The organism is Novosphingobium sp. (assembly GCF_041905565.1).
Lineage (GTDB): Bacteria > Pseudomonadota > Alphaproteobacteria > Sphingomonadales > Sphingomonadaceae > Novosphingobium.
Map to the genome: position 1 here is coordinate 55,129 of NZ_JAYRKX010000005.1, position 55,464 is coordinate 110,592.

Below are 55,464 nucleotides of genomic sequence, written 5' to 3' on the forward strand. Positions count from 1 at the left end.
GGGCGCGCGCTTCGGTTTCAATCTGGCTGAGCAGGTCGGCGCAGGTGGGCAGGTCCTTGAGCCGCCCGGCGACCACGCCGGTGGCCATCAGCCCGTGTTCGGCATCTCCGGACACCACCGCGCGCTGGATCATCATCGGCGCGGCGGCGGCCATCATCGCCTGGGCCAGCGGCATTTCGCCGTGCGCGGTCATCCCGCGGGCGGTGGCGATCACCTGGCCCCACGACATGCCGGACTGCTGCTTCATCTCCAGGCCCGCTTCCATCGCGCGCAGCCACATGGCGAGCTTGCCCGAAGCCTCGATCCGCTTGAGCAGCGGGTTGAGGATCATGCGCTGCGGAATGCCATCGACCTTGGTCGAAACCGCGATGTCGCCGGTGCTGGCCTTGACGTAGGCCGCCTTGGGCGCGGCCGGGACCGGGCTTTCCGCCGTCATCAGGAAGCGCGTGCCCATGGCAATGCCAACCGCGCCGCAGGCCAGCGCCGAGGCCAGGCCCCGCCCGTCGCCATAGCCGCCAGCGGCCACCACCGGGACACCCACCGCGTCCAGCACCTGCGGCAGCAGCACCGTGCTCGGCACCGCGCCGGTATGCCCGCCGCCTTCGCCGCCCTGCACGGTGACCATTTCGCAGCCCAGCTGGACCATCTTTTCAGCGTGCTTCACCGCGCCGACCGTGGGGATGCAGAGGATCCCCGCGTCATTGAACCGGCCGATCATCTTGGCATCCGGGCCGCGCCCGAAGCTGACCGCGCTGACCCGGTCCTTGTTGGCCAGGATCAGTTCAACGATTTCCGCAGCACCGGGTTGGAAGCTGTGGAAATTGATGCCGAAATTGTGCGGCGTCAGATCGCGCAGGCGGGCGATTTCCTCACCCGCTTCCTGCGGCGTCATCACCGCGCAGGCAAGGAAGCCGAAGGCCCCGGCATTGCTGGTCGCGGCGACCAGCTCGGGCTTGGCAACCCAGCCCATCGCGGTCTGGATCACCGGCAGCCGGCAGCCGAGCCGTGCGGTCAGCGCAGTGGCAAGCACGTCAGCCATCAGGCTTTGCCGACCTCCGACTTGTTGGCCGAAGCCGCCGACTTGCCGCTGACGCCGCCGATCGAATCCCCGGTGACGAGGTCGTTCTGGGCATGGGCGAAGTGGTGCATGTGATAGACCGCGTCCATCGCGCTGCGCTTGCCGCGCAGTTCCTCGACGTGGTTGATCGACTGCTTGGTCAGCCAGTTGCCCAGGCGGCCCTGTCCGGCCAGCTTGTCAGCCCAGGCCTTGGTCGCATCGCGCAGTTCCTCGCGCGGGACAACCTTGTTGACCATCCCGAAGCTGAACGCGCGCGGCGCGCTCATCCGTTCGCCCAGCAGCAGGAATTCCTTGGCCACACGCGGCGGCAACTCGAACCCGTGGGCGAAGTATTCGACCCCCGGAATGCCCATCAGCGGGTTGACCGGATCCTGGAAGAACGCGTCTTCCGAAGCCACGATCAGGTCGCAAACCCAGGCCAGCATCAGCCCGCCCGCGATGCAGGCGCCCTGCACCATGGCGATGGTGGGCTTCGGAATGTCGCGCCAGCGGCGGCACATGCCGAGATACTGCTCCTGCTCACGCGTGTAGAGCAGTTCAGCCGCCGGCTTGTTGGTGTGCGGCGCGATCATCAGCCGCTTGTCGAATTCGCGGTGCAGGTCGCGGCCCGGGGTGCCGATGTCATGCCCGGCCGAGAAGTGCTTGCCCTCGCCCGCCAGCACGATGCAGCGCACCGCATCGTCCTGCACGGCGCGATTAAACGCATCGTCCAGTGCATAGGTCATCTGCCCGTTCTGGGCATTGTTGAACTGCGGGCGGTTCATCGTGATCCACGCGACGCCGCCGTCCACTTCATAGCGGACCGGCTCGTCGGTTTCGTAGTTGATCTCGACGCTCTTGGGCTGGACGAGGTCGCTCATGCTGCGGCGCTCCCATTTGAATTTGGCCGGGCAGGCGGGTTGTCCTTGATCACGCTGGCGCGGATGCCATGCGGGTCGAGGCTGGCGATGATTGCCAGTTCATCGGCGCCCGGCAGCGCGGTTTCGCCGGCCACCGCGTCGATCAGTTCGAAGCCGGTCGCTTCCTGCACCTGGGCAAAGGTCACGCCGGGGTGGAGCGAGACGACGCGCACCGCGTTGTCCGGCCCGCCGAAGTCCATCACGCACAGGTTGGTGACGATCGTGCGCAGGCTGACGGCGCTGTAATTGCCGCCCTGCACGCGCTTGGCCGGGTTGTAGCCCACGCCCGAGACCATATCGACTTCGCCGGCCACGAACACGCGGGTGGTGTGGCTGGGGAAGAAGAAGCTGTTCGGGTGGTAGATCGTGTTGCCCGGAAAGCCGCGCACGCCCAGCATCTGGGTCTTGGGCTGCTGGTGGGTGCCGCCCAGTTGCGACAGGTTGATCTGGCCGAAACGGTCGATCTGGGTCGGCGTGACCATCGCGTGACGCCGCCCGGTCCACACCGCCGCATCGAAGAACCGGCTGAACGGCAGGTAGCCCGCCGCCTTGCGATCTTCATACTTGCGCGGCCCGATCGGCACCGGCTGTTCGACCAGATAGCATTCGCCGTCGGTCATCATCAACTCGGGGCTGTGGGTCAGCTTGGCGAGGCTGGCGGCCAGGCGCGGCACCGGACCGACGCCGGTGGCGACCACTTCCCCGTTGTTCCGGAAAGCTTCCGAACAGGCGAAAATGCAGAGTTCTGCGAGAGTTACGTCAGTCATCAGAAAATCGGCAGCGGGAGAGCCGCCACCGCCTCCTTTCCGCCAAAGCCAGCAAGGTAATCGGCTTCATTCGCGCCGACGAAACGGTCCGCCACCGCGTTCCAGTCACCCGGATCCTTCGCGGCGTCGGTATAGGCCTTGAAGGCCTTCATGTCCCAGCCATAGGCCGGGGGCATCGAGCTGGGATGGGCGCCGCACGGCATGTGGGTAACGCCCGAAATGAACGCGCGCTCGACGATGTTGTACTGGGCCTGATCGGCGTAATGGTCTTCCATCCTGTCGACCAGTTCCTCGCACGACACGTAGGTCCTGGTGGCCGCGCGGGCGAACCATTCGTCGTAATATACGTCCGGCCCGAACACGTGGACGTTGCCGCGCCAGTCGCTGCGGTTAACGTGCAGCAGCGCCGCATCCAGCTTCAGCGCGGGCATCGCGATCAGCGTTTCGCCATCGGCATAGGGCGACTGCACGGTCTTGAGCCCGCCCAGTTCAGCCAGATCCGTGCCAAGGCCGACCCGGGTCGGCAGGAACGGCAGCTGGAACGCCGCCGCCTTGAGGCCCCACTGGAACATCCCTTCGTCAAGCTCGAGCACTTCGAGCTGACCGGCTTCGCGGGCCTTGCGGAACCACGGTTCCAGCGGGATCGCATCGAGGCTGACGAAAGCGAAGACCAGTTTCTTCACCTTGCCCGCCGCACACAGCATCCCCACGTCCGCGCCGCCATAGGCGACGATCGTGAGGTCCTTGAGGTCCGAGCGCAGGATTTCGCGCACCAGCGCCATCGGCTTGCGCCGCGGGCCCCAGCCACCGATCCCGATGGTCATTCCGTCCGAAAGCTGGCCGACAATCTCGGCCGGGGTCATCCGTTTATCCAGCATGGTCATTCCGCCGCCGCATTCATCTGGGCTTCCTTCATCGCTTTTTGCCAGGCCCATTCGTGGCCCCACTGGCTGATCCCGACATGCTTGGTGACTTCCCAGTTGGCCGGGTCGATCACCAGGCTGTCACAGCCCACTTCCAGGTCGAACCCACCGGGCGTCTGGACATAGAAGCCCACGGTTTCGTCGTTGAAATGCTGGCCGAGCGAGGCGCTTTCGGGATAGCCGTGCGCCTTCATCCGGTCATGCGTCTTGCCCACTTCGAGCAGGCTGGGCAGTTCCACCATCACGTGCACCGCGCCCGAGGGCGGCACCGGGCCTTCGCCCAGCGCGATCGAGTGGTGGCGGCCATTGTCGGCGTGCATGAAGGCAAAGCCCATGCCCGGATCGTCCGGCCCGCCGCCGCCGAAGTAGAAGCGCGGCATGTCGGTCGGGTGGAAACCCACCACGTCCTGATAGAACGCCACGCTTTCATCGAAGTTCGGCACCGAGAACACCGCATGGCCCAGGCCCATGTCGCCGGTGATGAATTCCGGCACGCCCAGCGGCGATACGAACGGCGTGTCGGCCACGCTGTCGCCGTGGTAGAATTCGAGGCCATTGCCCGCCGGATCGCTGGTCTTGAAAAAGGCAGTGACGCCGCGCAGCGCGGCGGCATCGGCGCTGCCCTGTTCCACCGGACGGCCGGCCTTGGCCACCGCTTCAGCCAGCGCGGCCAGCGCGGCGACATCGGCCACTTCATAGCCAGCGGCGGTGAAATGATCGCGCGATCCGCTTTCGATGCGGAAGCGGAACGGCCGCTGGTCGATGCGGAATTGCAGCGCCCCATCGGGCGCATCGGGTGCACGCATCGCGCCCACCACCTGCGTCATGAAGTGATCCCAGCGCGCCGGCTGCGCGCTTTCGACGATTACATAGCCAAGCGCCTTTACGCCCATGGCCTTACTCCCCTTTAACGAGGTCGAGGAAGTACGGACGTTCTCCCCCGCCATCGACGTTGATTCGTGCGCCGCTGACCCAGCTGGCGGCATCGCTGCACAGCCACAGCACCGCTCCGGCGATGTCGCTGCCCAGCCCCATCCGCTGGAGCGGCATCGAGCGGGCGACCCCAGCCTGCGCATCGGCATCGCCATAGGTCGCTTCGGCATTTTCGGTCTGCATCAGCCCGGCGATGATCGCGTTGACGCGGATCCCCTGCGGACCCCATTCCTGCGCCAGGCTTTGCGTGAGGTTGAGCAGCCCGGCCTTGGCCGCGCCATAGGCCGCCGTGCCCGGCGACGGGCGGATCCCCGAAACGCTGGCCACGCTGATCACATTGCCGCCGCCCGCCGCCAGCAGGTGCGGATAGGCCGCCTGCGCCATATACATCGGCGCCTGCAGGTTGAGCTTGAGGATCGCATCGAGGAAGCGCGGGCTGGCCGCGGCGAAATCGGCATGGGGCGAACCGCCGGCATTGTTGACCAGCACGTCCAGCCGGCCATGCAGCGCCACGGCATGTTCAACCAGCGCCTTGGCCTGATCGGGATCGCGGATGTCGGCGGCAAAGAAGGTCACGCCCTGCGGCAGATCGGCAGGCTCGTTGCGCCCGCAAACCACCACCCGCGCGCCCGACCGGGCCAGCGCATCGGCGATATCGCGCCCCAGCCCCCGGGTCCCCCCGGTGACGATGGCCACACGCCCAGTCAAATCGATGGCGAAACTGCCGTTCAAACCGCGTTCTCCCCCGAATGCCGAATTGCAGGATTACCGCGTTCGGCAGATTCGAAAACCGCCAATATCGAAAGCCGGAGTGCTTTTCAATTGACGATTTGCGTATCGCATGGCAGAAAATTTTACGAATGCTTGGCCTGAGAGCTGGCGCGATTCGACCTAGGGAGAAGACTTACCATGGCTACCACAGCCCTGTCCGATCCGGCCCCGGCCGTGATCCCCACGCATGATGAGCTGGTGGCGCGCGCCCGCGCGATGATACCAGCCCTCAAGGCGCGGGCGAAGCAAACTACTGCCAATCGCGACGTTTCGGCCGAAACCATTGCCGAGATGAAAGCCAACGGCTTTTTCCGCATCCTCCAGCCCAAGCGCTGGGGCGGCTATGAAATGCACCCCAACACTTTCTTCGAAGTGCAGAAGGCGCTGGCCGAAGGCTGCATGTCGACCGGGTGGATGTACGGCGTGCTGGGCTGCCACCCCTATGAAATGGCGCTGTTCCACAACGAGGCGCAGGAAGAAGTGTGGGGCGATGACCAGGACATGCTGGTCAGCTCGACCTATCAGCCGGTCGGCAAGGTGACCACGGTCGAAGGCGGCTTCCGCCTGTCGGGCCGCTGGGGCTTCTCCACCGGATCGGTGCACTGCGGCTGGGTGCTGCTGGGCGCGATGATCTGGCCGAACGATGAGCCGGGCTCGGGCGTGCCGGACATGCGCACTTTCCTGCTGCCGCGCAGCGACTACACGATCGACCGCGATGCCTGGCACACCTTCGGCCTGCAGGGCACCGGCAGCCACGACATCATCGTCGAAGACGTGTTCGTGCCCGACTATCGCACTCACCGCGCGGTTGACGGCTTCCTGTGCCAGAACCCCGGCCAGAAGGAAAACACCGGCCCGCTCTATACCCTGCCCTGGGCGCAGGTGTTCGTCCGCTCGGTTTCGACCGCGGCGTTCGGCGGGGCCAAGGCCGCGCTGGAAGCGGCCAAGGGGATCATGGCCAGCCGCGTGTCGACCAACACCGGCAAGGCGAGCAAGGCCGACCCGTTCCTGCAGGCGGCCGTGGCCAAGGCCTATGCTCAGATCAAGGAAATGGAGACGACCCAGCGCGTCACTTTCGAGGACCTGATGGGCTATGCCGAACGCGGCGAGGCGATCCCGATGGAGAAGCGCGCGCTCTATGCCTACAATTCGGCCAACGTGGTGCGCCGCCTGGTCGATCTGATCGACGACATCATGCAGCAGTTCGGTGGCCGCGCGATCTATACCACCAGCGAGATCATCCAGCCGTGGCTGGACCTCAACGCCGGGCGCGCGCACGTCGCCAACGATCCGAACAACCGCTTCGGCGATGTGGTCGGCTCGATGTTCGGCGAACCGCCCGCCTTCACTTTCCTTTAAGGGGCAGACCGTGGCCGATCTCAGCCAAGCGACCTACCGCGTAGCGGGCGATTACGACATCCACCTGGCCGATGTGGGCAGCGGCCCGGTCATCGTGTTCATCCACGGCAGCGGCCCGGGCGCATCGGGGCAATCGAACTTTCGCCAGAACGTCGATGCCTTCGTGGCTGCCGGCTACCGGGTGATCCTGCCGGACATGATCGGCTACGGCGCTTCGTCCAAGCCCGAAGGGATCGACTATACCCTGCAGCTGTTCACCGACACGCTGTACGAAGCGCTGCGCGCCCACGGGATCGAACGCGCCACGCTGATCGGCAATTCGCTGGGCGGCGGGGTTGCGCTGCAGATGACGCTGGACCACCCCGAATTCACCGACAAGCTGGTGCTGATGGCGCCGGGCTGCGTGGCGGAACAGGCCAGCTATTTCACCATGCCGGGCATCGCCAAGATGGTGTCGAATTTCGGCGGGCCGGATTTCAACCTGGATGAACAGCGCCGCCTGATCTCCAACCTGCTCCACCCCGACTGGGCCGACAAGATCCCGGACGAGCTGGTGGCCGAACGCTTTGCCGTCGCCCGCACCCAGCCCAAGGACGTGCTGGTGCGGATGAAGACTCCGAACCTGGGTCTGCGCCTGCACGAAGTGGACAAGCCGATCTTCGTGATGTGGGGCCTGAACGACGAGTTCTGCCCCGAAAGCCACGCGCGGCTGTTCCTGGACGCCTGCCGGAACGTGCGCTGCCTGACCTTCGCCCGCACCGGGCACTGGGTGCAGGTCGAACGGGCCAGCGAATTCAACAAGTATGCGATCGACTTCCTCAATGAGCAAAGCTGAAAAATACGGCGCGGAACTCTATGCCGCGCTGCGTGACCGCCGCACCCTGGCACCGCTGATCGCGCGCGATCCGTCGCTGACGGTGGATGATGCCTATGCGATCAGCCTCGATTTCCTGGCCCGCCGCCGCAAGGACGGCGAAAAGGTGGTCGGCAAGAAGATCGGCGTGACCAGCAAGGCCGTGCAGGACATGCTCGGCGTCCACCAGCCCGACTTCGGCTTCCTGACCGACTGGATGCGGGTGGGCGAGGAGATCAGCGTTGATGGCAAGGCACTGATCGCGCCGCGCGCCGAGGCGGAAATCGCCTTCGTGCTGAAGGACAGCCTCAACGGTCCGGGCGTGACCGCCGCCGATGTGGTGGCCGCGACCGATTACATCGCCCCCTGCTTCGAAATCGTCGACAGCCGGATTCAGGACTGGAAAATCTCGATCGTCGATACCGTGGCCGACAACGCCAGCTGCGGCGTCTTCGTGCTGGGCGAGGCACGCGCCGACCCGCGCGAACTGGACCTGCCCGCGCTGCACGTCACGGTCACCAAGAACGGCGCGCCGCTGTCCGAAGGGCTGGGCAGCGCGGTTCAGGGCGATCCGGCCCAGGCGGTCGCCTGGCTGGCCAATACGCTCGGCGCCTATGGCGTCACGCTTGATGCGGGCGACGTGATCCTGTCGGGATCGCTGGTCCCGCTCGAAGACGCGGTGAAGGGCGACGTGTTCGAAATGACGCTGCACGGCGTGGGCACCTGCACCGCCCGGTTTATCTAAGGAAACAGCAATGGCACGGGTTAAGGCCGCAATCATCGGTTCGGGCAATATCGGCACCGACCTGATGATGAAGATGATCAAGTATCCCCAGAACATGGAGCTGGCCATCGTGGTCGGGATCGACGAAAAGTCGGAAGGCTTGGCCATGGCGCGCGAGCACGGCATCGCGACGACCCACGAAGGGCTTGAAGGGCTGCAGAAGCACCCGCTCTACAAGGAAATCGGCATCGCCTTCGACGCGACCAGCGCCTATGCCCACAAGGTGCATGACGCCGCGCTGCGCGCCGATGGCATCCAGGTGGTCGACCTGACCCCGGCCGCGATCGGCCCCTTCACCGTGCCGCCGGTGAACATGAGCCAGCACCTTGACCAGCCCAACGTCAACATGGTGACCTGCGGCGGCCAGGCGACGATCCCGATGGTCGCAGCTGTCGCCCGCGTGTCCGACAAGCTGCACTATGCCGAAATCGTCGCCTCGGTCTCGTCGCGCTCGGCCGGTCCCGGCACGCGCGCCAACATCGACGAATTCACCCGCACCACCGCCCGCGCGATCGAAGTGGTCGGCGGGGCGACCAAGGGCAAGGCGATCATCATCCTCAACCCGGCCGAACCGCCGATGATCATGCGCGATACCGTGTTCACCCTAAGCGAAGGCGGCAGCGAAGACGCGATCCGCCGTTCGGTGGAAGACATGGTCAAGGAAGTGCAGAAGTACGTTCCGGGCTACCGCCTCAAGCAGGAAGTGCAGTTCGAGCGCTACGGCGACAACAACAAGCTGAAGATCCCCGGCATGGGCGAATTCACCGGCATCAAGTCGATGATCATGCTCGAAGTCGAAGGCGCGGGCGATTACCTGCCGAGCTATTCGGGCAACCTCGACATCATGACCGCCGCGGCCAAGGCTACCGGCGAACTGCTTGCCCAGCGCCGCATGAACCAGGGGGGGACGGCCCAGTGACCACCAGCAATTTCGACGTCGCGCGCGGCGACAAGCTCTACATCCAGGACGTGACCCTGCGCGACGGCATGCATGCCGTGCGCCATATGTACGGGATCGACCACGTCCGCGCGATCGCCCAGGCGATCGAGGCTTCGGGCGTGGACGCGATCGAAGTCGCCCACGGCGACGGCCTGTCGGGCGCCAGCTTCAACTATGGCTTCGGTGCCCATACCGACTGGGAATGGCTGGAAGCCGTGGCCGAAGTGCTGGACAAGTGCGTGCTGACCACGCTGATCCTGCCGGGCGTCGGCACGGTCGAGGAACTGAAGCGCGCCTATGACATCGGCGTGCGCTCGGTCCGCGTGGCGACCCACTGCACCGAAGCCGACGTGTCGAAGCAGCACATCGGCATCGCCCGCGACCTGGGCATGGACGTGTCAGGCTTCCTGATGATGAGCCACATGATCGAACCCGATCACCTGGCCAGCCAGGCCCTGCTGATGGAAAGCTACGGCGCGCAGTGCGTCTATGTCACCGACAGCGGCGGCGCGCTCGACATGGACGGGGTGCGCGCGCGCTTCGAAGCCTATGACCGCGTGCTCAAGCCCGAAACCCAGCGCGGCATCCATGCGCACCACAACCTGTCGCTCGGCGTGGCGAACAGCATCGTCGCGGCGCAGTGCGGCGCGGTGCGGATCGACGCCAGCCTGACCGGCATGGGCGCGGGCGCGGGCAATGCTCCGCTCGAAGTGTTCGTCGCCGCCGCCGACCGCAAGGGCTGGAACCACGGCTGCGACGTCAGCCTGCTGATGGACGCGGCCGAAGACCTGGTCCGGCCGCTGCAGGACCGCCCGGTGCGGGTTGACCGCGAAACGCTCAGCCTGGGCTATGCCGGGGTCTATTCCAGCTTCCTGCGCCATGCGGAGAAGGCCAGCGAAACCTACGGCATCGACACCCGCGAAATCCTGCTTGAACTCGGCCGCCGCAAGATGGTCGGCGGGCAGGAAGACATGATCGTCGACGTCGCCCTCGACATGCTCAAGGCGAAAAGCGCCTGATAATAATAAACGTCATGGCGCGGGGCTGCGGCTTCAGCGCCATGATAAAAAATTCGGGAAGGATTCCATGACCGAGATTTCCCTGCACAAGCCCTTCCCCGCCAGCGAGGTGAAGGCCTGGGATTACACCTGCGACGTCGCCGTGATCGGCTTCGGCGCGGCCGGGGCCTGCGCCGCAATCGAGGCGGCGGACGCCGGGGCCAAGGTGATCCTGTTCGAACGCAATTCGGGCAGCGGCGGGGCTTCGGGCCTGTCGGGCGGGGAAATCTACATCGGCGGGGGCGGCGGCACCGAAGTGCAGCGCGCCGCCGGGTTCGAGGATTCGACCGAGGATTTTGCCAAGTATCTGAAAATGGCCGGCGGCCCCTGCGCCGACGAGGCCAAGTGCGACCTTTATGCCGCCGAAGCGCTCAATCACTTCGCCTGGCTCAAGTCGCAAGGGGTGCCCTATCGCGGCAATTACCTGCCCGGCAAGCACATCGAGCCGACCGACGACAGCACGCTGATCTGGTCGGGCAGCGAAGCCGCCGCGCCGTTCTGCGACCAGGCCAAGCCCGCCCCGCGCGGCCACGTGATCCAGCACATGGGCTGGGGCGGCGGCCGCCCGCTGGTCGACATCCTCGAAGCCAGCGCCCGCGCCAAGGGCGTGGACGTGGTGGTCGATGCGCGCGCCGTTGCGCTGGTCGAACAGCGCGGCCGGATCGTCGGCGCGGTGGTGCGGATCGACAACATCAACCGCTTCGTCAAGGCGGACAAGGGCGTGGTCCTGGCCACCGGCGGCTTCGTTTTCAACGACGAGATGCGCCGCAAGTATTGCCCCGAAAGCTTCAAGCTGAACGACCCGATCGGCGACAAGGACGACGGCAGCGGGATCATGCTCGGCCTGGCCGCGGGCGGCGAGGCGATCCACATGGAGCAGTTCTTCACCACCTGCCCCTGGACCATGCCCGAAAGCCACGCCAACGGCGTGTTCGTGAACGTGATGGGCCAGCGCTTCATCAACGAGGACTGCTATCACGGCCGGGTCAGCCGCTGCGCGGTCGATCAGCCGGGCGGCAAGGTCTACCTGCTGCTCGACAATGCCAACTTCGTCCAGCCGATGGACTTTGCCCGGATGAGCATCGCTGGCACCGGCGATACGTGGGAAGAGGTCGAGGCCGAGCTGGAAATGCCCGCCGGCACGCTCAGCACGACCATGGCGTTCTACAACGCCCACGCCCGCGAAGGCCGCGATCCGCTGTTCGGCAAGCGCGAACCGATCCTGAAAGCCCTCGACCAGGGGCCGTTCATCGCGCTCGAACTCAATTTCGACAGCTCGTACTTCAGCTTCTTCACGCTGGGCGGGCTGCGCACCAGCACCAAGGCCGAAGTGCTCGACCGTGCCGGGCATCCGGTGCCGGGCCTCTACGCGGCCGGGCGCTGCACTAGCGGGCTACCGGCGTGGGGGCATGGCTATTCATCGGGGATGAGCCTGGCCGACTGCACCTTCTTCGGCCGCCAGGCCGGGCGGACGGCAGCCCGGGGATGAGCCGCTGCAAGGCCATCGCCCTGCTGAAAAAGCGCGATGGCCTGACGCGGGACCAGTTCATCGCGCACTATGAACAGGTGCACGTGCCGCTGATCCTGTCGCTCTACCCGATGATCGCGGAATATCGGCGCAACTACACCGATTTTTCCAGCGCCTTCGCCTTTGCCGATGCCGCGCCGTTCGATTTCGACTGCGTCAGCGAATTCTGGTTCGACAGCCGCGCCGACTGGGACACCTTCATGGCCCGCGCCGCCGATCCCGAAGTGACCGCGCTGGTCAGCGCCGACGAAGCGAACTTCATCGCCAGCAGCTACACCCGGCTGTTCGCGGTCGAGGAAAGCATCACCACCAATCCCCAAGCCGGAGCCTGACGTGCCGACCCAGCTCGATCCCCAAGTCCTGATGCAGCAAGCCAAGACCGAAACCGGGCTGACCGACTTCGGCGATCCGTGGTTCGAAGGTCCGCTGGGCAAGCTGGTGGACGAGGTCAACGCGCATGCCGGCCTCGTCTCGCCGGAAAGTTCCGCCGGGGTGCGGATCCAGTCCGCCCTGTCCGACCGGCTGAAGCTGGTGCAGTATTTCAAGGACCACCCCGAGGCGGCGGACGAGAAGATCGAGCTCGCCTGCGCGATCATCGGTTTGCCGCGCACCGGCTCCACCATGGTCCACCGCCTGCTGTCCGCCGTGCCGCGGCTGACCGCGCTGTGGTGGTGGGAAACGGCCTTTCCCCTGCCCTTCCCGGGCGAAGCGGCGAACGATCCCACCCCCCGGCAGGAAGCGGCCAAGCAGATGGTCGACTGGCTGCTGACCGAGTGGCCGGACTTTGAATCGATCGATCCGATGGACGCGATGGCGGTGAACGAGGAAGTCGTGCTGCTCGACCGCACGTTCCTGTCCACCACGTACGATTCGATGATGCCGATCCATGAATACGGCTACTGGCAGGCCGACCAGGATCACGAAGCCGCCTTCCGCGACCTCTATCGCTTCATGCAGGCGATCCAGCACCAGCGCGTGGCGCAGGGCGAAGCGCGCCGTCCCTGGGTATTCAAAACCCCGCATCACCTGATGGGCGGGATTGGTGGCCTGCTGGCGGTCTGGCCGCAGGTGAAGCTGGTGATGACCCACCGCCATGTCAGTCAGGTCCTGCCCAGCTATTGCTCGATGTGCGCCTCGCTCTCGGTCGGCAGCTCGACCACTTACCGCAAGGAACGGGAAGGCGCGCACTGGAGCCGCCGGTTCCGTGTCGGGCTGGAGCGGCTGGAAGCGCTGCGCCAGACCCTGCCTGCGGGCCAGGTGATCGACGTGCGCTATGAAGACACGGTCAGCGATCCGGTCGGCATGGCCGAACGGGTGCTGGACCAGCTGGGCCTGGGCAGCGACGCCGCCACCCGCGCCGCGCTGGAGGCATGCGTCGCCGGCAACGTCCGCGATGCCCGCCCCCGCCACAAGTACAGCGCCGACGAGTTCGGCCTGACGCCCGAGGGGATCGCGGCCGAATTCGCCTTCTACCACGACAAGTATCTCGAACCGGCAAAATGACGGCAACGATGCTGTCCGCCGCGGTCCATGCGCCGGACGATGTCCGGCTGGACCGGGTGCCGGTGCCACGGCCCGGCCCGGGCGATGTGGTGGTGCGGATCAAGGCCTGCGGGATCTGCGGATCGGACCTCGGCTATGCCCGGGCGGGCGGCCTGCCGATCGGCAGCCATGGGCCGCTGCCGCTGGGCCACGAATTTTCAGGAGTGATCGCAGCGGTTGGCGCCGGGATCAGCGGCTTTGCCCCCGGTGAGCGGGTGGTCGTCAACCCGACGACCCCAGCCAACATGATCGGATCGGGCGGCCCCGGCGGGTTCGCGCCCTACATCCTGATCCGCGACGCCATGGCGCCCGACACGCTACACCGCATTCCGGACGGGCTGGACGATTCCACCGCCGCGCTGACCGAACCCTTTGCGGTGGCGCTGCACGGGGTCAACCGTTCGGGCGCGCAGCCGGGCGACAAGGTGGTGGTGTTCGGCGCGGGGCCGATTGGCCTCGGCGTCGTCGCCATGCTGCGCCAGCGCGGAGTGAGCGACGTGATCGTGGTCGACCGGGTCGAGGCCCGGCTGGACCGCGCCCTGGCGATGGGCGCGGCCCACGCGCTCAACCCCGAGCGCTGCGACTTGTGGCGCGAAATCGGCGCGCTGCACGGCGCGGGTGAGCTTTACGGAATGCCGGTGGTCCATACCGACCGGTTCATCGATGTCGCCGGCGCGGCCCCGGTGATCGCCGGGATCATCGCCCATGCCCGGTTCGGCGCGCATCTGACCGTGGTCGCGGTGCATCACGCGCCGGTGCCGACCGACTTTGCCATGCTGCTGGGCAAGGAGATGAGCCTGGTCACCGCCATGGCCTATCCCACCGAATTTGCCGAGGTGCTGGACCTGCTTGCCGCAGGCGCGGTGCCGACCGGACCCTATGTCAGCCACACCTACCCGTTCGACCAGTTCGAGGCCGCCTTCGCGATGGCGGCCGATCCGGCGGCGGCGGCCAAGGTGATCGTCACATTCCCATAAGACAATAACAGAGAGAGGCACGAAACCATGATCCTGAAAGACAAGGTCGTCATCATCACCGGCGCGGGTCCGGGCATGGGCCAGGCGATGTGCCGGGGCGCGGCGGCGGAAGGGGCCAAGGTGGTCGTCTCCGCCCGTTCGGTCGATGCGATCAACGCGCTGGCAGCGGAAATCAACGCCGCCGGGGGCGAGGCGATTGCCGTGCCGTGCGACGTTGCCAAGACCGACCAGTGCCACGCGCTGGCCGCAGCCGCGATTGCCAAGTGGGGCCGGATCGACGGCATGGTCCATTCGGCCTACTATCACCCCGACTGGGGCAGCATCATCGACCATTCGATCGATCAGGTGCTGCAGGCGCTCGACGTGATCGCCGTTGGCGGCCTGCGCATGGCCCAGGCCGTAGTGCCGCAGATGAAGGCGCAAGGCTCCGGCTCGATCGTCAACATCTCGACCCTCGCCACCCGCAAGCCGATGCCCGGCGAAGGCGGCTATGCCATGGCCAAGAGCGCGATCAACCAGTTGACCCGCCAGCTGGCGGTGGAACTGGGCGGCACCGGCATCCGCGCCAACACCGCGTTGATGGGCTGGATGGACGGCGTGCCGCTCGACCAGTTCTTCGCCTCGCAGGGCGAAGCGGGCGAAGCCTTCCGCAAGCAGCGCGCCAGCGAAATCCCGGTCGGCCACATCCCGCCCGACAAGGACTGCGCCAAGGCGGTCTATTTCCTGCTGTCGGACTATGCCAGCGAAGTGACCGGGGCGATGCTTGACGTCAACGGCGGCGATTGGGTCGCGGCGTGAGCACCGATATTGCCCAAAGTCTCGCTGCCTCCTGGCGCGATTACTGCGCGCGCCTCGCCGATGCGGGGGCGGTCATCCTGGCCGATGACGTCCCCGCCGATCCGCTGATCCGCACCGAGGGGTTCCGCTATCTCTCGCGCCTGTCGAAGCTGGCGCTGGAACAGTATGTCGAGGCGAGCGACCCCGACTTTCCGTTCTTTTACCAGCTGAGCCACGAGACAGGAAAGATCGGCGCGGACAACCCGGATAACGAATACTGGAACGCGTCGATCAGCGGCAGCAGCGACTACCGGATCACCGGCAAGCGCGGCTCGATGTTCTATTTCTCGATCGTCGCCAATGCCATGCGTTATCACATCGATGGCAGCGCGCACGCCACCGGCAGCCTGATGGCGGACGAGATCCAGTGGGGCCCGGATGGCGAGGTGGAAATCATCGCCAGCTGCAATGCCCCCAGCGGCGCGGACGCGGGCAAGAACTGGCTGCGGCTGGAACCCGACGCCAGCGTGATCATCATCCGCCAGTCGGCACTGGACCGCGCGGCTGAACGCGGCGGTGAGTTCCATATCGAACGGATCGGCGGCCCGGCGGTTCCCGCCCCGCTCAGCGCGGAGCGGCTCGCCGCAGGCCTGGCCGCGTCGGCGCAGTTCGTGGGCGGCGTTGCGCAGACCTTTGCCGACTGGACCCGGCTGTTCCGCCAGACCCCCAACCAGTTCCCCGACATCGACCAATCGATGTTCCAGAAGGGCGGCGGGGCCAAGGACATCTATTACGCCCACGCCTATTGGCGGATCGCGCCGGACGAAGCCTGGCTGATCGAGGTGACCCCGCCCGAATGCTATTACTGGAACTTCCAGCTCGACAACTGGTGGATGGAGAGCTTCGATTACCGCTTCCGCCAGATCACGGTGAACAAGCATTCGGCGCGGCTCGAGCCGGACGGTTCCTTGCGCATCGTCTGCGCCGCGCGCGATGTGGGGGTGGGCAACTGGATCGACACCTGCGATCATGGCGAAGGCACCGCGCTGCTGCGCTGGGCCGGGGCGAGCGAACACCCCCTGCCCCGCGCCCGGGTGGTGAAACTGGCAGATCTGGAGAACGGCAATGCTTGACTGGATGAAGGCGGCCAAGACCGTGGCGGAAGACCCGGTGATGGGCTTTGACGAAAACGCCGTCACCCGCAGCGAAACGGTGGCGATCAACGCGCCGGCCAGCGTGGTCTGGCAGGTGCTGACCGACCTGCCGCGCTATAACGAGTGGAACCCGTTCTGCATCCGCGCCGTCTCCACGCTGGAAATGGGCGCGCCGGTGGAAATGACGCTGATCAACTATGCCACCGCCGGCGGGCCGACCGTGCCGAACCTGGAATATGTCTGCGCCTTCGAGCCGGAAAAGCTGCTCAGCTGGGAGTTCCCCAACCTCGACTTCTGGCCCTACCCGGCGCGGCGCGACCAGGTGATCGAGGCGACCGGGCCGGACAGCTGCACCTATTACAGCACCGATGCTTTCCTGGGGGCCAACGGCATCCACGTGTTCCGCTTTGCCGGGCCGTGGATCAAGCGTGCCTTCGATGACAGCGGCCTGGCGCTGAAAGCCCGCGCCGAAGCGCTCCATGCCAACGCTTGAAGAACGCCTCCAGGCGCTGGAGGACCGCGAGGCGATCCGCGCGCTGATCGCCCGCTATGGCCCGCTGGCCGACAGCGGCGATGCAGCGGGCGTGGCGGCGCTGTGGAGCGAAGGGGGCAGCTATGCCGTCCACGGCTTTGCCGACGCCGTGGGGCGCGACGCCGTGGCCGGGCTGATCGAGGGAGCCTATCACCAGCAGCTGATGGCCGATGGCTGCGCCCACGTGCTGGGGCCGGTGGCAATCGACCTGAACGGCGACAGTGCCACGGCGCGCGGCCATTCGCTGGTGCTGCGCTGGACCGGCAGCCAGTTCGAAGTGCTGCGCGTGGCCGCCAACCGCTGGCACCTGGCGCGCGGCGCGGACGGCTGGCAGGTCACCCGCCGCGAGAACGCGCTGCTGCAAGGCGATGCGGCGGCGCGGGCCTTGCTGGCGGAGTAGGCACCGAACGGTCCCTGCTCCGCCGGCTTTGCCCTACATCCCGTCGATCGCCTTGCTGACCAGCACGTTCACCGCCACGCGGCGGTTCTGCGCCTTGCCTTCGGGCGTGTCGTTGCTCGCCGCCGGATCGGCGGTCGCCATGCCGGTCGGCGTCAGCATCCGGTAGGGCTTCCAGCGGCACTGCTGCTGGAGGTAGTTGATCACGCTGGCAGCGCGCTTTTCACTCAGCGCCTGGTTGACCTCGTCGCTGCCGGTGGAATCGGTGTAGCCCACCACCAGCATCAGCGCGCCCTCGGTCCCCTCGGCGGCGCTGGCGGCGTTGCACAATTCCATCCTGGCGGCGGGCGAAAGCGCGGCCTTGCCGGTGTCGAAATAGACGTTGGTCGTGCTCTTGATGTTGTACTTGTCGATATCGGCCATGCGCCCGCGCAGCGCCTCGGTCGCGGCGGTCTGCTCGGCAAAGCCCTGGGCAGTGCCGTTGCGGATCATCGACGCGGTCTTGAAATCGCCGCTGCGGTAGGTGACCTGGCTGGCGAACAGCTCGCTGCCAGACTGCAAGGTCTTGACCGTGACCGGCAAGCCGTTGAGCAGCACATCGGCGCCCGGCTTGGCCTTGCCGCCGCCGAACAGGCCGGAACTGGCCTTGATCCTGGTGGCATCGGTCAGGACGACGACCGAGGCGGTGCCATCCGCCGCGACCACTTTCATGCGGTTGCCGCTGCGCGCGGCGATGAAGCCCTTGACCTCTGGCCCCGGCGTCATGGCCGCGGGATCAGGCTGCGCCTCACCCGTCACGACGATCGACGGGTCCGGCGCCTGTGCGGCCAGCTGACCCGGTGCGGCCAGTACGGCCACGGCCAGCAGTGCCAGTGCCCCCGCTCGTTCGGACTTGATACGCATTCGCTTACTCCTCTCAGACCGCCCCGCGCAGCCCGCCTGTTGCGCTTAACCTGTCTGCCAGATTAACAGCAACACCGCAGGCCGACGCGGGAGGTTGGTAGGAGCCGAACGTGCGGCAGGCCGATCAGCCCGCCAGTTGCCCGCCGTCCATGGTGAACAGCGAACCGGTGATCTTGCAGGCCTCGTCGCTGGCCAGGTAGGCGAACAGCCCGGCGATGTGTTCCGGCTCGCAGGTGCCGTTTTCCAGCTTGGGGGCATTGCGCATCACCAGCGCCCAGTCGACATCTCCCGGGGGCGGCGGGGCATTGCCCATCGGCGTGTTGACGTGGCCCGGGCAGATCGCGTTGATGCGGATGCCCTTGCTGGCCCATTCCACCGCCAGCCCCTTGGTGATCGCCGCCACGCCGTGCTTCGAAGCCGAATAGGCGATGGTATAGGCGATACCCTGGAGCGCCGCGGTGGACGCGGTGTTGACGATGCAACCCTTGCTCTTGACCAGGTGCGGATAGGCCGCCTGGCACATGGCAAAGACGCTGGTGGTGTTGATCTTCAGGATGCGCTCGAAATCATCCAGGCTGAAATCCTGGCTCGGGCCCCACTTGAGCATGCCCGACACGTTGCAGACCACGTCCAGCCCATCGACCGCGGCGGCATCGACCAGCGCCTTGCAGCTGGCAAAGTCCATTGCGTCGAACGTCTGGATGCGCGGCGCCTTCGCCATCAGCTTGGCCGTTTCGGCCAGCCCGTCGGCGTTGATGTCGGCGATGGTCACCGCCGCGCCTTCGGCGGCCAGGCGGATCGCGGTGGCCCGTCCAATTCCCGATGCGGCGCCGGTAACCAGCGCCTGCTTGCCTTCAAACCTCTGCATGGCCTCTCTCTCCCAAGGCTTGGGGAGGACAGCGGCCGTTCCCGCTGCCCTCCCCCAGTTCCTGTTCAGTCAGATCAGAACTTCACGCCAACCGTCAGGCCATAGGTCCGGGGATCCGGGAAATAGGCCAGGGTCAGGCCGCCGAAACCGGGGCCGAAATCGATGAAGTTCTGCGCGTTGGCCTGCTTGGTCAGGTTCTTGACCCAGGCCGACACGTCGAGCTTGGCACCGCCCACGGACAGGTCAGCCAGCGCGGCGCGCAGGTTGATCATGGTCCGGCCCTTGGACTGCGTGTTGCCCGCCACCTGCGTGGTGTAGGGATCGCCGACCAGGGCATAGGGGAAGGTGTAGTACTTCGACACGTGGTTGAGATCGCCGATCAGGCTGAACTTGCCCCAATCGCCGCTGATCACGTCCCAGTTCACGCCCATGCTGGCGGTGAACTTCGGCGTGTGCGGGAAGGCGCGGTTGTTCGACACGTCGACGCCGCCATCCATGTAGCTCTTGTACTTGGATTCCAGCACCGCAAGCGACCCGTTGATTGTCAGCGCCGGGATCGGCTTCACAATCGCTTCCAGTTCCAGCCCGCGGATGCGGGCCTTGGCGGCGTTGGTCACGATCGAGGACGCCGCGCTCTTGGCGGTGAACACCGAAAGCTGGATGTCCTTGTGCTCGTCCCAGAACCCGGCGAGGTTCAGGATCACCTTGCCATCGGCCAGCCTGGACTTGATCCCGACTTCATAGCTGTCGACCAGCTCGGGCTTGTAGGGATTGCACAGTTCACTGGCATTGCCCGGCGCGGTGGAGCAGCTGAACGGGCTGCCGATCAGCGCCGACACGTCGGTTTCGCCGTTGAACCCGCCCGACTTGTAGCCACGCGCCCAGCGGGCATAGACATTGACGTCCGGCGTCGCTTCATAGGCCAGGGTCACCGCCGGGGTGAACTTGTTGAACGTGGCATCCGGCACGCCGCCGTAGTTCAGGTTGAACAGCGGCACGGTCGGCGAGCCAACCCCGAAGAACCGGCGAATGTCCTTCTTTTCGTGGGTGTAGCGACCGCCCAGGGTCAGGGTCAGCGGATCGGCCAGCTTGTAGTCGATCTGGGTGAACACCGCGAACGCCTTGGTGTGCCCGCCGTAATCCGACTGCAGCACGGTCGCGCCCGGCAGAGCCAGCTGGTTGAGGAAGCCGAAGAAGCGTTGCGGCCCAAGCGTCTCGGCCTTTTCATCGTAGTAGAACGCGCCGACGACATACTTCAGCTTGTCGTCCAGCGCCACGCCGCTGGCCTGCAGTTCCTGGCTGAAGGCCCGGAAATCGGTCAGACGCTTGGTGGTGGCGATATCGAGCGGCGAACCGTCGAGATCGATCGAGTCTTCCCACTTCAGCTTGCGGTAGGACGTGATCGATTTGATCGTGACCGCATCCAGATCCAGCGTCGCGGTCAGCGCGTGGCCCATCGAACGCGAATATTCGTAGTTCGGCGAAGCATCGACGCTGCCGGTGCTCTGGCGGGTCTTGCTGGCATAGAGACCCAGCGGGGCAATCGCCTGCAGGAGGGCCGGATCGGTCCACAGATCGTTGAACGAAGCCGGATTGTTCGCCAGCACCGAATAGAGCTGCGCAAAGTCCGGACGCTGCTTGTTGCGGCTGTAGTCGAACGCATAGTCGAGCGTCAGCGGGCCTTCCGGCTTGAGCCGGGCCTGGACCATGAAGCTCTGCCCGTCGATGTCGTTGATCGAGGTCAGCGAGTTCGGCTTGGCCAGGAAGGCCGCCGGATAGGGGTTGGGCGTGATCTTGACCATGCCGTCGCGCTTGGTCAGCTGACCCGACAGCTTGACCGACAGCGGACCGGCCGCCGGCAGGTCGAGCACGGCCTTGGCGCGCCAGTAGTCATAGTTGCCATAGGTCACTTCGGCGCTGGCGCGCAGTTCGCCCGAAGGCTTGCGCGACACCAGGTTGATCGCCCCGGCCAGCGCGTTGCGGCCGTAAAGCGTGCCCTGCGGCCCGCGCAGCACTTCGACGCGTTCCAGATCGGCGATGTCGAAGATCGAGCCCTGGACCTTGGCGACATAGACGCCGTCCAGATAGAGGCCGACCGCCGGTTCCCAGGTGATCGCCGGGTTAATCGTGACCGAACCGCGGATCGAGATCTGCGCCGCCGTCTTGTTCGACGGGGTGCGTTCGATCTTCACGTTCGGCGAAACCGAACCCAGTCCGTCGATCGAGGTGATCCCGCGCGATTCGAGGAACTGGCTGCCCACCGCCGAAATGGCGATCGGCACGTCCTGGATGTTTTCCGCGCGCTTCTGCGCGGTGACGACGATTTCACCGATACCGTCATCGTTACCCTGATCCGCCGCAGCATCCTGCGCGAAGGCGGGCATGGAAACCAGCGCACCCAGCGAAACCAGGGCGGTGGTGGCCAAAAGTCGCTTCATGATATTCTCCTCCCGAGTTAGCCTTTCCGGCTTTCCTTGCCAGAAATTGCGTAACTGCGATCGCGCGCATCTACGCGAACTGGTGTTGCGACACAATTGAAAATTGGATAGCGTAGCGCGGAACAAGGCAAATTACGCGAAGGGAGAGAAATGCTGACGATTGCACTGGCCGCCGCCGCCGCATTGCCCGACCTGGCCCAGTGCCAGGCCGCCGCCAGCGATCCGCAGGCCGCATTGGCGCAAAGCATCGGCCTGCAAGGCTATATCTACGGCTATCCGCTGGTCGACATGCTGAAGCAGCGCTTCAACGAAACGCACCGCACCAGCCCGGGCCAGCCGGTCGCCGCGCCGGTCAACCAGATCGCGATCTATCCGCACCTCCTGACCCCGGCCACCCAGGGACAGCTGCGCGCACCCAATTCGGATACGCTGTATCTGAATTCGTGGGTCGATCTGTCGCGCGGGCCGGTGCTGATCGACACGCCGGACATGGGAACGCGCTACTACACGCTGGCCTTCATGGACCTCTATGCCCGGCCGTGGCACCTTGGCACCCGCACCAATGGCGGCAAGGCGCGGCGCTATGCGCTGGTCGGGCCGTCGGGCGGCACGGTGCCCGATGGCTACGAAGTGTTCCGCCTGCCCACCGATACCGCCTGGATGCTGGGCCGCGTGCTGGTCACCGGGCCGCAGGACGAACCCGCCGCGCGCAAGCTGGCCGAAGCAATCGTGATGCGCGGCGCACCGGGCGAGCCGGTGACCGACGCCGCGCCGCTCAGCCCGTTTGGCAGCCTGGCCTACTTCCAGCTGCTCAACCAGGCGCTGCGCAGCGTCCCGGCCAAGCCGGGCGAGGAAGCGCTGATGGCGCAGTTCGACCGCGCCGGGTTCGGCCCCGGCGTGGTGTTCGATGAAGCCAAGCTGAGCGCCGGGCAGAAGCTGGGCCTGGGCTGCACGCTGCGGATCGGGCCGGACGTGCTGAAAGCCAACGGTTTCCGCCCGACGCAAAGCGGCAACGGCTGGCTGCTGTCGCGGGCGATGGACAATCCCGGCAACGATTTCCTGCTGCGGGCCGAAGCGGTGCGCGGCGGCTATGTCAACGCGCGCGAGGAATCGATCTATCCCGCCGCGATCCAGGATAGCGCCGGGCAGTGGCTGAACGGGGCGAACAGCTACCGCATCCGTTTTGCCAAGGGGCAGCTGCCGCCGGTTGACGGGTTCTGGTCGCTCACCGCCTATACCGCGCAGGGCGTGCAGCTGACCGAAAACGCGATCCGCCGCTATACCATCGGCGATCGCACCAAGGGGCTGAAGTTCGCCAAGGACGGCTCGCTTACCCTCACCCTCTCCGCCGCGCGCCCGCGCGAAGGCACCGCCAACTGGCTGCCGGTTCCGGCCGCAGGTTTCACTCTGGTCGCGCGGCTCTACCTGCCCCGGCCGTCAGCGCTGGACGGCAGCTATCTGCTGCCCCCGGTCGAAAGGATCACCGAATGACAGACACTGCCCTCCTCGCCCGGATCGACCGGCTGGAATCGCTCGACGCGATCCGCCAGCTCCCGGCCAAGTATGCGCTCGCGCTCGACATGCGCGACATGGACGCGATGGTCAGCCTGTTCCCCGCCGACGTGCGGGTGGGCAAGGATGCCTCGGGCCGGCAGGCGCTGCGCGCCTACATGGACCGCACGCTGCGTTCGCCCTTCACCGGCACGTCGCACCACAGCGGCGGGCACGTGATCGAATTCGACGATGCCGATCATGCCCACGGCGTGGTCTATTCCAAGAACGAGCATGAAACCGGCGACGAATGGGTCATCATGCAGATGATGTATGTCGACGATTACGTCCGCCAGGACGGGCGCTGGCACTTTGCCCGCCGCCTGCCGCTGTACTGGTACGCCACCGATCTCAACAAGCCGCCGATCGGCGACAAGAAGATGCGCTGGCCCGGCACCGAATGGGTGGAAGGCAACTTCCACAAGCTGTTCCCCAGCTACAACGAGTTCTGGGCGCGCGAGGGCGATCACGGCGGGCCGGTGGCCGAACCCGCGCCGCTGGACAAGTACCTTGAAACCATGCGACGCGGGGCTGCGCCGCCCAAGGTGAAGGTGCGCGCCGACTGACGGGAGAGGACGCGATGAAGCATCTGGGCTGGATCGGACTGGCGGCGCTGGGCGCGGCCAGCGTGGCAGTGCTGGCGGATGAACCGGCCAGGCCAGCGTTCAAGATCCCGCCCGGCTACATCGCGGCCGAAAACGTCCCCGACAGCGCGCAGCTGGTGCCCCCGGCCCCGGCGCGCAAGTCGGGCGCCGAACAGCGCGACAAGGCGGCGAGCAAGACGGCGCTCGCCGCCCACGGCACGCCGCGCTGGACCGTGGCGACCAGCGATGCCGACCTGTTCACACCGAAAGCCACCGGGGCGCTGAGCTGCGCCGCCGGCTTCGACATCTCGGCCCAGGCCACTCCCGCGCTCGACAAGTTGCTGCGCCGGGTGATGATCGATTTCGGCCTGTCCACCGGCAAGGCCAAGAAGCTCTACAACCGCGACCGCCCGTTCGAAGTGAACAAGCGTCCGATGTGCACGCCCGAGATTACCAGGATGCTGGAAGCGGATGGATCCTATCCCTCCGGCCACAGCGCGATCGGCTATGGTTGGGGCATGGTGCTGGCGCAGCTGGTGCCCGATCGCACCACCCAGCTGATGGCGCGCGGCCGGGCCTTTGGCGAAAGCCGCCGGTTCTGCAACGTCCACTGGCAAAGCGATGTCGAGGAAGGCCGCGTGATCGCCGCCGCCGTGTTCGCGCGGTTGCAGACCGAACCCGCATATCAGGCCGACCTGCAGGCCGCGCGGGATGAACTGTCCAAGACCCCGCGCCAGGCCCCCAGCCGCGACTGCGCAGCAGAGGCAGCGGCGCTCGCCGGGGGCTAAAGCTCCGCCAGGAATTCCAGCAGCAACGCGTTCACCGGACCGGGCGCTTCCAGCTGCATCATGTGCCCGGCGTGCGGGACCATCGCCACGCGCCGCACCTGTCCGTGATAGTCATGGATCGCGGCGAGCGGATCGTCGCCGTGCCAGGCTTCCAGGTCCACGTCGCGGTCGCTGCCGATGAAGAAGTAAGGCTGCGTGGTCTTTTGCCCGCGCCAGGCCGCGCGCTGGTGCCAGCGCAGGTCCATCGCCCGGTACCAGTTGAGCCCGCCGGTAAAGCCGGAGCGTTCATAGTCCGCGACCACGGCGTCCATCACCTCTGTCGTCAGCCACGACCACGGCAGCGGCGGCGCTTCGGGCAGCGCTTCAATATAGGGCGTGCCGGGGGGATGCTCCCACACGTTGAGATAGCGGTATTCGCCCGACAGCGCGTAATAGACCCGTTCCAGGAACTTGCGCGGCTCGGCATTGAGCGCGGCATCGGCCACGCCGGGTGCGCGGAAATAGTCGATGTGCACGAAGTGGCTCTGCGCCCATTCCGCCGCCTCGGCGAGCGGGGTGATGTCGGCGCGGTCGGCGTAGAACGGGTTTTCCAGCGCCACGATCGCCCGCACCCGATCTGGGTGCAGGTGCGCGCAGTCGATCACCGCGAAAATCCCGAAGTCGAGACCCGCGAACACCGCCTGCGGCAGCCCGAGATGGTCAAGCAGGCCCGCCAGGTCCCCGGCGGTCTGGAAGCAATCGTAGGATTCGGGCTCGACCGGTCCTTCGGTCTGCCCCATGCCGCGCATGTCGGGCACGATCACCCGGTAACCCGCCCCGGCCAGCGCGGCGATCTGGTGATGCCAGCTGATCCAGGTGTGGGGAAAGCCGTGGCACAGCACCACGGGCTCGCCCTGCCCGGCCTCAACCCAGTGCGTGTGGATCCCGTTGATCCGCGCGGTGTGGTGGGTCAGGCCGGGCAGATTCATGGGCGTTACATCCGCTGCGAGGAAATGTTGCCGCCGTCGATCACCAGTTCGCTGGCGGTGATGTAGCTCGCTTCGTCCGAAAGGAGGAAGCGCACGGCGCGGCCGATCTCCTCGGGCTGGCCCAGCCGCCCCAGCAGCACCCGCCGCTCGAACGATCCGGGCGGCAGCGCATCGACCGAGGGTTGCAGCATCGGCGTCAGGATCATCCCCGGCGAAACCGCGTTGATGCGGACGCCGTCCGTCCCCAGCCGGTCCGCCAGCGAGCGGATCAGCCCCAGCATCCCGCTTTTCCCCGCCGTGTAGACCGGGTTTACCGCGTTCCCCAACGTGGCGTTGATCGAGGCGATGCCGACCACGGCCGAGCCGGGATTGGCCTGAAAATCGCTCAGCAGATCGCGGCACAGCAGCGCCAGCGGGCGCAGGTGCGTGTTGATCCCGTCGGCCCAGACCTCCTCGGTCAGCCCGTCGAGCGAGCCCTGGTCAACCACGCCCGCCGAATGGACCAGCCCGCCGATGCTGCCCATGGCCGCGCGGCTGGCAGCAATCGCGGCGGCGTAGGCCCCCGTATCGCGCAGATCGACCGCCTGGCCGATCGCGGCGACGCCGAAGGCCGCGGCAATGCCTTGCGCTTCGGCCTCGGCCTTGGCGGCGTTGATGTCCCACAGTGCTACCGGGCGGCCGACCGCCGCCAGCGCGCGGGCAGAGGCAAGGCCGATGCCCGATGCGCCGCCGGTGACGATCACCCCGGTGGCGGGGCTGGCCAGCCGGGGGTTCAGACCGGTGGACATGGTCAGAAGTAGTAGCTGGCGCCGTTGGCCACCAGCACCGAACCGTTGACGAAGCTGGCGTCGTCGCTGGCCAGGTAGGCCACCGCCGCCGCGATTTCGCTGGGGTCGGCCATGCGGCCCAGCGGCACGCTGGCTTCCATCGCCTTGATCCAGTCGTCCGGGATGCCCTGCATGATCGGGGTGTTGGTCGGCCCCGGGGCAACCGCGTTGACGCGGATCTGGCGCGGGGCCAGTTCACGCGCCAGCTGGCGGGTCAGCCCGATCACCGCCGCCTTGCTGGCGACATAGTGCGCGCTGCCCTCGCCCGACTGGGCGCTGGTCGAACTGATGTTGACGATCGAACCGGGATTGCCGTCCTCGGCCAGAACCTTGGTAAATTCGCGGCAGACATAGAAGGTGCCGTTGAGGTTCACCGCCATGACCCCGGCCCAGCCTTCGTCACCCATGTGGATCAGCTGGTCGACGATCACGTCGCTGCTGCCCTTTTCGGCCAGTTCGGCGTTGCGCTGCGCCATCGCGCCATAGAATTCGTCCGAACCATCGCCGGCGGCGCGGCCAGTGCCGGCATTGTTGACCGCAATGTCGAGCCGCCCGAAGGCCGCCCGCGCCGCGCGGATGCAGCGCGCCACATCGGCGCTGTCGGTCACGTCGCACTTCAGCCCGAGTTCAGCGCCGCTGGCCTTGGCCGCGTCCTCGTCCATGTCGAGTGCGGCAACCCGCGCGCCTTCTGCCGTAAGCCGCTCGACAATCGCCTTGCCGATGCCGCGCCCCGCGCCCGTTACTACCGCGCCGCGCCCGGCCAGTTTACCGCTCATGCATTTGCTCCTGTCATGTCCTGCACGGCGATGAACCCGAAAGTCATCGCCGGGCCGATGGTTACGCCCGCGCCCGGATAGCTCTCGCCCATGGCCGAGGCCGCGCTGTTGCCGATGGCATAGAGGCCGCCGATCGGCTGGCCGTCCTTGCCGATCACCCGCGCCTTGGCATCGGTCAGCAGGCCGCCGTTGGTGCCGATGTCGCCCGGATAGATCGGCATGGCATAGAACGGCCCCTTGTCGAGCGGGCGCAGGCAGGGATTGGGGGTCTGGCTGGGATCGCCATACATCTTGTCATAGGCGGCCTCGCCCCGGTGGAAATCGGGGTCCTCGCCCTTGGCGGCAAACTGGTTGAACCGCGCCACGGTGGCCGAAAGCGCCGCCGGGTTGACGCCGATTTTCCGCGCCAGTGCTTCCACGCTACCCGCCTTCTTCAGGATCGAGCGGGTGCGCGGCCCCAGCGCGAAATCGGGCCAGCCGGGATAGACCGGGCCCATCGGGAACTTGCCGCGATAGGTCGCGTCGAACACCATCCAGCTCGGGCTGGCGTCGCCGTGTTCAAGCTGGCGGCGGGCCATGACCTGCCCGGTGACGTGATAGCTGGCCGCCTCGTTGAGATAACGCTCGCCCGAACCATTGACCATGATGCAGCCCGGCAGGGCGCGTTCGATGGTGCACAGCCGGCCACGATCCTCACCCGGCACATAGAACACCGGCGCGGCCCAGGCCGACTGCATGTTCATCGTGTCGGCGCCAACGTCGATCCCGGCGCGGATCCCGTCGCCGGTGTTGCCGCTGGTCCCGCCCGAATAGAGCGCAGTCGGGTAAAGCGGCGCAAACTCGTCGCGCATCGCCTGGTTCTTGTCGAAGCCCCCGGCGGCCAGCACCACACCCTTGCGCGCGCCGATGCGGATGGTCTTTCCCTGGTGATTGGCGACAATGCCGACCACCTTGCCGCCGTCGCGGACCAGCTCGGTCAGGCCGCATTCCAGCCACAGCGGCACGCCCTTCTGGTTCATCGCCAGCCGCAGCCCGCCCGCCAGCGCATTGCCCAGCGTCAGGCGGCGGTCCTTGCGCGATTTCAGGCGGAACGGCAGGTCGAGCCAGTACTTCACCACCGATTTCGCCAGGTGCGTGATCCAGCCCTTGCCGCGGTAGAGCAGCAGGTACGTCTCGTCGAAATGCCAGTTGAGATAGCCGAACAGGCTGGCCGCGGGCGAGGCGAAGCGCAGCGTTTCCACGTCCTTGCCCAGCGGCTTGCCATCGAGCGGCAGCGGCAGGTGGGTGCGGAAACCGGTGGGCGATCCGCCCGGATTTTCGGCGTGATAGTCAGGATAGGGGAACGCCAGGTAGCGCACCGGGGTCTTTTCCATCAGCCAGCGCAGCATCGGCGCGGCATTGTCGACATAGGCGCGGATATTGGCATCGGGCACGTTATCGGCCGACAGCGCGCGCAGGTAGGTGAAGGCATCGTCGAGGTTGTCCTCGAATCCGGCTTCCTTCGCCACGTCGCTGCCGGGGATCCAGATTCCCGCGCCCGAAGTGGCCGAAGTGCCGCCCCACAGCGCTTCCTTTTCGATCACCAGCACGTCGGCATGGCGTTCGGCGGCGGCCAGCGCGCAGAGCATGCCGCCCGCGCCCGAACCCACCACCAGCACATCGACTTCCTTGTCCCAGGCCGTGGTCATCTGCTTACTCTTCCGTCAGGTAGAACTGCGGCTGCCGACGTGCGACAATCCCCGCGTTGCGATTGGAAAAGCCCGGCTCAAGCGCTTCGGGCTGCGGAATGATCCAGTATTCGCCGCGCTCCACCGCGTCGAGCACCAGGGGCGCGAATTCATCGCCGGTCAGGCCGTTCTGGTCGAGCAGGTCGGTCATCAGCTTGTGGAACTGCGCGGCCGATCCCGGCGGCGGTTCGCGGAAGATGCCCGATTTGACCGGACCGGGGGCAAGCAGCGACACCTCGATCTTGCTCTTGATCAGCTTGAGTTCGCCCGCCAGGCTTTCGGTCAGCGCGACGGCGGCAAACTTGGTGCTGGTATAGGGCGCCATCAGCGGCGATGGCAGGAACCCGCCGACCGAAGCCGTGTTGACGATCCGCGCCGGGCGGTCCGCCGCCAGCAGGCGCGGCACGAAGGCGCGGATGCCGTTGACGATCCCGCCAATGTTGACATCGAGCGAGCGCTGCCAGGTTTCCGGGCTGATTTCCCAGATGAACCCGGTGGACAGCACCCCGGCGTTGTTGAACAGCAGGTCAACCTGCCCGTGTGCGGCATAGGCCGCATGGGCCAGCGCCTCGCACGAGGCCGGTTCGGTCACGTCGCAGGCGACCGCCATGGCCGCCGTGCCGATCTCGTCCGCCACGGCCTGCACGGCTGCCGCATCGCGGTCGGCCAGCACAACCTGCATTCCGCGCCGCGCCGCCTCCCGGGCCAGGCCCGCGCCGATGCCCCCGGCCGCGCCGGTGATGACCGCGACCTGGCTCATGCGAACTGCGCCGCCACGTCGGCCACGGCGTTCGCCACGTCATTGCGGCGATAGCCCAGCAGCGCCACTTCGGCCGGATCGGGATTGACCCGCACCCAGTTGCCGCGTCCCTGCGGGATGGCGACATCGGGCAGCAGCGGCATTTCCGCGTCGCGTTCCTCAACCTGGACCGGGCTGCCCACGGCATCGAAGAACAGCTGGAAATAGTCGCGGAAGCTCAGGTTCTCGTCGCCGACGAGATAGGCTTTGCCCGGCTCGCCGCGCAGCAGCGCGCCTTCGATCGCTTCGGACAGCGACTGGAACGACATGAAATTGGTCCCGCCGGTCGGGGCGTAATGCTCGATCGGGATCAGGCCCTTGGCCCACTGGACATAGGGTTCGAAGATCTGGCTGGGCAGGCCCGGCACCGATCCGACCATGAACGGCGCGTTGACGCTGACCACGTCGAAGCCCGGCGCGCCCTGCGCCCGCGCGCCTTCGCAGGCCGCCTTGCGCGAACGGATATAGCCGTTGGTTTCGAGCAGGTCCGGGCTGGCCTGGTGGTAGTATGAGCCCAGCTGCACCGCGCGCTTCACCCCGGCTTCGCGGGCTGCGGCGAAGAAGGCGGGGACCATCTCGTGGTTGGCCTTGTAGAGAAACTCCGCAAAGTCGCTGCCCTGCGGCACGTGGCGCGGATCGTTGCCGGCGGCGAAGACCACCCAGTCGAACCCTGCCAGCTTTTCGGGCGTGTAATCTCCCGCGATGTAGTCGCCCTGGACGAAGGGCATCGCCGCCATCGGCGTTGCCGGGTTGGCGGGGTTGCGCCCGCCGATCGACACGTCGTGCCCCTGCGCCGCCAGATGGATCGCCGCATGGCCGCCCAGCGCACCACTGCCGCCCACTACCAGTACCTTCATTGTCCTGTCCCTTCGCTGGCCGCGCCGCCCTTGACGGTCACCGGCCACACCTCTTCCCAGTCCACCACCAGTTGGCGGCGGATAAAGCGCCATTCGCCCGCCTCGCGCCGCCAGCTGTCCTGATAGCGGATCGCCCAGCTGAGCACCGCGTCCTGATCGTTCAGCAGGTGATCGGCGGTGCAATAGGTTTCGCCGTTGGCATTGTCGCCGTCGATCGTCGCGACGACCTGATGGACCTTGTGCTGCGTGGCGCGGAACATCTGGCCGAGCATGTCGATCGACCCCAGGTTCGCCTCGCGCCCGGCGATTGAAAAGCCGGGGCCTTCGATAACGCAGTCAGCGGCCAGCACCGCACGCCACAGGTCCTTGTCGCGCCGGTCCGCGCCTACGGCGTAAAGCTCGGCGCAGCGCCGCAGGGCGGCATGTTCTGCCCCGCTCATTGACCGGGGATCTTGAGGCCGTTGCCGCTGACCATCGGCACCACGGTCCATTCGCCGGTCGGCGTGCGGGTCCAGCCCGCCGCCGCCAGCGCGCCGCCATCGACGTGGATCGCGCTGCCGGTAACCCAGCTGGCCAGCGGGCTGGCGAGATAAAGCGCGGCACCCGCGCAATCCTCCGGCCGGCCGAACCGACCCAGCGGAATCCACTTGTCCATGTTGGCGCGGTTTTCGGGCGGGATCATCACATCCAGCGCGACCTGCGGGGTATCGGTGGTTTCCGGGGCGATATCGTTGACCCGGATGCCTTCGGGCGCGAGTTCCAGCGCCAGGCTCTTGGTGAAGCCCGCGATCCCCGCCTTGGCCGCGGCATAGACCGTGCAATAGGGAATGCCGCGATAGGCCTCGATCGAGGTGATGTTGATGATCGAGGAACCCGGCGCCGCCTTGCGCAGCAGCGGCAGCATCGCCCCGGTCATGCGCAGGAGTTGCCCCAGGTTGACGTCGAGAATCTCGTCAACCTGATCGCCCGAGAGCATCGCGAAGGGCAATGCGTGGACGAAGTGGCCGACATTGTTGACCAGCACGTCGAGCTTGCCCGCAACCTTCTCCACGCGCTGCGCCAGCAGCGCGGGCGTAGCGCGGTCAAGCACGTCGCAGACCACCACTTCGGCATCCGGCAGCGCGGCAGCTACTGCGGCCGCGCGTTCGGGGTCGATCTCGGCAACGATCAGTTTCGCCCCGGCCTTGGCAAAGCCTTCGGCGATGCCCCGGCCGATGCCGACCCCGCCGCCCGTTACCAGCACCGTCTTTCCCGTATAATCCAGCATCGGCCCTCTCCCAAAAGCCAACCGCGCCCCCTTGTCAGGGCAGGTAGAGCTGTACCGCCTTGCCGCCATCGACCGGCAGCGCCGCCCCGGTGATGTAGCTGGCTTCGTCAGACAGCATGAAGGCAATCGCGTTGGCCACTTCACGCGGGCGTGCGCCGCGCTGCATCGGGATCGCGGCAACCGTCTTCTGGCCCTGTTCGCCCGCCTTTTCGAGGTAATCGTCGGTCGCGGCGGTCAGGATCATGCCGGGGATCACGGTGTTGACGCGCACGTTGGCCGGCGCGCCTTCCATCGCCGCGACGGCGGTGAACTGGATCAGCGCGGCCTTCGATGCCGAATAGCTCGACATATAGGGTGCAGCCTTGATCCCGTTGGTCGAGGCGATGTTGACGATCGAGCCCGAGCCCTGCTTCATCATCGCCTTCATTGCCGCGCGGGTGCCGGTGAACACGGCGTCCGCGTTCACGGCGAAATCCTTGCGCCAGTGATCCATCGTCAGGTGGGTGATCGGGGCATAGTGCACCGACATCGCGTTGTTCACCAGCATGTCGATTCGCCCGTGGCGCGCGACGATGTCCTCGATCAGCGCGGTGTAGGCCGCCTCGTCCGAGACGTCGAGCTGGTGGGCTTCGAACGTGCCAAGGCCGGACAGCGCCTTCTCGGCCTCGTCCAGCTTTTCCTTGCGGCGGGCGCAGATCGCCACGGTTGCGCCGCGTTCCAGCAGGACCTGCGCCGTGGCGAAGCCGATGCCGTCGCTGCCGCCGGTGATCAGCGCAACCTTGCCTTCCATGTCTCGACTCACAATAAGTATCCTTCTCCCTAGCCTTCGACGCATTTTGCGGTTATACAGGGGTCATTGTCAACGCCATGCGTAACAATGGCGGCATCAAATTACGTGTTTTTGGGAGAAGGCATGTCGAATCTGTCAGGCAAGGTTGCAGTGATCACGGGTGCCGGCCAGGGCGTTGGCCAGGGCATCGCGCTGGCCATGGCCGCCGCTGGCGCCAAGGTGGTGGTCGCCGGGCGCACACTCGAAAAGGTTGAAGTCACCGCCGAGGCGATTCGCGCCCGCGGCGGCGAAGCGCTGGCACTGGCCTGCAACGTCAAGGATGCGGCTGACCTCGCCGCGCTGGTCGATGGCACCGTCAAGCAGTTCGGCAGCGTCGACATCCTGGTCAACAACGCGCAGGAAGTGCCGCTGGGCAAGCTGCTCGACGTTACCGACGAAGCCTTCATGGCCGGGTTCGAAAGCGGCCCGCTCGCCAGCTTCCGGCTGATGAAGCTGGTTCACCCGCACATGGTCGCACGCGGCGGCGGGACGATCATCAACCTGGCGAGCAGCGCCGGGATCCGCTGGGACATGACCGGCTATGGCGCCTATGCCGCGGTCAAGCAGGCGATCCGCTCGCTCACCCGCGCGGGTGCGGCCGAATTCGGCGGCGACAAGATCCGCGTCCTCACCGTTGCCCCCCACGCGGAATCGCCGGGGCTGAAGTGGTGGGTGGAAAACAACCCGGAAGAAGCCAAGGCCTTCTTCCGCACCATCCCGCTGGGCCGGATCGGCAAGCTGGAGGAAGACATCGGCCAGGCGGTTGTGGCGCTGTGCGGTAGCGACATGGCCTATCTGACCGGCGCAACCATCCCGCTCGACGGCGGGCAAGCGAACTTCGACTGATGGAAAAGGTGATCGCCGCGCTGTGGGCCAAGCCGGGGGAAGACCGGGCCACGTTCAACGCGCGCCTGCGCGCCGCCCTGCCCCAGGCGCTGCAGGCCGCCGGGGCCAGCAAGGTCCGCCTCAACCTGCGCGACGCCGAGGTGGAACCCGCCGCCGCGCTGGTCCAGCGCTGGCAGGACCCGCAGCAGGACGCGGTGGTCCAGTTCTGGCTGCCCAGCGCCAACGCGGTGTTCCGCGCCGATGTGGATGCGGCGCTGGCCGCACATTGCGCCCGCTTTGCCCTGTGGCTGGTGGCGGAATCGACAATCATCGCCAACACCGCCCATGCCCCCGCGCCGGGCGCGCGGACCTGGGGCTGGTCGCAGGCCAGCTTCATCTCGTTCCGCCCGGACCTTGACCGGCAGGCCGCGATCGCGGTCTGGCACAGCCACCACACCCGCGTGGCGATCGATACCCAGGCGAACTTCGAATATGTCCAGAACCTGGTGGTCCGCCCGCTGACCGAGGGCGCGCCAGGCTATGACGCCTTTGTCGAGGAATGCTTCCCGGCCGAAGCGATGACCAACCCGCAGGCGTTCTATGACGCCGTCGGCGACGAGGCCAAGTTCCAGGCGAACCTGACCACCATGATGGACAGCTGCGGCCGGTTCATCGACTTTTCCCGCATCGATATCATCCCCACCAGCCAGTACGATTGTTGAGGCGCGCCATGAACATGATGCAGCAGCTTGCCCATCGCCAGAGCTTCAGCCCCGCCCTGCCCCGCAGTGCGAGAGAGGCAAAGGTGGCCCGCGAATCCAGCGTGCCGCCGCGCGTGATCGCCCGGATCGCCACCGCCGATGCGCTGGTCCAGGTGCTGGAATGGGAATGGCCGGAAGCGGCCGAACACACCATCGTCGAACAGGACCTGATGCTGGAGCAGTTGCTGCCGCCTTTCGCCAATGGCGCGGCGGCCGCTTTCCCGACCATCGCGCCGGGGACCAACTGCCACATCGGCACGCTGTTCCTGCGTTACCCCGGAGTGGCGATCAAGACGCTGTCGCAGGGCGGGCTGACCCGGATGCTGCGCGTGACCTTCTCTGACGCGAAGAAGCAGCAGATCCTCTCGGGCCGACACGTCCCCTCGCTGGCGATGATGCAGACGCTGATGAACCTGCGGGTCGAGGCGATCCGCACGGTCATGCGGCTGCTGCTGCGCGAGGCCGAGAATGCCGAGCTGGGCTCCCCTGCCGCCGGCGCCGCGCTGGTCAAGCTGCTGGAAATCGAACTGGTGCGCCTGCTCGACCAGGATCTGGAACCCAAGGCCGGCGGGCGCCTTGCCCCGTGGCAGTTCAAGCGGGTGCGCGAGCGGCTCGAAGCCGGCGGCATGCGCCCCAGCGTGTCGGAACTGGCCAGCCTGTGCGGCATTTCGGTGCGCCACCTGCACCGCCAGTTCCTCAACCTGACGGGCGTGACCATTTCCGACTATGTCGAAACCCACCTGGTCGGCCGGGCCAAGACCATGCTGTCGACCACGCCGATGACGATCAAGCAGATCGCGCTGGCTGCCGGGTTCGAACACGCCAACAGCTTTTCACGCACCTTCCGCCGCGCCACAGGGATGACCCCGATGCAGTACCGCCAGCTCAAGACGGGCAAGCGCGAGGCCGAGGGCGAACTGGTCAACTGACCGTGGCGAACCCGTCCGGCAGATGGAAAGCCAGCTTGCCGGGCGCGCCAGAAAGAACATTTTCGGACATGGCTGGCGAATTGCGCAGGCATACGGGGTCATGATACGAGTGCTTCGCAAGCAGATTCGGTCACGAACCGATCATTGCGTAATCATGGCGGCTGAAATGTCCGCAGATCGCGTGTAAAACACAATTCGGGCCGCGCATTGCGCGTCCTGGCGGGAGAGATTGGAATGGCTAATGGCAGGGTAGCGCTCGTTACCGGGGCAAGCCGGGGCGCCGGGGCAGGGATTGCTCGCGGCCTGGGCGAACTGGGCTATACCGTCTATGTCACGGGCCGCACGATCGCGCCCGGCAATGCCAAGGGCTGGGACGGCACCGTGCTGCCCGGCACCGTGGCGGAAACCGCTGCCCTCGTCACCGAACGCGGCGGCAAGGGCATTCCGGTGGTCTGCGACCATGCCGACGATGCGCAGGTCGAACGCCTGTTCCAGCAGATCATGGATGAACAAGGCCGGCTGGACGTGCTGGTCAACAACGCCGCCTTCATCCACCACCAGCTGATCGAGAAGAAGCCGTTCTGGGAAAAGGAACTGGCGGCACAAGGCATTCTCGATGTCGGGCTGCGTTCGGCCTATGTCGCCAGCTGGCACGCGGCGAAGATCATGGTGCCGAAGGGCAGCGGGATCATCGCCATGACCAGCTCGTTCGGCGCAAGCTGCTACATGCACGGCCCGGCCTATGGCGCGCAGAAGGCGGGCCTCGACAAGCTGGCCCACGACATGGAGCATGACCTGCGCGGCACCGGGGTGATCGCGGTGTCGATCTGGCTTGGCCCGCAGGTGACCGAACGGGCGATGATCGCCAAGGACGTCAATCCCGAACAGTACGAAGGGTTCATGGCCATGGCCGAGAACCCGGAATTCACCGGCCACATCATCGACGCGATCGACCGCGCGCCCAACCGCGACGAGCTGTCGGGCCAGACCCTGATCGGCGCGGAAGTGGCGCTGGAACTGGGCATCAAGGACCGGGGCAAGGACCGCCCCTCGCACCGCGAGATGCTGGGCAGCCCGCGTCCCAAGAACCCGGCGGCGGTGTACTGAGCCATGGCCAGCCAGTTCCACCTTGCCGACCTGTTCGAAACCGTTGCGGCGACCGTGCCGGACCGCGTGGCGGTGATCGGCGACAGCGCGCGTTACACCTTTGCCGAACTCAACGAGCGCTGCGACCGGCTGGCCGCGGGCCTGGCCGCGCACGGCGTGGGCCGGGGCGATACGGTCGGGCTCTACATGTACAACAGCCCGGCCTATCTCGAAGGCTTCATCGCCGCCTGCAAGCTGGGCGCGGTGCCCTACAACGTCAATTACCGCTACCGGGCGGAGGAACTGCGCTACCTGTTCGCCAATGCCGACAGCGCGGCGATCATCCACGGTGCGGAGTTCTCGCCCATCGTGCGCGAAGTGCGCGAGGACGTGCCGACGCTGAAAGTCACCGTCGCGGTCGATGATGGCTCGGACGAGGATATTTCGGGTTCGGTCCCCTATGCCGAGCTGCTGGCCCACGAGCCCGGCGGGCCGTGGGAGCGGGGCGAGCAGGACTACCTGCTGTGCTACACCGGCGGCACCACCGGCATGCCCAAGGGCGTGATGTGGCCGCATCGCGCGTTCTTCTTCGCCTGCGCGGGCGGGGCCGGCTATTTCAACCCGCATGGCCCGGCCAGGGAACCGCAGGACATCGAAAGCCGCGCCCGCGATGGCTACCCGCTCAAGCTGTTCCCGCTCGCGCCGCTGATGCACATGGCGGCAGTCTGGGCGGTGTGGGGCGCGCTGCTCAACGGGCTGACGATCGTGCTCGACGAAGGCCGGGCGTTCGATCCCGAACGGATGCTGGACACCGCCGTGCGCGAAGGGGCGAACATGATCCAGTTCGTCGGCGATGCCATGGCCACCCCGCTGCGCGACACGCTGCGCGCCCATCCCGGCCGCTGGAACCTGGCCCACGTGGTCAACCTGGGTTCGGGCGGCGCGGTATTCTCGCAGCACCTCAAGGACGATCTCAAGGCGCTGGTCCCCAGCGCGGCGATCACCGATGGCATGGGCTCGTCGGAAACCGGCGTGTCGGGCCCTGCCGAAAAGTCCGAGGAAGGCGTGATGCGCCTGCCGGCCAACGACACCCAGCAAGTGGTCGTCGATGACCGGCTGGCCCGGGTCGGCGAAACCGGCTTCGTCGCGCGCACCGGCAACACGCCGATCGGCTATTACGGCGACCCGGTGAAGACCGCCGAAACCTTCGTCACGATCGACGGCACGCTGTGGGCGGTGTCGGGCGATGCCGCGCGGCTGGATGACGACGGGATGATGACCGTGTTCGGGCGCGGCTCGACCTGCATCAACACCGGCGGCGAAAAGGTCTTCCCCGAGGAAGTGGAAGAGGCCCTGCGCAGCCATCCGGCGATTTTCGACGCGGTGGTGGCCGGTCAGAAGGACGAACGCTGGGGCGAACGCGTGATCGGCATCGTCTCGCTGCGCCCAGGTGCGGCTCAACCCGATCTTGCTGCGGTCAAGGCCCACCTTGCCCCGCTGCTGGCGGGCTACAAGGTGCCCAAGGCGCTGGTCTGGGTGGACGAGGTGAAACGATCCCCGGCGGGCAAGCAGGACTACCGCTGGGCCAAGGACATGGCGGAGCAGGCGCAATGAGCGGCGAAGTCGACCCCATCTTCGCGGCGATCACCGCGCCCGGCCAGCCCTTCTCGATCGAGGAGCGCGACGGGCTGCGCCAGTTCGTCAATATGCCGCAGGATCTCAACGTGTTGATCGACGCGGCGCGGCGCCACGGCGACAAGACCTTTATCGTCGAAGGCGACCGCCGGCTAACGTTCGAACAGGTCTTCGCCTGGCGCGATGAACTGGTCCCGCTGCTCAAGATCAAGCATGGCGACCGCGTCGCGATCTGCATGCGCAACCGGACCGAATGGATCATCGCCTTCCTGGCGACGGTCAAGGCCGGCGGGATCGCCGCACTGATGAACAGCCGCGGCTCGCCGGCCGAACTCGTCGCGATGATCGAGGACGTGACCCCTGCCCTGGTCATCGCCGACAGCGAGCGCGCGGACCTGATCCGTCAGGGCGGCTATGCCGGCGCGATCTATGACCTGACCAATCCGCCCGAACACATCCCCGAAGGCCACACCGAAGACGTCGATCCGACGCCTTGCGCGCCGAATGATCCGGCCGCGATCCTGTTCACCAGCGGCACCACCGGCCGGGTCAAGGGCGCGGTGCTGACCCATCGCAGCCTGACCACCGGCCTGCTCTCGATGCAGCTGTCGGGCGTGATGGTGCTGCACAACTGGGCGCAGAAGCTGGGGATGAGCCCCGAGGCGCTGGTGGCGCAAATGCCGCAGCAGGCGGTGCTGCTGGTCTATCCGCTGTTCCACATCTCCGGCCTTGGCTCGGCGTTCCTGTCGCCGCTGTTCGCCGGGTCGAAGGTGGTGATCATGCGCCGCTGGGACGCGCAGGAAGCGGTGCGGATCATCAAGGACGAACAGATCACGATGTTCACCGGGGTGCCCACCATGCTGTGGGACCTGCTGCACAACGCCAAGCTCGCCGATGCCGACCTGTCCTGCTTGCGCAACATCGCCTCGGGTGGCCAGGCGCTGCCCGTCAACCTGCTCGACGAGATCCGCGAAGTCTGCCCGCAGGCGCAGATGGGCACCGGCTATGGCATGACCGAATGCTCCGGCGCGATCGCGCAGGCCGTGGGCGAGGATTTCGTCCGCAAGAAGGCTTCGGCCGGGCGCATCCTGCCGCTGGTCGACGTGCGGATCGAAGGGCCGGATGGCTCGATCCTGCCGCGCGGTGAAGCGGGCGAGATCGTGGTGCGCGGCGCGCAGATCATGGCCGGGTACTGGAACAAGCCCGAGGATACCGCTGCCGTGCTCAGCCCCGATGGCTGGCTCAAGACCGGCGACGTCGGGCTGGTGGACGAGGAAGGCTATGTCTTCATCGTCGACCGGACCAAGGACATGGTCATTTCCGGCGGCGAGAACATCTACTGCGCCGAGGTCGAGCGCGTGCTGGGCGAATTGCCGGGCGTGACCGAATGCGCCGCTTTCGGCATCCCGGACGAACGGCTGGGCGAACTGCTCGTCGCCGTGGTCGTCGCCAAGGGCCTGACCCAGCAGCAGATCAAGGACGAAGTCGGCAACCGCCTGGCGCGCTACAAGGCGCCGGGCCACGTCGCCTTTTCACCCGAATCCCTGCCCCGCAACGCCGTGGGCAAGGTCGACAAACGCAAATTGCGCGAGGCCTGGCCCGCGCTCATCGGAGACAAGTGACCATGGCCATGCCCACCGACATCAAGGTGATCGACTGCATGCTCGGCATTCCCGAAGCGGAAGACCGCGGCGACTGGTTCACCAGCTTCCGCCCGCTGATCAAGGACGAGCAGACGCTGCAGCAGTTCTCGATGCCCGCGCAGTACATGTTCAAGGACGTGCCGCAGACCGGCGCGGTGGACGATTTCGTCAAGTGGACCGTCGACCAGATGGACCGCTTCAACATCGACAAGGCGATGGTTGGCTGGAACGACAACGCCACCAGCCGCCGCGCCAAGGAAATGTTTGGCGACCGGTTCTTCTTCGACCTGCCGTGCGATCCCAACAAGGGCGTGGAGGAAGTGCGCCGGATCAAGCGGATCCACCAGGAAGTGGGTCTGTCGGCGATCAGCGTCTTCCCCAGCGGCACGCTGCCGCAGGTGGCGATCAACCACAAGTACATGTTCCCGCTCTATACTGCGGCGGCGGAACTGGGCATTCCGATCTGCCTCAACGTCGGCATTCCGGGTCCGCGCATTCCGATGGAAACCCAGAAGGTCGAACATCTGGATGAGATCTGCTGGTTCTTCCCGGACCTCAAGATCGTGATGCGTCACGGCGCCGAACCGTGGGAAGCGCTGGCGGTGAAGCTGATGCTGAAGTGGCCGAACCTGTACTATTCGACCAGCGCCTTCGCGCCCAAGCATTACCCCAAGGCGATCATCGATTACGCTAACACCCGCGGCGCCGACAAGATCATCTACGCGGGCTATTTCCCGATGGGCCTGAGCCTTGACCGCATTTTCGGCGACATGCCGAACGTGCCGTTCAAGGACGAAGTCTGGCCGAAGTTCCTGAGAGAAAACGCCATCAAGGTGTTCGGTCTTTAACTAGACAAGGTGAGGAGAAGGGAGCTGGGAAGTCTGCTCCCGCGTTTTATCCCGGTCCGGTGAGACAACCCCCCGGCCCGGCCCTCCCGCAAGACGGGAGGACAAGCAAGGAGACTGTTCATGTCCAATGCTGAAAACCGTCCCGCCGGCGATGCCCGCACCGCGCCCGTCGCGGTCTGGTCCGTCCTCGAAAAGCTCAAGGGCCAGGACCTGATCGACTGGCGGCTTGCCCCGGTCGAAGGCCGCAACTCGATTGCCGAACGCAATCTCGACATCGGCTTTCCGTTCGGCTGGTATCCGGTCGACCTTTCGGCCGATATCGCCGTGGGCGAAGTCAAGCCGCTGCGCTATTTCAGCCAGGATCTCGCCATGTGGCGCGGCGAAGATGGCAAGGTGCGGATCATCGACGCCTGGTGCAAGCACATGGGCGCGCACATGGGCCATGGCGGCAAGGTCAGCGGCAACCTGCTGGAATGCCCGTTCCACGCCTGGCGCTATGACGGCGAAGAAGGGACCGTGAAGGAAATCCCCTATTCCAAGTCGATCCCGCCGCAGGTCAAGCGCAAGTGCACCCGCACCTGGCACGTGACCGAAGCCAACCGCTGGATCTGGGTGTGGTATCACCCGCAGGATGTCGCCCCGCTGTGGGAAGTCGTGCACCTGCCCGAAGCGACCGATCCCGAATGGACCGAATATGACGTGTTCGAATGGAACGTCTATGGCTCGGTTCAGAACATGGCCGAAAACGGCGTCGACGTGGCCCACTTCAAGTACATTCACGGCACTGCCAACGTGCCGCTCGGCGATCTGCGCTGGGGCGAATGGGGCCGCGGCGCCGACGTCCATGCCAAGATGGGCACCCCTTGGGGCGAAGTCGATGGCTCGATCTGCTATGACACCATGGGCCCGGGGCAAAGCTGGACGCGCTTCACCGGCATTTCGGAAACGCTGCTGGTCGCCTGCCTGACCCCGGTCGAGCTGGATCACGTCCACGTCCGCTTCTGCTTCACCCAGCCCAAGTCGCAGGCCCAGGGCGAACGCGCCGGCGTGGCCAAGGCGATCATCCGCGACATCTGCAAGCAGTTCGACCAGGACAAGGTCGTCTGGGACCGGATGAAGTACGAACCCAACGCCCTGATCTGCGAAGGCGACGGCCCGATCGCGCAGTTCCGCAAGTTCTACGCCCGCTATTACGTGAGCGAAGACGGCGGTGACAACGTGACCCCGATCAAGGCCGCCGGGTGAAACTGACCCGGCGCGCAGCGATGGTTGCCGGGGTCGCCAGCATGGCGGCCCCGGCCCTCGCCGCAAGGAGCAAGCCCATGGACGACGTGATCGACAGCCACGATGCCATGGGCCTGGCCGCGCTGGTCAAGGCGCGGAAAGTATCGCCCAGCGAACTGCTCGAGGCGAGCATTGCGCGGGCCGAAGCGCTCAACCCGCGCTTCAATTTCATCGCCCAGCGCCATTACGATCATGCCCGCAAGGCGATTGCCGCCGGGCTGCCCCAGGGCCCGTTCACCGGTGTGCCCTGGCTGCTCAAGGATCTGAACACCTACCTGGCGGGCGAACTGACCGAAGGCGGCAGCCGGTTCTACAAGGGCTATCGCGCGTCCGTCACTTCGACACTGGCCAGCCGCATCCAGGCGGCCGGATTTGTCATCTTCGGCAAGACCACGACGCCCGAATACGGCCTGACCGGGACGACCGAAAACAAGCTGACCGGCGACACCCGCAACCCGTGGAACCCCGCGCATATTTCCGGCGGCTCGTCCGGCGGCGCGGCAGTGGCCGTGGCCGCTGCTGTCCTGCCTGCCGCCCACGCCACCGATGGCGGCGGCTCAATCCGCATTCCCGCCTCGTGCTGCGGGCTGTTCGGCCTCAAGCCCAGCCGTGGCCGCGTTCCGGCCGGTCCGCTCAAGACCGAAGGCTGGGGCGGGCTTTCCACCCATCACGCCGTGACCTGGTCGGTGCGCGACAGCGCCGCGATCCTTGATGCGACCCACGGCGTCGAACCCGGCAGCCGCTATGGCGCGCCGACGCCCGATGGCAGCTTCCTGTCACAGGTGACCCGTTCGCCCGGCAAGCTGCGCATCGCGCTGATGGTCGATCCCTTCGCCCACAGCCCGGTCGATCCCGAATGCGCCGAAGCCGCCCGCGCCGCCGCGAGGCTGTGCGAAAGCCTGGGCCATCACGTCAGCGAAGCCGCTCCCAGACTGGATGTGGCCGCGCTCGGCTTTGCCTCGTTCGTGCTGATCGGCTCGGCCGTGGCGGCCGACATTGCCGACCGCGCCAAGGCCACCGGGATCAATCCCGCCGAAACGCTCGAGCCGATCACCCTGGCCTTTGCCGAATATGGCAAGACCTTCACCGCGATGGACTATCACCGCGCCAACGACATCCTGCAGAACGCAGCGATCACGCTGGGCCAGTTCATGCAGCAGTATGATGTGATCCTCTCGCCCACGCTGGCCGCGCCGCCGCTGAAGCTGGGGCAGATCAACCTGTCGCCCGATTGCGATTTCCAGACCTGGGGTCAGCGCGCCGCGGTGTTCTCGCCGTTCACTCAGATCGCCAACATGACCGGGCAGCCGGGCATGTCGGTGCCGCTGGCGATGTCGCAGGGCGGGCTGCCGATCGGGGTGCAGTTCCTCGGCCGCTATGGCGAGGAAGCACTGCTGCTGCGCCTGGCGGGCCAGCTGGAACGCGCCGCCCCATGGGCCGCACGACGCCCAAAAATCGTTTCATAATAATCATTCGCTGGAGAAACCTGATGCGCCACCTGCTTGCCGCCCTGCTGATGCTGACCCCGGTGGCTGCCGCGGCCGATCCAGGCTTCCCCCTGTCCGAAGATGACCGGCTGGCGCGCGAAGGCCGGGTCCTGCTGGTGCGCGAACATCCCGACGTGATCCAGCACATGATGCGCAACGACGGCTTTGGCGGGGCGGGTTCGGCCCCGATCGCCGGGGCCATGCTGTCCGCCTCGCCCGACCGGGTGGCGCTGGCGCGCAAGGCCATGGTGGTCGAACGCCACGGCCAGGGCATGTGGCTGCTGCGTTTTCCCTATGTCAACGTCGCGCTGATCGAGACGAAGCACGGGCTGGTGCTGTTCGACACCGGCTATGCCTCGATCGGTCCGGTGCTGGCCGAAGTGATCCCGACGCTCAGTCCCAAGCCGCTGACCCATGTGGTGGTCAGTCACGTCCATGTCGACCATGCCTATGGCTGGCCGGCGCTGAAGGCGAAATGGCCCAAGCTCAAGACCGTGACCAGCGACCTGTTCCCGGCGATGGCCGCCAAGGAAGTGCGGCTGGGCGGTTCGATCGGGCGCTACAACAACCAGCCGCTCGAACTGCAGCCGACCAGCGTGGACCGTCTGCCCCGCCCCGATATCATGTTCCGCGACCGGCTGGACCTGAAGATCGACGGGGAAACCTTCGTCATTCGCCACAGCCCCGGCGAGACCGAGGAACAGGTGTGGATGGCGCTGCCGAGCCGCAAGGCGCTGTTCACCGCCGACTATTACCAGGGCTTCCTGCCCAACGCCGGCAACGGCAAGCGGATCATGCGCCACGTCGATGAATGGGCGGCGGCCTTCCGCGAAATGGTGGGATTCAAGCCCGAACACCTGCTGCCGATGCACAGCGCCGCGATTGATGATGGCGCGGAAATCGCCCGCATCCTGACGCTCAATGCCGATGCGTTCGAATATATCTCGAACCAGGTGGTCGCGGGCCTCAACGCCGGACGCCGCAAGGACGAGATCGCCGCCACGCTGGAATGGCCGGAACGCTTTGCCAAGGCGCCCGAACTCGACCCGCAATACAACCGCCCGCAGGACATTGCCCGGATGGTCGCGCTGCGCTGGACCGGGTGGTGGGACGACGTGCCCAGCCATTTCGCCGCCATGCGCTTCGAGGACGAGGCGCAAGAGGCGCTGCGCCTGGCCGGCGGGGTGGACGCGGTCGACAAGCGCGCGCGCGAATTGATCGGCAAGGACAACAAGCTGGCCGCGCGGCTGGCCGACTGGGCCAGCTTCGGCGCGCCGGACAATGCCAAGGCGCTGAAACTGGCGATTGACGTCTATCTCGCCCGGATTGCGGAGCCGGGGATGCCCTTGCAGGAATCGCAGGTCTATTTCGTCCACGCCTCGGTGCTGCGGGCGAAGCTGGCGCGGCTCCAGGCCGGGGGTTAATCCCCCAGGTCTGGTGCCCAGGCCACCCCGTTGATGTGCCCGCCGCCATCGACGAACAGCGTGTTGCCGGTGACATAGCGGCAATCGTCGCTGGCCAGGAACAGGGCCACGGGCGCAACATCGGTTTCGGGATCGCCCAGCCGGCCCATCGGATTGGCGGCTTCGATCTGCGCCATCATTTCAGGTGCGACGCTTTCGATCCGGCGGCTCGCCGCGCTTTTCGCGGCGGGGCAGATCACGTTGCAGCAGATCCCCCAGCCCGCCCATTCGCGCGCGGCGGTGCGGGTCAGCGCGCGCAGGGCTTCCTTGGCGCTGTTGTAATCGGCGCTGCCCATGTGGGCGTTGACACCGTTCAATGATCCCATGTTGATCACCCGGCCCCACCCTTGCGCCTTCATGTGCGGCAGGGCGGCTTCCATCGTCCACTTCGGCGCCCAGAAGGTCATCAACATGGCGCGCTGGAACACCTCGTCGCCTTTCTGTTCCAGCCGGCGCGGGCCATCGCCAGTGTAGGCGTTGTTGACCAGAATATCGACCGGACCGGCGGCTGCCATCATCGCCTTGACCGCGGCTTCATCGGCCACGTCCACTTTCAGCGCGCGGGCCTGTCCGCCTTCGCCGCGGATGGTGGCGGCTTCCGCTTCGGCCTTGTCGAGGTTCCAGTCGGCCATGACCACATCGGCGCCTTCGCGCGCGAACAGCCGGGCAATGCCCAGGCCGATGCCATCTGCCGCCCCGGTGATCAGCGCCCGCCGGCCTGCCAGTCTACCACTCATGTTCCCTCCCGTGCCGCGCCGCGCAGCTCTTCCATGTCCAGTTCGCGCAGCGCGCCCAGCATGCCGTACCACTTGCGCGGCAGCCGGCTGGTCTCGCGATCGCGTTCGGCCAGGGCCTGCACATCGCGGCGCAATTGTTCAAGCATTTCCGCCAGCTCCGCCGCGCCGCGCGGCGAAAGCTTCACAACTTCGGACACAAACACCGCATCCTCGGCCGCAAAGTCCATGGCGAGGAACTGGCGCTTCATCCGTTCGTTGAACAGCGCGCGCATTGGCGCCTTGCGCCAGACGATGGTGCGATCGACCAGCGGCCGCACCCGTCCGCCCGGCAGCCGGTCGATCAGCGCGAGCCGTTCGAGCCGGGCGAGCGACAGTGCCATGACCGGCCCCGGCACGGCAAAGTCCGCCGCGATTTCAGCGGGGCTGTTGCCGCCCAGGATGGTCATGAACAGGAACGAGAGAAAGATGTCGCTCGACAGGGCGAGTTCCTGCGCCAGGGTCAGCTCCTGGGCAAGGTCACTGGCGGGCTGCTCCGCCTCGCGCGCGAGATCGGCCAGCGACAACGCGCACAGCGCGGCCAGTTGCTCAAGCCGGTCCAGCGTCAGCCCACGTCCCGCCAGCCAGCGCTTGGCCGTGGCTTCGCCAATCGCGAAATGCGCGGCGAGGCGGCGGGCAGTCCAGCCTTCCTGTCGCAAGGCGCGGCGCAAGACGGCCAGCAGGGCCGCCGATGTCGTATTGGATCGCATTATGATCCGAAGATGATCTTTAAATGATCCGTTTGGCAAGCCCCGATTTCACGCCAGGGCCTCCCCCGCGTTAACCTGCGTCCTGTTGCGGCAGAGAGTCGGTTCAGCCGATCCGCCGCCAGACAGACCTTTGGGAGAACGCGATGACTGGTATGTTGATCAAGAACGGCACCGTTGTGGATGGCACCGGCGCACCCGCCTTTGCCGCGGACGTGCGGATTGCGGACGGGATCATTACCGAAGTCGGCCCGGACCTTGCCGCCAAGGGCGAGCGCGTATTCGATGCCAGCGGCTGCCAGGTGACCCCCGGATTCATCGAAAGCCACACCCACTATGACGGCACGATGTGGTGGCAGCCCGATCTGGATCCGCTGCCCGGCTACGGCGCGACCACGATGATCCTGGGCAACTGCGGCTTTTCGCCTGCGCCGCTGCACAAGTACATGCCGGCCCAGCGCGAAATGGTCGGCATCTTCAGCTTCTTCGAGGATATCCCGATGGAGCCGTTCCTGACCAACCTGCCGTGGGACTGGAACAAGTGGTCGGAATACAAGGCCTCGGTCGAAAAGAACGTCAAGGTGCCGCTCAACTACGCCGCCTATGTCGGCCATATCGCGATCCGCCTGGCGGCGATGGGCGTCGAAGCGTGGGAACGCAAGGCGACGCCCGAGGAAATCGCCAAGATGGCCGAACTGCTCGACGATGCGCTGGCCGCTGGCGCGCTGGGCATGTCGGATAACATGCACGACCATGACGGCCAGAACCGCCCGGTCCCGACCATGATGGCCTGCGACGATGAATTCCGCGCGCTGTTCGACGTGATGGAGAAGTATCCGGGCTCCTGCTACCAGGTGATCGTCGATACCTTCATGCGCATGACCGGCCCCGCCAACCTTGAACGGCTGGGTAACCTGCTGGCGGGCCGCACGATCAAGTGCCAGATCGCCGGGGCGATCCCGACGCTGGAATTCCAGAAGGGCATCCTGCCGGCGATGCAGGAATCGGTCCGCAAGATGCGCGAGAACGGCGTGGACGTGTGGCCGGGCTTTGCCCACGTTTCGCCCACCAACGTGCTCTCGATCGTCAAGTCGCTGATCTTCGCGCAGTCGAACGACTATGTCTGGCACGAAGTGGTGCTGGCGGAAGATCACGGCGAAAAGGCCCGCCTGCTGGCCGATCCCGAATGGCGCGCCCGCGCCCGGGAAAGCTGGGACACCCAGGCCTGGGATCACTCGCCGCTCAAGAACCCGCAGGAACTGCTGCTGCTTGACAGCGAGAACGGAGCCGGCCCGCTGGGCATCACGCTCAAGGAATATGCCGAGAGCCGCGGCCTGCATCGCAGCGATGCCATGGCCGACTGGATCCTGGCCAACGGCACCCGCTCGACCGTGCACATGGCCCCCTTCCCCAAGGACGAGGGGCTGACCATCGGCCTGATGCGCGACCCCAAGACCGTCGGCAACATCTCGGATGCGGGCGCGCACCTGCAGATGCTGTGCGGTGCGGGGGAAAACGCCCTGCTGCTGACCCAGTACGTCCGCGATGAGAAGAAGCTGACGCTGGAAGAGGCCGTCCACGTGATGACCGGCAAGCTGGCCCAGCACTTCAACCTGCTGGATCGCGGCGTCATCGCGCCGGGCAAGCGCGCGGACATCGCCGTGTTCAACATGGACGAGATCGAACGCCGCCAGATGGAAAAGGCCCATGACGTGCCCGACGGGCGCGGCGGCACCACCTGGCGCTTCACCCGCGCACCGATGCCGACCCGCCTGACCCTGGTCAACGGCGTGTCGACTTTCGAGGGCGGCAAGGCGACCGGCGAAATGCCCGGCAAGTTCCTGTCCCCGGTCAACGACGACGCGCATCTGTCCGTCGCAGCGGAGTAAGTCCCTATGGAAGTCAAGGTTGGCGAAGGCGAACGCGCCTATTTTAACGGCGGAATCCAGCAGGTTGGCACTGACAGTTCGGTGCTGGTCAGCTCGTCCCGGTATCTCAACCACGGCGAATTGCGCAGCCTGGTGGCGCAGGAAATGCTCCGCCGCAACGGGCCGGACCTGCCCAACACCGCCTATATCCCTGAAGTCGCGCAGATCATGATGATGCTGGAGGACTATCCCCGCATCATGGAACTGTTCGAGCAGGAAAAGGCGCGGCTGCCGCTGTTCAAGGCGTGGTGCGACAACCGCAGCCTGTCGGACTTCAAGAAGGACGATGTCCGCCATTGCAAGCCCGGCACGCTGGGTGCGGCCCTGTTCAACTGGATGGAAACCAGCGGCTACGAACTCGACGTGTTCTACCGCGAGCTGGTGGTGGTCAACGACCTGACCTTCTATCTGCGGCAGGCCGCGCTCAACCATGACATCGAGCACCTGGTCACCGGTTTCGGCCCCAACCACGGCGGCGAAATCGCGCTGCTGAATGCCAACATGTACAGCCGGGTGCGCTACTTCCACCCGGAACTGGCGGCGTTCTTCTGCCGGATCCAGGGCTATCTCAAGTCCAAGACGATCATGAAGGACGTGCTCCACTATCCCGAGGCTTTCGCGCTCAACGTCGAGGCGGAATTCGTGGGCGCAAGCCAGGCGCACAACTGGACCTACCCGATCATGCTGGCCGACTGGCGGGCGATGATCGACTGGCAGATGGACGACATCCGCAAGGAACTGGGCATCACCCCGGTCCCGCCCGCGGACCTGTGGGCCGACACCAACCGCCTGTGCAACGAGAACGACCCCCAATACGGCGAGCCCCTGCTGGAGGCCGCCGAATAGGCAGCGGAACAGCCGGTGCCAAAATGCGGCGCGTCAATCATACCCTCCGATTGACGCGCCGTTTGGCGTCTGGAAAGCCGCAGGCAACTTCATTCGAGAGGAAATGACATGCGCGGACTGGCAGGCAAGGTAGCAATCGTGGCGGGCGGCGCGCGCGGCATTGGCGCGGCAACGGCGCGGCGGCTGGCCGAAGAAGGCGCCCAGGTGGTGATCGGCGACCTGCTGGTCGAACAGGCCCAGGAAACCGCCGCCGCGATCGTGGCGAACGGCGGCCAGGCGATTGCCGTGGCGCTCGACGGCACCAATGCGGAATCGCAGGCCGGCATCGTTCAGGCCGCGAAGGACGCGTTCGGCGGGCTGGACATCTACATCTCGAACCTCGCCGGCGGGACCGAAGGCGACATCGATGCGCTCAACTGCCCGGTCGAAGTGCTCGACAAGAGCTTCGCGATCAACACCAAGAGCCACTTCCTGGCAACCCAGGCCGCGCTGCCCGCCATGCTGGAACGCGGCGGCGGGGCGATGCTCTACACCTCGTCGGGCGCGGCCAGCGGCGGCGCGCCGTGGCAGGTTGCCTATCCGATGACCAAGAACGCGATCCACGCGCTCGCCCGCCATGTCGCCAGCCGCTGGGGCAAGCAGGGCATCCGCGCGAACGCGGTCTGCCCGGGCCTGGTGCTGACCGAAGCGGTCAAGATCCACCTGACCGACGAATATGTCGAAAAGGGGCTGAAGGCCGTGCCGCACACCCGCCTGGGCCAGCCGGAAGACCTGGCGGCCGCGCTGACGTTCCTTGCCTCTGAAGACGGCGCCTGGGTCAATGGCCAGGTCTGGCACGTCAACGGCGGCGCGCAGATGCGCGACTGATCCGCGCCTTGCACGGAACGACCACCGAAGTGCGGCTGACCCCGCGCCCGCTCGTGCTGGGGCTGCTGCTGGGCATTGCCGTGCTGTGCTATGCCGACCGCTACCTGCTGGCTGGCCTCGCCCAACCGATCAAGCGCGAGTTCGGCCTGTCGGACACGGTGCTGGGCGTATTGCTCGGCCCCGCGTTCGCGCTGCTGCATACCGTGCTGGGCGTGCCGGCGGCGCGGCTGGCGGATCGCTGGTCGCGGATCGCGGTCGCGGCCGGGGGTTGCCTGCTGTGGAGCCTGTTCACCGCATTGACCGCCCTGGCAAAGGACCCCTGGCTGCTGGGGATTGCCCGGGTTGGCGTGGGGATTGGCGAAGCGGCCTACCAGGCCCCGGTGATGGCGCTGATCGCCGCCTATTTCCCGCCGCACCAACGCGGCCGCGCGCTGGGGCTGATGGCCTGCGCGATCTATCTCGGGCAGATGACGGGACTGGCGGGCGGCCCTGCCCTGGCTGCCGCGACCACCTGGCGTACGCCGTTTGCCGCGCTGGGCGGGGTCGGTCTTGCCATGGCGCTGGCCGCCTGGCTGATCATCAAGGAACCCCCGCGCGAGCCGCTGCCCGCCGCGCAGGCCGACCACGAACCACTGGCCGCACTGGCCCGCCGTCTGGTGCGGGCGCGCAGCTGGATCCTGCTGACCATCGGCATGTCGCTCGGCTCATTTTCGGGCGTGTCGTTCGGGCTGTGGGGGCCGGCGCTGTACGAACGCGCCTATGGGCTGAGCACGCAGGCCGCCGGAGCGGCGTTCGGCCTGCCGTTCGGGATTGCCGGGCTGCTCGGCACGCTGTGCTATGGCTTCGTGTCGGACCGGGTTGGCCGGCGCGGTAGTGCCGCCCCGCTGCGCCTGGCCGCCGCGGCGCTGTCGATCGCGACGCTTTGCATCTTCACGATCACCTGGGTGCCCAGCCTGGCCACAGCGCAATTGCTGGCAATCCCGTCGGGCCTGCTGGGCGGCGGCTGGTCGGTCGGGATCCTGGTCGGGTTCCAGTATATCCTGCCGGAACGCCACCGCGCCTCGGGCACGGCGATCGCGCTGCTCGCGGTGGGCCTGACCAGCAATCTGGCCGGACCGTGGGTGGTCGGCCTGCTCAGCGACCTGTTCGGCGGCGGACTGGCCGGGCTGCGCACCAGCCTGACCCTGGTGATCCCGCTGGGCCTGGTCGGCGCACTGGCGATGTGGCGCGCGAGCGGCCTGCTCGATGCAGACCGCCGCCGCCTTGCGGGTGAAGCCTAGGCCTGCGGCGGCTTGGGCGCGCCGGGCATCGCCATGTAATAGTGCCCGGCGTTGAGCCCGCCATCGACCGACAACTCGGTGCCCATGCAGTAGCGCGCATCGTCCGACGCCAGATAGGCCGCCGCCGCGCCGATGTCCTTGGGCTCGCCCGCATATTGCGCGGGGTAGATCCAGTAGCCCTTGTCATAGAGCTCCTTGGGCACGTTGGTCGGGTTGGCCAGCGGGGTATAGATCCCGCCCGGATGGATCGAATTGACCCGGATCTTGCGCGGCCCCAGTTCCAGCGCGCAGGCCTTGGTAAAGCCGCGCACCGCGAACTTCGAGGCGCAATAGACCGACAGCGAATTGGCCCCGGCGATCCCGTCGGCGCTGCTCATGTTGACGATCGCCCCGCCCCCGGCGCGCTCGATCGCCGGAATCGCGGCCTGGGTGCCGATGATCACGCCCTTGAGATTGATGTCGAGCAGCCGGTCGATCTCCGCATCGGTCAGATCGTCCACCCGCTTGAACACGATCACCCCGGCATTGTTGACCAGCGTGTCGAGCTTGCCGAACTTCGCCTCGGTCGCGGCGACCACCTTGGCCCACTGCGCGCGGTCGGTCACATCGTGGTGATGGAACGCGGCCGCCTCGCCCAGCTCGTCCGCCAGGGCCTGGCCCAGATCGTCCAGCACGTCGGTGATCATCACTTTCGCGCCTTCGGCCACGAAACGGCGCACGATCCCTTCGCCGATCCCGCGTGCCCCGCCGGTAACGATGGCGACGTTGTTGTGCAGACGATTCATGGCCTCTCCTTCGGTTTTATCGACCGTTGCGATAAGGGGTGGCAATCGGCCCGGCAATACGCAATCATGGCCATTGGGATCACAAACGGGCGGCAACGCGAATCAACCAGCCCGTCCGCCAACGCAATTGCGCAAAAATGGGAGAATAGAGGCCGTGCCAGTCAATCCGCAGATCCAGGCTGTGCTGGACATGTTCGCCGCAGCCCCGCCGGTCGATTATGCCACGATTACCGCTCCTGCGCTGCGCGCGATGAACGATCAGCCGATGGCCTTTGGCGAACCGCCGGCCGTGGCGCGGGTCGAGGATCTGGAACTGGTCCTGCCGGGCCGCACCCTGCCCGCACGCCTCTATGTTCCCGAAGGCGCGGCCGCTCCTGCGCCGCTGGTCGTCTTTTACCACGGCGGCGGCTGGGTGATCGGCACGCTCGACACGCACGACGCCACCTGCCGCGCGCTGGCGCAGAAAAGCGGCGCGGCGGTGCTGTCGGTCGGCTACCGGCTCGCGCCCGAATACCCCTACCCCGCCCCGGTCGACGATTGCTATGACGCGCTGGTCTGGGCCAGCCGCCATGCCGCCGACCTGGGCTGCGATCCGGCGCGGCTGGCCGTGGCCGGCGACAGCGCGGGCGGCAACCTGTCGGCCGCCGTGTCGATCATGGCGCGCGACCGGGGTGGTCCGGCGATCCGCCACCAGCTGCTGATCTATCCGGTGACTGACGACGACTATTCGCTGGCTTCCTACGCCGAAAACGGCGGCGGGCAGTATTTCCTCGGCGAAGCGATGATGCGCTGGTTCTGGGAGCAGTATCTGGGCGACACCGATGCCGCGCCGCTGGCCCGCGTTGGTTCCACCGCCAACCTGTCCAACCTGCCGCCCGCCACGGTGATCGCCGCCGAATTCGATCCGCTGCGCGATGAAGGCATGGCCTATGCCGCGCGTTTGGCAGATGCGGGATGCACGGTCGATGCGGCAGTGGCGCCAGGGATGATCCATGGCTTCTTCTCGATGTTCCAGATTGCGCCCGATGCCTGGCCCTGGATCGAACGGGCGGGCGCGAACCTGCGACGCGACCTGGCCTGATGGCCGCGTTCGACGCCCCGGCCCAGCTGCGCGACCTGGCGCACCGCTATGCCTGGGCGGTTGATCGGCGCGCCGGGGACGATCTGGCGGCGCTGTTCACCCCGGACGGCGCGATCCGCGGCTGGGGCGAGAACCCGATCGACTATACCGGCCCCGAGAGGCTGCACGCGATGATGGCGGACCTCGCCATGTTCGAGCGCACTATGCACAACGTATTCAACCAGGTGTTCGAAATGGACGCGGACGGCGCGGTGACCGGGCTGACCTATTGCATCGCCAGCCACATCCTGCCCGGCGACGAGCCCACCGTGGTCGACATGGCGATCTGGTATCATGACCGCTTTGCCCGGCACGATGGCGCATGGCGCTTTGCCGAGCGCCGGTTGGAAATGCTGTGGATCGAAAACCGGCCGGCGCGGCGCTTTTCGCCCGAAATGATGAGCGGCGCGGTGCGCGATTTGCAGTGAACCGGGCGCAAGTGCGGCTTGACGCCGCGCTGCGCTGCGCACAGGTGAGGCGCCGGATGGGGCATAGAGGCCGATGAAGAACGATTTTACCTTTGACGAGACCGACCGGCTGATCGTGGCCGAACTGCGCAAGAACGGGCGCGCGACCAACCAGCAGATTGCCGAGCGCCTGGGGCTGACCGCCACCACCGTCTCGTCGCGCATCCGCCGGATGGAGGATGCCAACCAGCTGCGCGTGGTCGCCGTGTCCGATTTCGCGGCGCACGGCTATGACGTGCTGATGCAACTGGCGATCGAGGTCGACAGCCGCCCCGCCTCCGAAGTCGCGCACGAGCTGGCCCAGTTCCCCGAAGTCTTCGCGGTGCATATCGTGACCGGCCGCTATGATATCGACGCGCTGCTGGTGCTGCACGATTTCACGGACATGACGCACTTCGTGCTCGACCAGCTCAGCTCGATCCGCGGCATCCGCAAGATCACTCCGTCGATCGCGGTCGACATCCTGCGCTACAAGTTCGACGTGGCACCGATCGAAACGCGGGATTGATGGGAAAGACCATGGCAACGATTCAACTCGATGATCTCGACCGCCAGCTGATCGAACTGCTGGCCAAGGACGCACGGGTTTCCAACCGCAAGATCGCGACCGAACTGGGCGTGACCGAAGGCACCGTGCGCGGCCGCATCAAGCGGTTGCAGCAAGAACGGCTGATCACCTTTACCGCGATTACCGGCCTGCAGATGGCCAGCAACTCGCGGCTCGCCTTCATCTGGGTCCAGGCCGAAGTCGAGCGCACGCGCGAAGTGGCGCGCCAGATTGCGGAGATCGATCCAGTCAATGCGGTGATGATCACCATGGGTTCGTTCAACATCATGGCGATGTGCCTGTTCGAGGAACTGGACGACCTGGTCGAGGTCGCCTCGGACAAGATTCTCGCGGTTCCCGGGGTCCACCACGTGGAAACCTCGATCGCGGTGAAGACCGTGAAGTACAACGCGCGCGTCGCCAAGATCACCGAAACCTCGCCGATCGAGGGCGGAAACGCCGAACCCGACGAATAGTGCGTAACCGATACTGACATTTGATACGCAAAGCGGATACGCTTTGCCTGTTGCCCTTCATTCTCCGCTGCGCTATGCGGGAATCGTTACGAATAGAACGCCCCAATGGGGGAAGGGAGAAAATCGGCCGTGGCCAAGACCGCAGACTATGGGCTGGGAGAGTTCACTTTTCCCCGTGGCTGGTTCATGATCGGCACTTCGGCCGATGCCACCACCACCCCCGCCGCCGTGCGCTTCTTCGGTGAAGACATGGTGCTTTATCGTGGCGAATCCGGCCGCCCCTTCCTGATCGAGGCCTATTGCCCGCACATGGGCACTCACCTCGCCAAGAACACCAGCAGCTATGTCGTGGTCGACAAGAAGCATGTCGAGGGCGACAATATCCGCTGCCCCTATCACGCCTGGCGGTTCGGTCCGGACGGGCGCTGCAACGAAATTCCCTACAGCCCGGTTCCACCGCCCAAGGCCGCCTGCGTCAAGTCCTGGCGCCTGACCGAGCGCGCCGGCTGCCTGTGGGTGTGGTACGATCCCGAGGGCGGCGAGGCGGACTATGAACTGCCGCCGTTCGAGCAGTGGGACCAGCCCTACTGGGTCAACTGGAACGTCGAATGCCTGGGCGAACTGGCCAGCCATCCCCAGGAAGTGGTCGACAACATGACCGACAAGGGCCACCTCGAGCCGGTTCACGGCTCGATCGACATGGTCCAGTTCGAAAACGAGTTCGACGGGATCAAGGTGCGCCAGATCCTGCTGGCCGGGCACAAGACCCTGGCCGGCGAAGGCGCCGAACCGATGCTCAACGACACCTGGTATACCGGGCCGGGCATCCTGCAATCGATCATGGTCGGCGAATACCCGTCGCACATGCTGATCGCCCACACCCCGATCGACGATGGCGTGATCAAGGTCTGGTACGGGTTGTTCGTCAAGGTCAAGAACGCCGAGCCGACCGAAGAAGAACGCGCCCTGGCGCGTGGGTACGAGCAGGCCGGCGTGGCCGCCTTTGCCCAGGACTTCGAGATCTGGGGCAACAAGCGCCCCTGCATCAACCCGATGATGGTGCGCGGCGATGGTCCGTTCGACAAGCTGCGCATCTGGTACAAGCAGTTCTACAACCCGCGCGCCCGCGCCGGGGAATTCCATGCCCGTGTGAACGGCCGCTATGTAACCAAGGGGACCCAGCAGGCCCCGTGGGACAGCGCCGCGTAGTCCAGGGCCTTACCCGGTGGCGAGCCTCCTTTCCGTAAGGGAAG

The 55,464-nt window shown here is 66.3% G+C and carries 56 protein-coding genes (1 of these 56 only partly in view); 35 read left to right on the top strand and 21 right to left on the bottom strand.

Annotation, left to right across the window (positions count from 1 at the left end):
- The 6 genes in view from ACE3N9_RS05615 to ACE3N9_RS05640 are tightly spaced (at most 4 nt apart) and all read right to left on the bottom strand, a layout consistent with a single transcriptional unit that may run on beyond the window.
- Nucleotides 1-1,039, bottom strand: partial view of an NAD(P)H-dependent flavin oxidoreductase gene (locus tag ACE3N9_RS05615; RefSeq protein ID WP_374281706.1) — the 5' portion only. It extends 29 nt beyond the left edge of the window; only the first 1,039 of its 1,068 coding nucleotides appear in the window; it begins with the start codon at nt 1,037-1,039; the stop codon falls past the left edge of the window.
- Nucleotides 1,039-1,938, bottom strand: a complete 900-nt coding sequence (locus tag ACE3N9_RS05620; protein WP_374281708.1) for an enoyl-CoA hydratase — start codon at nt 1,936-1,938, stop codon at nt 1,039-1,041. The genes ACE3N9_RS05615 and ACE3N9_RS05620 overlap by 1 nt, the downstream gene beginning before the upstream one ends.
- Complete coding sequence (locus ACE3N9_RS05625) at nt 1,935-2,744, bottom strand: CoA-transferase subunit beta (protein WP_374281710.1); 810 nt, start codon at nt 2,742-2,744, stop codon at nt 1,935-1,937. The genes ACE3N9_RS05620 and ACE3N9_RS05625 overlap by 4 nt, the downstream gene beginning before the upstream one ends.
- Nucleotides 2,744-3,628 (bottom strand): CoA transferase subunit A, encoded by an 885-nt coding sequence (locus tag ACE3N9_RS05630; protein ID WP_374281712.1) that lies wholly within the window; start codon nt 3,626-3,628, stop codon nt 2,744-2,746. Before ACE3N9_RS05630 ends, ACE3N9_RS05625 begins: the two co-directional genes overlap by 1 nt.
- On the bottom strand, nt 3,625-4,560 hold the full coding sequence (locus ACE3N9_RS05635) for a VOC family protein (protein ID WP_374281714.1): 936 nt from the start codon (nt 4,558-4,560) through the stop codon (nt 3,625-3,627). The genes ACE3N9_RS05630 and ACE3N9_RS05635 overlap by 4 nt, the downstream gene beginning before the upstream one ends.
- A 4-nt stretch (nt 4,561-4,564) precedes the next feature.
- The gene (locus ACE3N9_RS05640) at nt 4,565-5,332 is read right to left on the bottom strand and encodes an SDR family oxidoreductase (protein ID WP_374281716.1); all 768 of its coding nucleotides are present in this window, start codon (nt 5,330-5,332) and stop codon (nt 4,565-4,567) included.
- 177 nt (nt 5,333-5,509) lie between these two features.
- Here ACE3N9_RS05640 and ACE3N9_RS05645 point away from each other — a divergent pair, with 177 nt between their 5' ends.
- The 13 genes from ACE3N9_RS05645 (at nt 5,510) to ACE3N9_RS05705 (ending at nt 17,275) form a co-directional block, all read left to right on the top strand.
- Nucleotides 5,510-6,730, top strand: a complete 1,221-nt coding sequence (locus ACE3N9_RS05645) for an acyl-CoA dehydrogenase family protein (RefSeq protein WP_374281718.1) — start codon at nt 5,510-5,512, stop codon at nt 6,728-6,730.
- 10 nt (nt 6,731-6,740) lie between these two features.
- Nucleotides 6,741-7,565 (top strand): alpha/beta fold hydrolase, encoded by an 825-nt coding sequence (locus ACE3N9_RS05650; protein WP_374281720.1) that lies wholly within the window; start codon nt 6,741-6,743, stop codon nt 7,563-7,565.
- Nucleotides 7,552-8,328 (top strand): fumarylacetoacetate hydrolase family protein, encoded by a 777-nt coding sequence (locus ACE3N9_RS05655; protein ID WP_374281721.1) that lies wholly within the window; start codon nt 7,552-7,554, stop codon nt 8,326-8,328. The genes ACE3N9_RS05650 and ACE3N9_RS05655 overlap by 14 nt, the downstream gene beginning before the upstream one ends.
- Nucleotides 8,329-8,338: 10 nt before the next feature.
- Nucleotides 8,339-9,286 (top strand): acetaldehyde dehydrogenase (acetylating), encoded by a 948-nt coding sequence (locus ACE3N9_RS05660; protein ID WP_374281723.1) that lies wholly within the window; start codon nt 8,339-8,341, stop codon nt 9,284-9,286.
- On the top strand, nt 9,283-10,326 hold the full coding sequence (gene dmpG / locus ACE3N9_RS05665) for a 4-hydroxy-2-oxovalerate aldolase (protein ID WP_374281725.1): 1,044 nt from the start codon (nt 9,283-9,285) through the stop codon (nt 10,324-10,326). The genes ACE3N9_RS05660 and dmpG overlap by 4 nt, the downstream gene beginning before the upstream one ends.
- Before the next feature lie 67 nt (nt 10,327-10,393).
- Nucleotides 10,394-11,854, top strand: coding sequence for an FAD-dependent oxidoreductase (locus ACE3N9_RS05670; protein ID WP_374281727.1), 1,461 nt, complete (start codon nt 10,394-10,396; stop codon nt 11,852-11,854).
- The gene (locus tag ACE3N9_RS05675) at nt 11,851-12,225 is read left to right on the top strand and encodes an EthD domain-containing protein (protein ID WP_374281729.1); all 375 of its coding nucleotides are present in this window, start codon (nt 11,851-11,853) and stop codon (nt 12,223-12,225) included. Before ACE3N9_RS05670 ends, ACE3N9_RS05675 begins: the two co-directional genes overlap by 4 nt.
- A 1-nt stretch (nt 12,226) precedes the next feature.
- A complete protein-coding gene (locus tag ACE3N9_RS05680) occupies nt 12,227-13,396 on the top strand; it encodes a sulfotransferase (protein ID WP_374281731.1) in 1,170 nt (389 codons plus the stop codon).
- Nucleotides 13,393-14,412, top strand: coding sequence for a zinc-binding dehydrogenase (locus ACE3N9_RS05685; protein WP_374281733.1), 1,020 nt, complete (start codon nt 13,393-13,395; stop codon nt 14,410-14,412). Before ACE3N9_RS05680 ends, ACE3N9_RS05685 begins: the two co-directional genes overlap by 4 nt.
- A 27-nt stretch (nt 14,413-14,439) precedes the next feature.
- A complete protein-coding gene (locus ACE3N9_RS05690) occupies nt 14,440-15,210 on the top strand; it encodes an SDR family oxidoreductase (protein WP_374281734.1) in 771 nt (256 codons plus the stop codon).
- Complete coding sequence (locus tag ACE3N9_RS05695; RefSeq protein ID WP_374281736.1) at nt 15,207-16,322, top strand: DUF1214 domain-containing protein; 1,116 nt, start codon at nt 15,207-15,209, stop codon at nt 16,320-16,322. The genes ACE3N9_RS05690 and ACE3N9_RS05695 overlap by 4 nt, the downstream gene beginning before the upstream one ends.
- A complete protein-coding gene (locus ACE3N9_RS05700) occupies nt 16,315-16,836 on the top strand; it encodes an SRPBCC domain-containing protein (protein WP_374281738.1) in 522 nt (173 codons plus the stop codon). Before ACE3N9_RS05695 ends, ACE3N9_RS05700 begins: the two co-directional genes overlap by 8 nt.
- Nucleotides 16,823-17,275 (top strand): nuclear transport factor 2 family protein, encoded by a 453-nt coding sequence (locus ACE3N9_RS05705; RefSeq protein ID WP_374281740.1) that lies wholly within the window; start codon nt 16,823-16,825, stop codon nt 17,273-17,275. Before ACE3N9_RS05700 ends, ACE3N9_RS05705 begins: the two co-directional genes overlap by 14 nt.
- Nucleotides 17,276-17,308: 33 nt before the next feature.
- Here ACE3N9_RS05705 and ACE3N9_RS05710 read toward each other — a convergent pair whose 3' ends face one another.
- The 3 genes from ACE3N9_RS05710 to ACE3N9_RS05720 all read right to left on the bottom strand — a co-directional run bounded on the left by ACE3N9_RS05710 (nt 17,309) and on the right by ACE3N9_RS05720 (nt 21,481).
- Nucleotides 17,309-18,175: an OmpA family protein gene (locus ACE3N9_RS05710; protein ID WP_374281742.1), complete on the bottom strand. Its 867-nt coding sequence runs from the start codon at nt 18,173-18,175 to the stop codon at nt 17,309-17,311.
- A gap of 124 nt (nt 18,176-18,299) precedes the next feature.
- Nucleotides 18,300-19,043: an SDR family NAD(P)-dependent oxidoreductase gene (locus tag ACE3N9_RS05715; RefSeq protein ID WP_374281744.1), complete on the bottom strand. Its 744-nt coding sequence runs from the start codon at nt 19,041-19,043 to the stop codon at nt 18,300-18,302.
- 74 nt (nt 19,044-19,117) lie between these two features.
- Nucleotides 19,118-21,481: a TonB-dependent receptor gene (locus ACE3N9_RS05720; RefSeq protein WP_374281746.1), complete on the bottom strand. Its 2,364-nt coding sequence runs from the start codon at nt 21,479-21,481 to the stop codon at nt 19,118-19,120.
- A gap of 150 nt (nt 21,482-21,631) precedes the next feature.
- On the opposite strand from ACE3N9_RS05720, the gene ACE3N9_RS05725 reads away from it, so the two are divergent.
- Genes ACE3N9_RS05725 through ACE3N9_RS05735 form a run of 3 tightly spaced genes read left to right on the top strand, consistent with a single transcriptional unit; the run spans nt 21,632 to nt 24,404 of the window.
- Entirely contained in the window at nt 21,632-22,972 is a 1,341-nt protein-coding gene (locus ACE3N9_RS05725) for a DUF1254 domain-containing protein (RefSeq protein ID WP_374281748.1), read from the top strand.
- Nucleotides 22,969-23,598 (top strand): nuclear transport factor 2 family protein, encoded by a 630-nt coding sequence (locus ACE3N9_RS05730; protein WP_374281750.1) that lies wholly within the window; start codon nt 22,969-22,971, stop codon nt 23,596-23,598. Before ACE3N9_RS05725 ends, ACE3N9_RS05730 begins: the two co-directional genes overlap by 4 nt.
- A 14-nt stretch (nt 23,599-23,612) precedes the next feature.
- Nucleotides 23,613-24,404 carry a phosphatase PAP2 family protein gene (locus tag ACE3N9_RS05735; protein WP_374281752.1) on the top strand — a complete coding sequence of 264 codons (792 nt, stop codon included), beginning with the start codon at nt 23,613-23,615 and terminating at the stop codon, nt 24,402-24,404.
- Here the strand turns inward: ACE3N9_RS05735 and ACE3N9_RS05740 are convergent.
- Genes ACE3N9_RS05740 through ACE3N9_RS05780 form a run of 9 tightly spaced genes read right to left on the bottom strand, consistent with a single transcriptional unit; the run spans nt 24,401 to nt 32,427 of the window.
- A complete protein-coding gene (locus tag ACE3N9_RS05740; RefSeq protein ID WP_374281754.1) occupies nt 24,401-25,372 on the bottom strand; it encodes an alpha/beta hydrolase in 972 nt (323 codons plus the stop codon). The two genes, ACE3N9_RS05735 and ACE3N9_RS05740, sit on opposite strands and share 4 nt — an antisense overlap.
- A 5-nt stretch (nt 25,373-25,377) precedes the next feature.
- Nucleotides 25,378-26,160: an SDR family NAD(P)-dependent oxidoreductase gene (locus ACE3N9_RS05745; RefSeq protein ID WP_374281756.1), complete on the bottom strand. Its 783-nt coding sequence runs from the start codon at nt 26,158-26,160 to the stop codon at nt 25,378-25,380.
- Between the two features lie 2 nt (nt 26,161-26,162).
- A complete protein-coding gene (locus ACE3N9_RS05750; RefSeq protein WP_374281758.1) occupies nt 26,163-26,975 on the bottom strand; it encodes an SDR family NAD(P)-dependent oxidoreductase in 813 nt (270 codons plus the stop codon).
- Entirely contained in the window at nt 26,972-28,663 is a 1,692-nt protein-coding gene (locus ACE3N9_RS05755; protein WP_374281760.1) for an FAD-dependent oxidoreductase, read from the bottom strand. Before ACE3N9_RS05755 ends, ACE3N9_RS05750 begins: the two co-directional genes overlap by 4 nt.
- 4 nt (nt 28,664-28,667) lie before the next feature.
- A complete protein-coding gene (locus ACE3N9_RS05760) occupies nt 28,668-29,462 on the bottom strand; it encodes an SDR family NAD(P)-dependent oxidoreductase (RefSeq protein ID WP_374281762.1) in 795 nt (264 codons plus the stop codon).
- Complete coding sequence (locus tag ACE3N9_RS05765; RefSeq protein WP_374281764.1) at nt 29,459-30,358, bottom strand: NAD-dependent epimerase/dehydratase family protein; 900 nt, start codon at nt 30,356-30,358, stop codon at nt 29,459-29,461. Before ACE3N9_RS05765 ends, ACE3N9_RS05760 begins: the two co-directional genes overlap by 4 nt.
- Nucleotides 30,355-30,798 carry a nuclear transport factor 2 family protein gene (locus ACE3N9_RS05770; protein ID WP_374281766.1) on the bottom strand — a complete coding sequence of 148 codons (444 nt, stop codon included), beginning with the start codon at nt 30,796-30,798 and terminating at the stop codon, nt 30,355-30,357. Before ACE3N9_RS05770 ends, ACE3N9_RS05765 begins: the two co-directional genes overlap by 4 nt.
- The gene (locus ACE3N9_RS05775) at nt 30,795-31,625 is read right to left on the bottom strand and encodes an SDR family NAD(P)-dependent oxidoreductase (protein WP_374281768.1); all 831 of its coding nucleotides are present in this window, start codon (nt 31,623-31,625) and stop codon (nt 30,795-30,797) included. The genes ACE3N9_RS05770 and ACE3N9_RS05775 overlap by 4 nt, the downstream gene beginning before the upstream one ends.
- 34 nt (nt 31,626-31,659) lie before the next feature.
- The gene (locus ACE3N9_RS05780; RefSeq protein WP_374281770.1) at nt 31,660-32,427 is read right to left on the bottom strand and encodes an SDR family NAD(P)-dependent oxidoreductase; all 768 of its coding nucleotides are present in this window, start codon (nt 32,425-32,427) and stop codon (nt 31,660-31,662) included.
- 111 nt (nt 32,428-32,538) lie between these two features.
- On the opposite strand from ACE3N9_RS05780, the gene ACE3N9_RS05785 reads away from it, so the two are divergent.
- From ACE3N9_RS05785 to ACE3N9_RS05830, 10 genes are all read left to right on the top strand, one after another.
- Entirely contained in the window at nt 32,539-33,300 is a 762-nt protein-coding gene (locus tag ACE3N9_RS05785) for an SDR family NAD(P)-dependent oxidoreductase (protein WP_374281772.1), read from the top strand.
- The gene (locus ACE3N9_RS05790; protein WP_374281774.1) at nt 33,300-34,001 is read left to right on the top strand and encodes an EthD domain-containing protein; all 702 of its coding nucleotides are present in this window, start codon (nt 33,300-33,302) and stop codon (nt 33,999-34,001) included. Before ACE3N9_RS05785 ends, ACE3N9_RS05790 begins: the two co-directional genes overlap by 1 nt.
- An 8-nt stretch (nt 34,002-34,009) precedes the next feature.
- Complete coding sequence (locus ACE3N9_RS05795; protein WP_374281776.1) at nt 34,010-34,969, top strand: helix-turn-helix transcriptional regulator; 960 nt, start codon at nt 34,010-34,012, stop codon at nt 34,967-34,969.
- Nucleotides 34,970-35,203: 234 nt separating this feature from the next.
- Nucleotides 35,204-36,076, top strand: coding sequence for an SDR family NAD(P)-dependent oxidoreductase (locus tag ACE3N9_RS05800; RefSeq protein WP_374281778.1), 873 nt, complete (start codon nt 35,204-35,206; stop codon nt 36,074-36,076).
- 3 nt (nt 36,077-36,079) lie between these two features.
- Complete coding sequence (locus ACE3N9_RS05805) at nt 36,080-37,669, top strand: AMP-binding protein (RefSeq protein WP_374281780.1); 1,590 nt, start codon at nt 36,080-36,082, stop codon at nt 37,667-37,669.
- Nucleotides 37,666-39,312 carry a class I adenylate-forming enzyme family protein gene (locus ACE3N9_RS05810; RefSeq protein WP_374281782.1) on the top strand — a complete coding sequence of 549 codons (1,647 nt, stop codon included), beginning with the start codon at nt 37,666-37,668 and terminating at the stop codon, nt 39,310-39,312. The genes ACE3N9_RS05805 and ACE3N9_RS05810 overlap by 4 nt, the downstream gene beginning before the upstream one ends.
- A gap of 2 nt (nt 39,313-39,314) precedes the next feature.
- Complete coding sequence (locus tag ACE3N9_RS05815) at nt 39,315-40,181, top strand: amidohydrolase family protein (protein ID WP_374281998.1); 867 nt, start codon at nt 39,315-39,317, stop codon at nt 40,179-40,181.
- A gap of 120 nt (nt 40,182-40,301) precedes the next feature.
- A complete protein-coding gene (locus ACE3N9_RS05820) occupies nt 40,302-41,426 on the top strand; it encodes a Rieske 2Fe-2S domain-containing protein (protein ID WP_374281784.1) in 1,125 nt (374 codons plus the stop codon).
- Between the two features lie 77 nt (nt 41,427-41,503).
- Nucleotides 41,504-42,931, top strand: coding sequence for an amidase (locus ACE3N9_RS05825; protein WP_374281785.1), 1,428 nt, complete (start codon nt 41,504-41,506; stop codon nt 42,929-42,931).
- A 23-nt stretch (nt 42,932-42,954) separates the two neighbouring features.
- Complete coding sequence (locus tag ACE3N9_RS05830; protein ID WP_374281787.1) at nt 42,955-44,376, top strand: alkyl sulfatase dimerization domain-containing protein; 1,422 nt, start codon at nt 42,955-42,957, stop codon at nt 44,374-44,376.
- Here ACE3N9_RS05830 and ACE3N9_RS05835 read toward each other — a convergent pair.
- Nucleotides 44,373-45,152 (bottom strand): SDR family NAD(P)-dependent oxidoreductase, encoded by a 780-nt coding sequence (locus ACE3N9_RS05835; protein ID WP_374281789.1) that lies wholly within the window; start codon nt 45,150-45,152, stop codon nt 44,373-44,375. The two genes, ACE3N9_RS05830 and ACE3N9_RS05835, sit on opposite strands and share 4 nt — an antisense overlap.
- Entirely contained in the window at nt 45,149-45,898 is a 750-nt protein-coding gene (locus ACE3N9_RS05840) for a hypothetical protein (RefSeq protein ID WP_374281791.1), read from the bottom strand. The genes ACE3N9_RS05835 and ACE3N9_RS05840 overlap by 4 nt, the downstream gene beginning before the upstream one ends.
- A gap of 143 nt (nt 45,899-46,041) precedes the next feature.
- Between ACE3N9_RS05840 and ACE3N9_RS05845 the strand changes: the two genes are divergently transcribed.
- The 4 genes from ACE3N9_RS05845 (at nt 46,042) to ACE3N9_RS05860 (ending at nt 50,816) form a co-directional block, all read left to right on the top strand.
- Entirely contained in the window at nt 46,042-47,784 is a 1,743-nt protein-coding gene (locus ACE3N9_RS05845; RefSeq protein ID WP_374281793.1) for an amidohydrolase family protein, read from the top strand.
- Between the two features lie 6 nt (nt 47,785-47,790).
- The gene (locus ACE3N9_RS05850) at nt 47,791-48,669 is read left to right on the top strand and encodes a Coq4 family protein (RefSeq protein WP_374281795.1); all 879 of its coding nucleotides are present in this window, start codon (nt 47,791-47,793) and stop codon (nt 48,667-48,669) included.
- A 108-nt stretch (nt 48,670-48,777) separates the two neighbouring features.
- Entirely contained in the window at nt 48,778-49,536 is a 759-nt protein-coding gene (locus ACE3N9_RS05855) for an SDR family NAD(P)-dependent oxidoreductase (protein WP_374281797.1), read from the top strand.
- Nucleotides 49,537-49,544: 8 nt separating this feature from the next.
- Nucleotides 49,545-50,816: a spinster family MFS transporter gene (locus ACE3N9_RS05860; RefSeq protein ID WP_374281799.1), complete on the top strand. Its 1,272-nt coding sequence runs from the start codon at nt 49,545-49,547 to the stop codon at nt 50,814-50,816.
- On the opposite strand, the gene ACE3N9_RS05865 is transcribed toward ACE3N9_RS05860, so the two are convergent.
- Entirely contained in the window at nt 50,813-51,601 is a 789-nt protein-coding gene (locus ACE3N9_RS05865; protein WP_374281801.1) for a glucose 1-dehydrogenase, read from the bottom strand. The genes ACE3N9_RS05860 and ACE3N9_RS05865 overlap by 4 nt on opposite strands.
- Nucleotides 51,602-51,755: 154 nt before the next feature.
- Here ACE3N9_RS05865 and estDL136 point away from each other — a divergent pair, with 154 nt between their 5' ends.
- From estDL136 to ACE3N9_RS05890, 5 genes are all read left to right on the top strand, one after another.
- Complete coding sequence (gene estDL136, locus ACE3N9_RS05870; RefSeq protein ID WP_374281803.1) at nt 51,756-52,682, top strand: chloramphenicol hydrolase; 927 nt, start codon at nt 51,756-51,758, stop codon at nt 52,680-52,682.
- Nucleotides 52,682-53,149 carry a nuclear transport factor 2 family protein gene (locus ACE3N9_RS05875; RefSeq protein WP_374281805.1) on the top strand — a complete coding sequence of 156 codons (468 nt, stop codon included), beginning with the start codon at nt 52,682-52,684 and terminating at the stop codon, nt 53,147-53,149. Before estDL136 ends, ACE3N9_RS05875 begins: the two co-directional genes overlap by 1 nt.
- A gap of 73 nt (nt 53,150-53,222) precedes the next feature.
- Nucleotides 53,223-53,696: an Lrp/AsnC family transcriptional regulator gene (locus ACE3N9_RS05880; protein ID WP_374281807.1), complete on the top strand. Its 474-nt coding sequence runs from the start codon at nt 53,223-53,225 to the stop codon at nt 53,694-53,696.
- A gap of 11 nt (nt 53,697-53,707) precedes the next feature.
- Nucleotides 53,708-54,211 (top strand): Lrp/AsnC family transcriptional regulator, encoded by a 504-nt coding sequence (locus tag ACE3N9_RS05885; RefSeq protein ID WP_374281809.1) that lies wholly within the window; start codon nt 53,708-53,710, stop codon nt 54,209-54,211.
- 129 nt (nt 54,212-54,340) lie between these two features.
- Nucleotides 54,341-55,420 (top strand): Rieske 2Fe-2S domain-containing protein, encoded by a 1,080-nt coding sequence (locus tag ACE3N9_RS05890; protein ID WP_374281811.1) that lies wholly within the window; start codon nt 54,341-54,343, stop codon nt 55,418-55,420.
- Nucleotides 55,421-55,464 lie beyond the last annotated feature (44 nt).

What these genes read in the sequence shown, in the direction of transcription:
- ACE3N9_RS05790 (WP_374281774.1), top strand. Translation starts at nt 33,300, where the DNA reads ATGGAAAAGGTGATCGCCGCGCTGTGGGCCAAGCCGGGGGAAGACCGG.
- ACE3N9_RS05825 (WP_374281785.1), top strand. Translation starts at nt 41,504, where the DNA reads ATGGACGACGTGATCGACAGCCACGATGCCATGGGCCTGGCCGCGCTG.
- ACE3N9_RS05885 (WP_374281809.1), top strand. Translation starts at nt 53,708, where the DNA reads ATGGCAACGATTCAACTCGATGATCTCGACCGCCAGCTGATCGAACTG.
- ACE3N9_RS05685 (WP_374281733.1), top strand. Translation starts at nt 13,393, where the DNA reads ATGACGGCAACGATGCTGTCCGCCGCGGTCCATGCGCCGGACGATGTC.
- ACE3N9_RS05850 (WP_374281795.1), top strand. Translation starts at nt 47,791, where the DNA reads ATGGAAGTCAAGGTTGGCGAAGGCGAACGCGCCTATTTTAACGGCGGA.
- ACE3N9_RS05765 (WP_374281764.1), bottom strand. Translation starts at nt 30,358, where the DNA reads ATGAAGGTACTGGTAGTGGGCGGCAGTGGTGCGCTGGGCGGCCATGCG.
- ACE3N9_RS05715 (WP_374281744.1), bottom strand. Translation starts at nt 19,043, where the DNA reads ATGCAGAGGTTTGAAGGCAAGCAGGCGCTGGTTACCGGCGCCGCATCG.
- ACE3N9_RS05800 (WP_374281778.1), top strand. Translation starts at nt 35,204, where the DNA reads ATGGCTAATGGCAGGGTAGCGCTCGTTACCGGGGCAAGCCGGGGCGCC.
- ACE3N9_RS05690 (WP_374281734.1), top strand. Translation starts at nt 14,440, where the DNA reads ATGATCCTGAAAGACAAGGTCGTCATCATCACCGGCGCGGGTCCGGGC.
- ACE3N9_RS05815 (WP_374281998.1), top strand. Translation starts at nt 39,315, where the DNA reads ATGGCCATGCCCACCGACATCAAGGTGATCGACTGCATGCTCGGCATT.
- ACE3N9_RS05740 (WP_374281754.1), bottom strand. Translation starts at nt 25,372, where the DNA reads ATGAATCTGCCCGGCCTGACCCACCACACCGCGCGGATCAACGGGATC.
- ACE3N9_RS05725 (WP_374281748.1), top strand. Translation starts at nt 21,632, where the DNA reads ATGCTGACGATTGCACTGGCCGCCGCCGCCGCATTGCCCGACCTGGCC.
- ACE3N9_RS05820 (WP_374281784.1), top strand. Translation starts at nt 40,302, where the DNA reads ATGTCCAATGCTGAAAACCGTCCCGCCGGCGATGCCCGCACCGCGCCC.
- ACE3N9_RS05630 (WP_374281712.1), bottom strand. Translation starts at nt 3,628, where the DNA reads ATGACCATGCTGGATAAACGGATGACCCCGGCCGAGATTGTCGGCCAG.
- ACE3N9_RS05705 (WP_374281740.1), top strand. Translation starts at nt 16,823, where the DNA reads ATGCCAACGCTTGAAGAACGCCTCCAGGCGCTGGAGGACCGCGAGGCG.
- ACE3N9_RS05635 (WP_374281714.1), bottom strand. Translation starts at nt 4,560, where the DNA reads ATGGGCGTAAAGGCGCTTGGCTATGTAATCGTCGAAAGCGCGCAGCCG.
- ACE3N9_RS05755 (WP_374281760.1), bottom strand. Translation starts at nt 28,663, where the DNA reads ATGACCACGGCCTGGGACAAGGAAGTCGATGTGCTGGTGGTGGGTTCG.
- ACE3N9_RS05865 (WP_374281801.1), bottom strand. Translation starts at nt 51,601, where the DNA reads ATGAATCGTCTGCACAACAACGTCGCCATCGTTACCGGCGGGGCACGC.
- ACE3N9_RS05745 (WP_374281756.1), bottom strand. Translation starts at nt 26,160, where the DNA reads ATGTCCACCGGTCTGAACCCCCGGCTGGCCAGCCCCGCCACCGGGGTG.
- ACE3N9_RS05830 (WP_374281787.1), top strand. Translation starts at nt 42,955, where the DNA reads ATGCGCCACCTGCTTGCCGCCCTGCTGATGCTGACCCCGGTGGCTGCC.
- ACE3N9_RS05880 (WP_374281807.1), top strand. Translation starts at nt 53,223, where the DNA reads ATGAAGAACGATTTTACCTTTGACGAGACCGACCGGCTGATCGTGGCC.
- ACE3N9_RS05775 (WP_374281768.1), bottom strand. Translation starts at nt 31,625, where the DNA reads ATGCTGGATTATACGGGAAAGACGGTGCTGGTAACGGGCGGCGGGGTC.
- ACE3N9_RS05620 (WP_374281708.1), bottom strand. Translation starts at nt 1,938, where the DNA reads ATGAGCGACCTCGTCCAGCCCAAGAGCGTCGAGATCAACTACGAAACC.
- ACE3N9_RS05805 (WP_374281780.1), top strand. Translation starts at nt 36,080, where the DNA reads ATGGCCAGCCAGTTCCACCTTGCCGACCTGTTCGAAACCGTTGCGGCG.
- ACE3N9_RS05670 (WP_374281727.1), top strand. Translation starts at nt 10,394, where the DNA reads ATGACCGAGATTTCCCTGCACAAGCCCTTCCCCGCCAGCGAGGTGAAG.
- ACE3N9_RS05710 (WP_374281742.1), bottom strand. Translation starts at nt 18,175, where the DNA reads ATGCGTATCAAGTCCGAACGAGCGGGGGCACTGGCACTGCTGGCCGTG.
- ACE3N9_RS05625 (WP_374281710.1), bottom strand. Translation starts at nt 2,744, where the DNA reads ATGACTGACGTAACTCTCGCAGAACTCTGCATTTTCGCCTGTTCGGAA.
- ACE3N9_RS05845 (WP_374281793.1), top strand. Translation starts at nt 46,042, where the DNA reads ATGACTGGTATGTTGATCAAGAACGGCACCGTTGTGGATGGCACCGGC.
- ACE3N9_RS05770 (WP_374281766.1), bottom strand. Translation starts at nt 30,798, where the DNA reads ATGAGCGGGGCAGAACATGCCGCCCTGCGGCGCTGCGCCGAGCTTTAC.
- ACE3N9_RS05700 (WP_374281738.1), top strand. Translation starts at nt 16,315, where the DNA reads ATGCTTGACTGGATGAAGGCGGCCAAGACCGTGGCGGAAGACCCGGTG.
- ACE3N9_RS05720 (WP_374281746.1), bottom strand. Translation starts at nt 21,481, where the DNA reads ATGAAGCGACTTTTGGCCACCACCGCCCTGGTTTCGCTGGGTGCGCTG.
- ACE3N9_RS05855 (WP_374281797.1), top strand. Translation starts at nt 48,778, where the DNA reads ATGCGCGGACTGGCAGGCAAGGTAGCAATCGTGGCGGGCGGCGCGCGC.
- ACE3N9_RS05655 (WP_374281721.1), top strand. Translation starts at nt 7,552, where the DNA reads ATGAGCAAAGCTGAAAAATACGGCGCGGAACTCTATGCCGCGCTGCGT.
- ACE3N9_RS05735 (WP_374281752.1), top strand. Translation starts at nt 23,613, where the DNA reads ATGAAGCATCTGGGCTGGATCGGACTGGCGGCGCTGGGCGCGGCCAGC.
- ACE3N9_RS05785 (WP_374281772.1), top strand. Translation starts at nt 32,539, where the DNA reads ATGTCGAATCTGTCAGGCAAGGTTGCAGTGATCACGGGTGCCGGCCAG.
- ACE3N9_RS05795 (WP_374281776.1), top strand. Translation starts at nt 34,010, where the DNA reads ATGAACATGATGCAGCAGCTTGCCCATCGCCAGAGCTTCAGCCCCGCC.
- ACE3N9_RS05835 (WP_374281789.1), bottom strand. Translation starts at nt 45,152, where the DNA reads ATGAGTGGTAGACTGGCAGGCCGGCGGGCGCTGATCACCGGGGCGGCA.
- ACE3N9_RS05675 (WP_374281729.1), top strand. Translation starts at nt 11,851, where the DNA reads ATGAGCCGCTGCAAGGCCATCGCCCTGCTGAAAAAGCGCGATGGCCTG.
- ACE3N9_RS05660 (WP_374281723.1), top strand. Translation starts at nt 8,339, where the DNA reads ATGGCACGGGTTAAGGCCGCAATCATCGGTTCGGGCAATATCGGCACC.
- ACE3N9_RS05840 (WP_374281791.1), bottom strand. Translation starts at nt 45,898, where the DNA reads ATGCGATCCAATACGACATCGGCGGCCCTGCTGGCCGTCTTGCGCCGC.
- ACE3N9_RS05760 (WP_374281762.1), bottom strand. Translation starts at nt 29,462, where the DNA reads ATGAGCCAGGTCGCGGTCATCACCGGCGCGGCCGGGGGCATCGGCGCG.
- ACE3N9_RS05730 (WP_374281750.1), top strand. Translation starts at nt 22,969, where the DNA reads ATGACAGACACTGCCCTCCTCGCCCGGATCGACCGGCTGGAATCGCTC.
- ACE3N9_RS05750 (WP_374281758.1), bottom strand. Translation starts at nt 26,975, where the DNA reads ATGAGCGGTAAACTGGCCGGGCGCGGCGCGGTAGTAACGGGCGCGGGG.
- ACE3N9_RS05810 (WP_374281782.1), top strand. Translation starts at nt 37,666, where the DNA reads ATGAGCGGCGAAGTCGACCCCATCTTCGCGGCGATCACCGCGCCCGGC.
- ACE3N9_RS05645 (WP_374281718.1), top strand. Translation starts at nt 5,510, where the DNA reads ATGGCTACCACAGCCCTGTCCGATCCGGCCCCGGCCGTGATCCCCACG.
- ACE3N9_RS05875 (WP_374281805.1), top strand. Translation starts at nt 52,682, where the DNA reads ATGGCCGCGTTCGACGCCCCGGCCCAGCTGCGCGACCTGGCGCACCGC.